Annotated in this window: 60 protein-coding genes, 1 tRNA gene and 1 pseudogene (1 of these 62 only partly in view); 28 read left to right on the top strand and 34 right to left on the bottom strand. The window is 61.2% G+C overall.

The annotated features are described in order from the left end of the window. A protein-coding gene (gene dxr, locus FHT71_RS10860) for a 1-deoxy-D-xylulose-5-phosphate reductoisomerase (RefSeq protein ID WP_132588547.1) crosses the window boundary here: on the bottom strand, positions 1-666 show its 5' portion. The gene continues 528 nt to the left of window position 1, outside the view; the window shows 666 of its 1,194 coding nt (coding positions 1-666); its start codon is at positions 664-666; the stop codon falls past the left edge of the window. Positions 667-856: 190 nt separating this feature from the next. On the opposite strand from dxr, the gene FHT71_RS10855 reads away from it, so the two are divergent. Further along, on the top strand, positions 857-1,126 hold the full coding sequence (locus FHT71_RS10855; RefSeq protein WP_183719659.1) for a BON domain-containing protein: 270 nt from the start codon (positions 857-859) through the stop codon (positions 1,124-1,126). A 4-nt stretch (positions 1,127-1,130) separates the two neighbouring features. Here the strand turns inward: FHT71_RS10855 and FHT71_RS10850 are convergent, their stop codons facing one another. After that, on the bottom strand, positions 1,131-1,277 hold the full coding sequence (locus FHT71_RS10850; protein WP_165933041.1) for a hypothetical protein: 147 nt from the start codon (positions 1,275-1,277) through the stop codon (positions 1,131-1,133). Between the two features lie 183 nt (positions 1,278-1,460). Here FHT71_RS10850 and FHT71_RS10845 point away from each other — a divergent pair, with 183 nt between their 5' ends. Further along, a complete protein-coding gene (locus FHT71_RS10845) occupies positions 1,461-2,105 on the top strand; it encodes a ThuA domain-containing protein (RefSeq protein ID WP_132588545.1) in 645 nt (214 codons plus the stop codon). Positions 2,106-2,108: 3 nt separating this feature from the next. Here the strand turns inward: FHT71_RS10845 and FHT71_RS10840 are convergent, their stop codons facing one another. Together FHT71_RS10840 and FHT71_RS10835 are read right to left on the bottom strand one after the other, a co-directional pair. Beyond that, positions 2,109-3,779, bottom strand: a complete 1,671-nt coding sequence (locus tag FHT71_RS10840; RefSeq protein ID WP_183719658.1) for a phosphoethanolamine--lipid A transferase — start codon at positions 3,777-3,779, stop codon at positions 2,109-2,111. Between the two features lie 107 nt (positions 3,780-3,886). Further along, positions 3,887-4,918: a LacI family DNA-binding transcriptional regulator gene (locus FHT71_RS10835; protein WP_007789491.1), complete on the bottom strand. Its 1,032-nt coding sequence runs from the start codon at positions 4,916-4,918 to the stop codon at positions 3,887-3,889. 143 nt (positions 4,919-5,061) lie between these two features. On the opposite strand from FHT71_RS10835, the gene FHT71_RS10830 reads away from it, so the two are divergent. Genes FHT71_RS10830 through FHT71_RS10815 form a run of 4 tightly spaced genes read left to right on the top strand, consistent with a single transcriptional unit; the run spans position 5,062 to position 8,563 of the window. Continuing rightward, complete coding sequence (locus FHT71_RS10830; protein WP_132594385.1) at positions 5,062-6,150, top strand: fatty acid desaturase family protein; 1,089 nt, start codon at positions 5,062-5,064, stop codon at positions 6,148-6,150. A gap of 34 nt (positions 6,151-6,184) precedes the next feature. Beyond that, the gene (locus FHT71_RS10825) at positions 6,185-6,499 is read left to right on the top strand and encodes a MocE family 2Fe-2S type ferredoxin (RefSeq protein WP_007789486.1); all 315 of its coding nucleotides are present in this window, start codon (positions 6,185-6,187) and stop codon (positions 6,497-6,499) included. Positions 6,500-6,509: 10 nt separating this feature from the next. Then, positions 6,510-7,736 carry an FAD-dependent oxidoreductase gene (locus tag FHT71_RS10820; RefSeq protein ID WP_183719656.1) on the top strand — a complete coding sequence of 409 codons (1,227 nt, stop codon included), beginning with the start codon at positions 6,510-6,512 and terminating at the stop codon, positions 7,734-7,736. A 29-nt stretch (positions 7,737-7,765) separates the two neighbouring features. Then, positions 7,766-8,563 carry a 3-methyl-2-oxobutanoate hydroxymethyltransferase gene (locus tag FHT71_RS10815; protein ID WP_132594381.1) on the top strand — a complete coding sequence of 266 codons (798 nt, stop codon included), beginning with the start codon at positions 7,766-7,768 and terminating at the stop codon, positions 8,561-8,563. A 51-nt stretch (positions 8,564-8,614) separates the two neighbouring features. On the opposite strand, the gene FHT71_RS10810 is transcribed toward FHT71_RS10815, so the two are convergent. The 3 genes from FHT71_RS10810 to FHT71_RS10800 form a co-directional block, all read right to left on the bottom strand. Then, positions 8,615-8,965, bottom strand: a complete 351-nt coding sequence (locus tag FHT71_RS10810) for a hypothetical protein (RefSeq protein ID WP_007789483.1) — start codon at positions 8,963-8,965, stop codon at positions 8,615-8,617. Between the two features lie 644 nt (positions 8,966-9,609). After that, positions 9,610-9,686, bottom strand: a tRNA-Arg gene (locus FHT71_RS10805). Between the two features lie 73 nt (positions 9,687-9,759). Further along, complete coding sequence (locus FHT71_RS10800; protein ID WP_132594379.1) at positions 9,760-10,923, bottom strand: M20 aminoacylase family protein; 1,164 nt, start codon at positions 10,921-10,923, stop codon at positions 9,760-9,762. Between the two features lie 157 nt (positions 10,924-11,080). Between FHT71_RS10800 and FHT71_RS10795 the strand changes: the two genes are divergently transcribed. Then, complete coding sequence (locus FHT71_RS10795; protein ID WP_132594377.1) at positions 11,081-12,208, top strand: D-alanyl-D-alanine carboxypeptidase family protein; 1,128 nt, start codon at positions 11,081-11,083, stop codon at positions 12,206-12,208. A gap of 12 nt (positions 12,209-12,220) precedes the next feature. After that, the gene (locus tag FHT71_RS10790; protein ID WP_183719654.1) at positions 12,221-13,384 is read left to right on the top strand and encodes a GTP-binding protein; all 1,164 of its coding nucleotides are present in this window, start codon (positions 12,221-12,223) and stop codon (positions 13,382-13,384) included. 6 nt (positions 13,385-13,390) lie between these two features. On the opposite strand, the gene FHT71_RS10785 is transcribed toward FHT71_RS10790, so the two are convergent. The 5 genes from FHT71_RS10785 to FHT71_RS10765 form a co-directional block, all read right to left on the bottom strand. Beyond that, positions 13,391-13,615, bottom strand: coding sequence for a sulfurtransferase TusA family protein (locus FHT71_RS10785; RefSeq protein ID WP_132594373.1), 225 nt, complete (start codon positions 13,613-13,615; stop codon positions 13,391-13,393). A gap of 4 nt (positions 13,616-13,619) precedes the next feature. After that, on the bottom strand, positions 13,620-14,843 hold the full coding sequence (locus FHT71_RS10780) for a murein L,D-transpeptidase family protein (RefSeq protein ID WP_132594371.1): 1,224 nt from the start codon (positions 14,841-14,843) through the stop codon (positions 13,620-13,622). Between the two features lie 190 nt (positions 14,844-15,033). Beyond that, positions 15,034-15,987 carry an acetyl-CoA carboxylase carboxyltransferase subunit alpha gene (locus FHT71_RS10775; RefSeq protein WP_183719652.1) on the bottom strand — a complete coding sequence of 318 codons (954 nt, stop codon included), beginning with the start codon at positions 15,985-15,987 and terminating at the stop codon, positions 15,034-15,036. 63 nt (positions 15,988-16,050) lie between these two features. Continuing rightward, a complete protein-coding gene (gene xerD / locus FHT71_RS10770; RefSeq protein WP_132594369.1) occupies positions 16,051-17,004 on the bottom strand; it encodes a site-specific tyrosine recombinase XerD in 954 nt (317 codons plus the stop codon). Between the two features lie 4 nt (positions 17,005-17,008). Then, positions 17,009-17,185 carry a hypothetical protein gene (locus FHT71_RS10765; protein WP_007789465.1) on the bottom strand — a complete coding sequence of 59 codons (177 nt, stop codon included), beginning with the start codon at positions 17,183-17,185 and terminating at the stop codon, positions 17,009-17,011. A gap of 146 nt (positions 17,186-17,331) precedes the next feature. On the opposite strand from FHT71_RS10765, the gene FHT71_RS10760 reads away from it, so the two are divergent. Genes FHT71_RS10760 through FHT71_RS10745 form a run of 4 tightly spaced genes read left to right on the top strand, consistent with a single transcriptional unit; the run spans position 17,332 to position 20,887 of the window. Further along, positions 17,332-17,919, top strand: coding sequence for a shikimate kinase (locus tag FHT71_RS10760; RefSeq protein WP_007789464.1), 588 nt, complete (start codon positions 17,332-17,334; stop codon positions 17,917-17,919). Then, positions 17,919-19,049 (top strand): 3-dehydroquinate synthase, encoded by a 1,131-nt coding sequence (gene aroB / locus FHT71_RS10755; protein WP_183719651.1) that lies wholly within the window; start codon positions 17,919-17,921, stop codon positions 19,047-19,049. Before FHT71_RS10760 ends, aroB begins: the two co-directional genes overlap by 1 nt. Continuing rightward, a complete protein-coding gene (locus FHT71_RS10750) occupies positions 19,046-20,356 on the top strand; it encodes an HlyC/CorC family transporter (protein ID WP_007789460.1) in 1,311 nt (436 codons plus the stop codon). Before aroB ends, FHT71_RS10750 begins: the two co-directional genes overlap by 4 nt. 51 nt (positions 20,357-20,407) lie before the next feature. Beyond that, entirely contained in the window at positions 20,408-20,887 is a 480-nt protein-coding gene (locus FHT71_RS10745) for a DUF2938 domain-containing protein (RefSeq protein ID WP_007789458.1), read from the top strand. Positions 20,888-20,943: 56 nt separating this feature from the next. Here FHT71_RS10745 and FHT71_RS10740 read toward each other — a convergent pair whose 3' ends face one another. Next, positions 20,944-21,225 carry a BolA family protein gene (locus FHT71_RS10740; RefSeq protein WP_037081939.1) on the bottom strand — a complete coding sequence of 94 codons (282 nt, stop codon included), beginning with the start codon at positions 21,223-21,225 and terminating at the stop codon, positions 20,944-20,946. A 100-nt stretch (positions 21,226-21,325) separates the two neighbouring features. Between FHT71_RS10740 and FHT71_RS10735 the strand changes: the two genes are divergently transcribed. From FHT71_RS10735 to FHT71_RS10720, 4 genes are all read left to right on the top strand, one after another. Next, entirely contained in the window at positions 21,326-21,937 is a 612-nt protein-coding gene (locus FHT71_RS10735; protein ID WP_007789454.1) for a J domain-containing protein, read from the top strand. A 316-nt stretch (positions 21,938-22,253) separates the two neighbouring features. Continuing rightward, a complete protein-coding gene (gene cobS / locus FHT71_RS10730) occupies positions 22,254-23,246 on the top strand; it encodes a cobaltochelatase subunit CobS (RefSeq protein WP_007789452.1) in 993 nt (330 codons plus the stop codon). Between the two features lie 12 nt (positions 23,247-23,258). Beyond that, positions 23,259-25,160 carry a cobaltochelatase subunit CobT gene (gene cobT / locus FHT71_RS10725; protein ID WP_132594365.1) on the top strand — a complete coding sequence of 634 codons (1,902 nt, stop codon included), beginning with the start codon at positions 23,259-23,261 and terminating at the stop codon, positions 25,158-25,160. 21 nt (positions 25,161-25,181) lie between these two features. After that, a complete protein-coding gene (locus FHT71_RS10720; RefSeq protein ID WP_132594363.1) occupies positions 25,182-26,213 on the top strand; it encodes an esterase-like activity of phytase family protein in 1,032 nt (343 codons plus the stop codon). 10 nt (positions 26,214-26,223) lie between these two features. On the opposite strand, the pseudogene FHT71_RS10715 reads toward FHT71_RS10720, so the two are convergent. The 4 genes and pseudogenes from FHT71_RS10715 to rpmB all read right to left on the bottom strand — a co-directional run. Continuing rightward, positions 26,224-26,721: pseudogene (locus tag FHT71_RS10715) on the bottom strand (3-beta hydroxysteroid dehydrogenase); the annotation flags it as partial. 67 nt (positions 26,722-26,788) lie between these two features. Further along, on the bottom strand, positions 26,789-27,094 hold the full coding sequence (locus FHT71_RS10710) for a hypothetical protein (RefSeq protein ID WP_210294133.1): 306 nt from the start codon (positions 27,092-27,094) through the stop codon (positions 26,789-26,791). Positions 27,095-27,361: 267 nt separating this feature from the next. Continuing rightward, positions 27,362-27,997 (bottom strand): queuosine precursor transporter, encoded by a 636-nt coding sequence (locus FHT71_RS10705; protein WP_132594359.1) that lies wholly within the window; start codon positions 27,995-27,997, stop codon positions 27,362-27,364. Positions 27,998-28,113: 116 nt separating this feature from the next. Continuing rightward, on the bottom strand, positions 28,114-28,410 hold the full coding sequence (gene rpmB / locus FHT71_RS10700) for a 50S ribosomal protein L28 (protein WP_007789441.1): 297 nt from the start codon (positions 28,408-28,410) through the stop codon (positions 28,114-28,116). Positions 28,411-28,648: 238 nt separating this feature from the next. Here rpmB and FHT71_RS10695 point away from each other — a divergent pair, with 238 nt between their 5' ends. Next, positions 28,649-29,425 carry a DUF3108 domain-containing protein gene (locus tag FHT71_RS10695; RefSeq protein ID WP_037081934.1) on the top strand — a complete coding sequence of 259 codons (777 nt, stop codon included), beginning with the start codon at positions 28,649-28,651 and terminating at the stop codon, positions 29,423-29,425. 30 nt (positions 29,426-29,455) lie between these two features. After that, positions 29,456-30,358, top strand: a complete 903-nt coding sequence (locus tag FHT71_RS10690; protein ID WP_183719647.1) for an EamA family transporter — start codon at positions 29,456-29,458, stop codon at positions 30,356-30,358. Here the strand turns inward: FHT71_RS10690 and FHT71_RS10685 are convergent. After that, entirely contained in the window at positions 30,355-30,777 is a 423-nt protein-coding gene (locus FHT71_RS10685) for a cupin domain-containing protein (RefSeq protein ID WP_007789435.1), read from the bottom strand. The genes FHT71_RS10690 and FHT71_RS10685 overlap by 4 nt on opposite strands. After that, a complete protein-coding gene (gene gloB / locus FHT71_RS10680; protein WP_132594355.1) occupies positions 30,777-31,547 on the bottom strand; it encodes a hydroxyacylglutathione hydrolase in 771 nt (256 codons plus the stop codon). Before gloB ends, FHT71_RS10685 begins: the two co-directional genes overlap by 1 nt. 54 nt (positions 31,548-31,601) lie before the next feature. On the opposite strand from gloB, the gene FHT71_RS10675 reads away from it, so the two are divergent. The 3 genes from FHT71_RS10675 (at position 31,602) to FHT71_RS10665 (ending at position 34,523) form a co-directional block, all read left to right on the top strand. After that, complete coding sequence (locus FHT71_RS10675) at positions 31,602-32,378, top strand: class I SAM-dependent methyltransferase (protein WP_007789431.1); 777 nt, start codon at positions 31,602-31,604, stop codon at positions 32,376-32,378. A gap of 109 nt (positions 32,379-32,487) precedes the next feature. After that, entirely contained in the window at positions 32,488-33,597 is a 1,110-nt protein-coding gene (gene hisC / locus FHT71_RS10670; RefSeq protein WP_132594353.1) for a histidinol-phosphate transaminase, read from the top strand. Then, complete coding sequence (locus tag FHT71_RS10665) at positions 33,594-34,523, top strand: prephenate/arogenate dehydrogenase family protein (RefSeq protein ID WP_007789425.1); 930 nt, start codon at positions 33,594-33,596, stop codon at positions 34,521-34,523. The genes hisC and FHT71_RS10665 overlap by 4 nt, the downstream gene beginning before the upstream one ends. A gap of 2 nt (positions 34,524-34,525) precedes the next feature. Here the strand turns inward: FHT71_RS10665 and FHT71_RS10660 are convergent, their stop codons facing one another. Continuing rightward, the gene (locus tag FHT71_RS10660; RefSeq protein WP_183719645.1) at positions 34,526-35,524 is read right to left on the bottom strand and encodes a DUF2125 domain-containing protein; all 999 of its coding nucleotides are present in this window, start codon (positions 35,522-35,524) and stop codon (positions 34,526-34,528) included. A 51-nt stretch (positions 35,525-35,575) separates the two neighbouring features. Between FHT71_RS10660 and FHT71_RS10655 the strand changes: the two genes are divergently transcribed. After that, complete coding sequence (locus tag FHT71_RS10655; RefSeq protein ID WP_037081926.1) at positions 35,576-36,109, top strand: gamma-glutamylcyclotransferase; 534 nt, start codon at positions 35,576-35,578, stop codon at positions 36,107-36,109. A gap of 2 nt (positions 36,110-36,111) precedes the next feature. Here the strand turns inward: FHT71_RS10655 and FHT71_RS10650 are convergent, their stop codons facing one another. The 4 genes from FHT71_RS10650 to ftsE all read right to left on the bottom strand — a co-directional run bounded on the left by FHT71_RS10650 (position 36,112) and on the right by ftsE (position 39,436). Beyond that, positions 36,112-36,909 (bottom strand): 1-acyl-sn-glycerol-3-phosphate acyltransferase, encoded by a 798-nt coding sequence (locus FHT71_RS10650; protein ID WP_132594387.1) that lies wholly within the window; start codon positions 36,907-36,909, stop codon positions 36,112-36,114. Between the two features lie 84 nt (positions 36,910-36,993). Continuing rightward, entirely contained in the window at positions 36,994-37,698 is a 705-nt protein-coding gene (locus FHT71_RS10645; RefSeq protein ID WP_132594349.1) for a YdcF family protein, read from the bottom strand. Between the two features lie 75 nt (positions 37,699-37,773). Continuing rightward, entirely contained in the window at positions 37,774-38,784 is a 1,011-nt protein-coding gene (locus FHT71_RS10640; protein ID WP_007789415.1) for an ABC transporter permease, read from the bottom strand. Then, on the bottom strand, positions 38,777-39,436 hold the full coding sequence (gene ftsE / locus FHT71_RS10635; protein WP_007528031.1) for a cell division ATP-binding protein FtsE: 660 nt from the start codon (positions 39,434-39,436) through the stop codon (positions 38,777-38,779). Before ftsE ends, FHT71_RS10640 begins: the two co-directional genes overlap by 8 nt. A 149-nt stretch (positions 39,437-39,585) precedes the next feature. Here ftsE and FHT71_RS10630 point away from each other — a divergent pair, with 149 nt between their 5' ends. The 3 genes from FHT71_RS10630 to FHT71_RS10620 all read left to right on the top strand — a co-directional run bounded on the left by FHT71_RS10630 (position 39,586) and on the right by FHT71_RS10620 (position 41,381). Further along, the gene (locus FHT71_RS10630) at positions 39,586-40,296 is read left to right on the top strand and encodes a hypothetical protein (RefSeq protein WP_183719643.1); all 711 of its coding nucleotides are present in this window, start codon (positions 39,586-39,588) and stop codon (positions 40,294-40,296) included. 64 nt (positions 40,297-40,360) lie between these two features. After that, on the top strand, positions 40,361-40,903 hold the full coding sequence (hpt, locus tag FHT71_RS10625; protein ID WP_007528026.1) for a hypoxanthine phosphoribosyltransferase: 543 nt from the start codon (positions 40,361-40,363) through the stop codon (positions 40,901-40,903). 118 nt (positions 40,904-41,021) lie between these two features. Next, the gene (locus tag FHT71_RS10620; protein WP_007789408.1) at positions 41,022-41,381 is read left to right on the top strand and encodes a response regulator; all 360 of its coding nucleotides are present in this window, start codon (positions 41,022-41,024) and stop codon (positions 41,379-41,381) included. Positions 41,382-41,407: 26 nt separating this feature from the next. Here the strand turns inward: FHT71_RS10620 and FHT71_RS10615 are convergent, their stop codons facing one another. The 6 genes from FHT71_RS10615 to argH all read right to left on the bottom strand — a co-directional run bounded on the left by FHT71_RS10615 (position 41,408) and on the right by argH (position 48,412). Beyond that, positions 41,408-41,857: a hypothetical protein gene (locus FHT71_RS10615; protein WP_007789406.1), complete on the bottom strand. Its 450-nt coding sequence runs from the start codon at positions 41,855-41,857 to the stop codon at positions 41,408-41,410. A gap of 174 nt (positions 41,858-42,031) precedes the next feature. After that, a complete protein-coding gene (locus FHT71_RS10610) occupies positions 42,032-42,364 on the bottom strand; it encodes a hypothetical protein (RefSeq protein ID WP_132594345.1) in 333 nt (110 codons plus the stop codon). A gap of 121 nt (positions 42,365-42,485) precedes the next feature. Continuing rightward, a complete protein-coding gene (locus tag FHT71_RS10605) occupies positions 42,486-45,170 on the bottom strand; it encodes a TIGR02302 family protein (protein WP_132594343.1) in 2,685 nt (894 codons plus the stop codon). 175 nt (positions 45,171-45,345) lie between these two features. Continuing rightward, positions 45,346-46,614, bottom strand: coding sequence for a diaminopimelate decarboxylase (lysA, locus tag FHT71_RS10600; protein WP_132594341.1), 1,269 nt, complete (start codon positions 46,612-46,614; stop codon positions 45,346-45,348). Positions 46,615-46,739: 125 nt separating this feature from the next. After that, positions 46,740-46,934, bottom strand: coding sequence for a lipoprotein (locus FHT71_RS10595; protein ID WP_007789400.1), 195 nt, complete (start codon positions 46,932-46,934; stop codon positions 46,740-46,742). Positions 46,935-47,011: 77 nt separating this feature from the next. Further along, on the bottom strand, positions 47,012-48,412 hold the full coding sequence (gene argH, locus FHT71_RS10590; protein ID WP_007789398.1) for an argininosuccinate lyase: 1,401 nt from the start codon (positions 48,410-48,412) through the stop codon (positions 47,012-47,014). Positions 48,413-48,453: 41 nt separating this feature from the next. On the opposite strand from argH, the gene FHT71_RS10585 reads away from it, so the two are divergent. After that, entirely contained in the window at positions 48,454-49,116 is a 663-nt protein-coding gene (locus FHT71_RS10585) for a TlpA disulfide reductase family protein (RefSeq protein WP_183719641.1), read from the top strand. Positions 49,117-49,120: 4 nt separating this feature from the next. On the opposite strand, the gene FHT71_RS10580 is transcribed toward FHT71_RS10585, so the two are convergent. Next, complete coding sequence (locus FHT71_RS10580; RefSeq protein ID WP_348649300.1) at positions 49,121-49,555, bottom strand: cupin domain-containing protein; 435 nt, start codon at positions 49,553-49,555, stop codon at positions 49,121-49,123. Between FHT71_RS10580 and FHT71_RS10575 the strand changes: the two genes are divergently transcribed. Next, complete coding sequence (locus FHT71_RS10575) at positions 49,501-49,656, top strand: hypothetical protein (protein ID WP_165933198.1); 156 nt, start codon at positions 49,501-49,503, stop codon at positions 49,654-49,656. The two genes, FHT71_RS10580 and FHT71_RS10575, sit on opposite strands and share 55 nt — an antisense overlap. A gap of 302 nt (positions 49,657-49,958) precedes the next feature. Here the strand turns inward: FHT71_RS10575 and FHT71_RS10570 are convergent, their stop codons facing one another. Next, positions 49,959-51,365, bottom strand: a complete 1,407-nt coding sequence (locus tag FHT71_RS10570) for an adenylate/guanylate cyclase domain-containing protein (RefSeq protein WP_132594335.1) — start codon at positions 51,363-51,365, stop codon at positions 49,959-49,961. Between the two features lie 888 nt (positions 51,366-52,253). Here FHT71_RS10570 and FHT71_RS10565 point away from each other — a divergent pair. Further along, the gene (locus FHT71_RS10565) at positions 52,254-52,784 is read left to right on the top strand and encodes a hypothetical protein (RefSeq protein WP_132594333.1); all 531 of its coding nucleotides are present in this window, start codon (positions 52,254-52,256) and stop codon (positions 52,782-52,784) included. A 30-nt stretch (positions 52,785-52,814) separates the two neighbouring features. Here the strand turns inward: FHT71_RS10565 and FHT71_RS10560 are convergent, their stop codons facing one another. Then, positions 52,815-53,696, bottom strand: a complete 882-nt coding sequence (locus tag FHT71_RS10560; protein ID WP_007789382.1) for a 3-hydroxybutyryl-CoA dehydrogenase — start codon at positions 53,694-53,696, stop codon at positions 52,815-52,817. Positions 53,697-53,844: 148 nt separating this feature from the next. Beyond that, a partial coding sequence (locus tag FHT71_RS10555; protein ID WP_183719639.1) for an electron transfer flavoprotein subunit alpha/FixB family protein occupies positions 53,845-54,363 on the bottom strand: 519 nt, incomplete at its 5' end.

Here is a 54,363-nt window from a genome sequence, read left to right as displayed (position 1 = left end):
GAACATCGAGGCACTTCCGACCGAGATCTTCAGCCCCATCGACCAGTTGGGGTGTGCTCGCGCCGTCGCTGCGGTCACATTCGCCATTTCGGCGCGTGACCAGGTGCGGAAGGGCCCACCCGAAGCTGTCAGGATGATCCGTTCGACAGCGTGCCGCTGGTCTTCGTCAAGAGATTGAAAGATCGCGCTGTGTTCGCTGTCGACAGGGATCAGCCGCCCGCCGCCCTTTGCCACGGCATCGACAAAGAGGTCGCCAGCCGACACCAGACATTCCTTGTTGGCAAGCGCGATCGTGGCGCCCTTGCGGGCGGCGGCAAGCGTCGGCGCCAGTCCCGCGGTGCCGACGATGGCGGCCATGACCCAATCCGCATCGAGGTCTGCGGCTTCCGCAAGGCCGGATATGCCGGCGGCCACGGCAATGCCGCTGCCGGACAGTTCTTCCTTCAGAGAGTGATACTTGCCGTCGCTGGCCGTGACCGCAAGCTTGGCACCCGCGGACCTGGCCTGCTGCGCCAGAAGCCGGACGTTCTCGTTGCCTGTTACGACGGAGATCTCATAGCAGTCCCGTCCGCCTAATTGCTCGACGACGTCGAGCGTATTTTGTCCGATCGAGCCGGTTGAGCCAAAAATACTGAGGCGCCTGGGCGCGCTTCCGCCTGCCATCATCGGTGATTTCGCCAAAACACTTGCATTGGCTCTGGCTGTACAGGGGATTGAAATAAGCGGCAAGTGTGCGGCGCAGCAGAAATCACGCAGTCATCTCAATGTCAGCAGCTTTCATCCGTCGGGTGGTTCGGGGCGAAACCAACTGGCCAGTTGCCGCGTTTTGCAACTATCGAGACAGGAGGAAGGAAGAATGGTTTTCAAGCAACCGACGTTCTTTGGCGAGCCCTACGAACCGGAGACTGGGGCGGATAAGGACGCAGCGCTCGAGGAGGCCGTGGGGAATGCCCTGGCTGTAGCCGGTGGGATTGATGCCGCGGATGTGAAGGTGACTCTGGACGATCATGCCGTGGTGCTGACGGGCATCGTTGCCACAGCCCCGGAGATTGCGCGCGCGACTGCTGTCGCACAGGCAATCGCCGGGACGACGCCGGTACGCAATGAAATCAAGATAGCGCAGTGAGATGTCAGCCCGCGAAGCGTTCCATCTCGAAAACCGCGACCCTGTCCGTCTTGGGCGTCGTGATCGGCCCTGTCGATTTATAGGCGGTCGCGAGCAACAGGCCGCTGACGATGAGATATGCGAATGCAAGCAACGTCAGTTTCATGCCCATGGCGAGCACTCCTCTCTTTATCCCCCAACGCCGTTTAGGTCGGAAAGTTCCCGCTTCGGATTACGGTCAGAAAATGTGATCGGCAAAGGCTTGCACTGGCTTCTATCGGCCGTCCTGTCGTAAGGAGAAGGTCGGCCGTCTGTGTGAACTCCTCGGCCGATGCTTTTGGCAAGGGAGGTGCGTATGCGCAAAGCGATCATCGTCTGGGGCGGTTGGAGCGGTCACCAACCTGAAGCGTGCGCGCACCGCGTCGGGGAGCTGTTGCGGGAGGATGGCTTTGCCGTCGAGGTGACCGGCGACCTTAGCATCTTCGGCTCAGCCGCGATCGCGAAAGCCGATCTGCTTGTGCCCGTCATTACCGGCGAGAAGATCGAGAAAGCACATGCTGATGGCTTGGTGGAAGCGGTGCGCGGCGGTCTCGGGCTCGGTGGACATCACGGCGCACTTGCGACCTCGTTCAAAGAGAGCGCGCCGTTCCGTTATGTCTCCGGGGTGACCTGGGTCGCCCATCCAGGCAACATCATCGATTTTCGCGTCAGCATTACGCGCCAGCACGACCCTGTGATGGAAGGGGTACCCGATTTCGACTATCGGTCCGAGCAGTATTATCTTCACTACGATCCGTCGGTCGAGATTCTGGCGACGACGAGCTTTTCAGGCGAGTATGATGCGGCCGCCCGGAACGTCATAATGCCTGTTGCCTTCAAGCGCCAGTTCGGCTCGGGACGCGTGTTCTACTCGGCACTTGGCCATGTAGCGAGCGAGTTCGATCATCCCTACATGCGCCTCATTCTTCGTCGCGGCCTTTCGTGGGCGGCGCGCTCTTAGCCGCTAGGAGGTCCGGCCTGTCCTGCAGCCGGCAAAGACGTCCAGCTTCGCGTTGTAGGCGCGTGTCGAGACATTCATCATCCCGAGCACGCTGTGGAACAGGTTGTCATGGGATGTCGGCTGTGCCGTCGACTGGGCAAGACATGCCTTGTCGAGCGCCATCGAAGCGGTGAAATCCGGGTCGAGCCAAACGAGGAACGGAACGTGAGTCTGCTCCTCCGGGGCGAGGATATAGGGTGCGCCGTGAAGGTAGAGGCCTTTTTCGCCCAGCGACTCACCGTGATCCGACATGTAGATCAAACCGCTGGCGATCTTGTCGCTCCGGGCCTTGAGCCTGTCGATGACGGTCGAAAGGAAATGGTCGGTGTAGAGGATGGTGTTGTCATAGGCATTGACGATCATGTCGTCTTTGCAGTTCGCCAGCTCCGCCGTCTCGCACTCAGGCGTAAACCTCCGGAATTCCTTAGGGTAACGCAGATAATAGGCCGGCCCGTGGCTGCCGATCTGATGCAGCACAAGCACGCTATCCCTGGTCACGCCGTTCAGCCATGCGTCCAGTTTGTCCAGAAAAATGCCGTCCTGACATTCGCCGTCCCTGCAGAACCGCGGATCCGTCGATTTTGCGAGGTCGACATAATTGATGCGCGCTGCGGCGCCCTTGCTGCCGGTGTTGTTGTCGAACCAGGTCGCGTCGATGCCTGCGTGGGCAAGAACATCCATCAAGCCTTCGTTCTCGATGCCTTTGCTATGGGTGAAGCTTGCGCGCGTGAACTGCGAGAACATGCAAGGTATCGACGTTGCCGTCGCCGTGCCGCAGCTCGTCGTTTGCGGGAAATAGATGACGCCCTGCTTCCGAAGCTCGGGGTTGGTGTCGCGGTGATAGCCGCCGAGCGAAAAGTTCATCGCCCGCGCCGTCTCGCCGGCAACGATAATCGTCACCCGTGGTTTGTGCACGTCCACGACAGGGACGACCCTGGCGTCGGTGCCGAGCGGCTTGACGACGAGCCTGGCCTCTTTGCCGGCCTGCATGAAATATCGTGTGGCGCTGACAATCGGGGTGACGGGGTTCAGGCTCTTCACGATGTCGCGGTGCTGGCGGATCGCTGTGGTATACTCCTTGGCGTAGACGCCCGCGACGGCGCCGAATACCAACAGGCAGCCGACGATCGTCACGCTGTTCCATAAGAGCTTCTGCAGCACGGGGCGGTGAACCACCTTGACCCAAAGGATCAGCGTGATCGGGATGAGGGCGAACAATACGACATGCAGGAGAAAGCCGGGCGTAATCAGGTGATTGGCCTCGGCAGGCGTCGTTTCCATCGCATTTCGGATCATGTCGCTGTCGACGATCACGCCGAAGGTGTCGGTGAACCACGCTGCCAGTGCCGCCGCGAGTACCAGGAAAATCAGAACTGGTTTGATGACATATTTTGCCGAGAAAGCCGTGACGATGGCCACGAACAGAACCGATATTGCAATGTAAAGTGCGGCGACCGCTGTCGGCGTCGTGGCGAGATCGGCGTGGACCTTGCCCCAGAACGTCCGGTTCGTAAACAGGACGAGATATAGCCCGGTGATGGCGGACAGCGAAATGCTGCCGATTCTTGGCCGATAAGGCGACGGTTGTATCAAGAGGGCGGCCCTCGATGCCTGTTTGTTCGCACAGGCGAACATTTAGTCCACCGCAGCAGCGGCTTACTGCGTCATGAAACTGACACACACCTGAATGCACTTACTGCTGACCGATGCCGTTCGTTGGTATGGAATGCCGTGACGAGCGGCTAGATGTTCTCTGAAGTGTAGATATCGAAAGGCAGGAACGACTGCCCCGGAACCGCATCGCTCTCCGACCCAAGGGAAGAGGTCATCAGTGTGATCAGCTCGTTGCAGAGGCCTTTGACGGGGGTTGCGATCGCCATGGTCACCACATCGTCGGCGAGTGCAGCGCGCGAGTCCGGTGTCAGTTCGTTGACGACCACGACAAGCTTGCCGGCAAGGCCTTCTTCACGGACGGCGGAGATTGCACCCTCCATGCCACCGCCGCAGACGTAGAATCCGACGAGATCCGGATGCTCCTTGAGGAGATTGACGGTGGCCTCGTGCGTTATCTCCGGGGTTTCGAGGTTGATCAGTGTCTCAAGGACCTCGAAATCAGGCGCATTCTCGCGAAAGTATGAGCGGAAGCCGATCTCGCGCAGCTCATGTCCGTGATAGCGGTGGCTGCCGACGAAGCAGGCGACCTTGCCGGGTCTCTTGGCGGCCTTTGCGATCATCCAGGCGGCCGTGCGGCCGACCTTTCGATTGTTCAACCCGACATAACCCTGGCGGACGCCACTGGCGAGATCAGACAGAATGGAAAAGGAAGCGATGCCTTTGGCTTTCAGATCTTCGACCTCGGCGGTGACGGCCGGATAGTCCGGACCGACTAATGCAATCGCCTGATTGCGGCTGGCAAGAAGCTTGAGCTTTTCGATGATCGCGGCAGGTGTGGACGCCGTCGCATATTCGATCTGCGCGGTGATGCGTGACGATGTGTTGGCGTTGGCCGCCTGCTCGATTTCGCGGGCGAGCGTTTGATAGAACGACTGCGTCGGACGCTGTAAGAGGAAGCCCAGCCGGTGATGCGGGAGATCCTGAAACACGCGCTGCCGGAGCAGGCCGACGGCATGATAGCCGATCGACGCTGCCGCATTATAGACACGCCGGGCCGTCTCCTCGCGAACGCGATGGCGACCGTTCAGCACACGATCGACCGTCGCGACGCTGACGCCGGAAGCATCCGCCAGATCCTGTATCGTTGGTCGCTTCACCATTTGATCCTTGCAAGAATCCATCATTGTGATGTGGTCCTAATGATGGGTTTTGATAGAATACATCAAGGCTGCATTGTCGCTGTGTGAAAGTCAACATATTCTCGTTTGAACAGGCCGGGAGGGATGGCATGCGGGAGGTTGCGATGGCGGATCAGACGAGGAAGCGAGACTACAGCCTGCTCGGCGAAAGCGGCCGGACGGCCGTCGAGATGGGGCTGGCGGCCGCGGAGTGGTATCACACGGATGTTCCGCGCAAGGAGATGAAGGCGCTGATGCAGCGTTCCGACGCGCCTGCTATCCGCGACACGATCATCTGGCTCGGTGCAATGATCGTTTTTGCCGGACTTGGTATCTATTTCTGGGGCTCCTGGCTCGGTGTGCCGTTCTTCCTTGCGTACGGGGTGCTTTACGGTTCGGCGTCCGATAGCCGCTGGCATGAGTGCGGCCACGGCACGGCCTTCAAGACGCGCTGGATGAACGATGGCGTCTATCAGGTCGCCTGCTTCATGATCATGCGCAATCCGGTGACCTGGCGCTGGAGCCATACGCGCCATCACACCGACACGGTGATTGTTGGCCGCGACCCCGAGATTGCAGTGATGCGCCCGCCGGACCTGCTGCGGCTGATCCTCAATTTTTTCGGCATTCTCGATGTCTGGCATGCGATGGTCGACATGCTGCGCAATGCCTTTGGTGTCATCAGCGCGGAGGAGAAGACCTTCATCCCCAAGATGGAGCAGCCGCGCGCCATCTTCATCGCCCGTATCTGGCTTGCCATCTATGTCGTCACGATCGCCACGGCGATTGCGATGGGGTCTATCCTGCCGCTGGTGCTGATTGGTCTGCCCCGGCTCTATGGCGCATGGCATCATGTGCTGACCGGCCTGCTGCAGCATGGCGGCCTTGCCGACAATGTCATCGACCACCGCCTGAACAGCCGCACGGTCCACATGAACCCGGTCAGCCGCTTCCTCTACTGGAACATGAACTACCACGTCGAGCATCACATGTTTCCGATGGTGCCCTATCACGCGCTGCCGCGCCTGCACGCAATGATCAAGCACGATCTGCCGGCGGCAAACCCGTCGATGTGGTCCGGCTATCGCGAGATGATCCCGGCGTTCCTACGGCAGCTGCGCAATGAGGACTATTTCCTGAGGCGCGAGCTGCCGGCGACCGCGCGGCCCTATCGCGAGGAATTCCACGCCGAGCTTGCGCCGGCCGCCCAATAGCGCAGCACAAAACACGAAGTTCTGGGAGGACAAGATGAGCGGAAATTGGATCGAGGTCTGTGCTGTCGAGGACATCGACGAGGAAGATGTCATGCGGTTCGACCATCAAGGCAGGACGTTTGCCGTCTATCGCAGCCCTGACGACGAATTTTTCGCGACCGATGGCCTCTGCACACACGAGCACGTCCATCTCGCCGACGGCCTGGTCATGGACGAGATCATCGAATGTCCCAAGCACAATGGCCGTTTCAATTATAAGACGGGGCAGGCCAAGGGCGCGCCGGTCTGCGTCAATCTCAGCACCTATCCCGTGAAGGTCGAAGACGGCGCCGTCTTCATTTCGATCTGAGGAGCCTGCCATGACCCATTTCGTGATCATCGGGGCAGGGGAATGCGGCGCACGCGCGGCGTTTGCCCTGCGCGAAAAAGGGTTTGATGGCGAGATCACGCTGATTGGAAGCGAAGCGCTCGCGCCCTACGAGCGGCCGCCGCTTTCGAAAGCTACTGAGGAAGGGGCTGTGGAACCGAAATTCATCGCCGAGCCTGAGAAATATGCCGCAGTCGGCATCAGCCTGCTGACGAGCGTGACGGTTCAGGACGTTGATCCCGATGCAAAGGCCGTTGCGCTTTCCGATGGCCGTACCATTGCCTATGACAAGCTATTGTTCGCGACCGGCGCCCGTGCGCGGGCGTTTCCTGGAATTGCCGAGGATAGCAAGCATATCCGTCTGCTGCGCACCCATGCCGACGCGGTCGCACTTCGCAAGGCGATGGTGCCTGGAAAGCATATCGTGATCATTGGTGGCGGCTTTGTCGGCTTGGAACTTGCCGCGACGGCACGTGCACTTGGAACTGACGTGACGGTTCTCGAGGGCCTGGAACGCGTGTTGAAGCGCGGTGTGCCGGAGGAGGTCGCAGGGGTGATCTGCGAACGGCATTCGCTCGAGGGCGTCGACATCCGCTGCGGCGTGGCAATCACGGCGATCACGCAAGACGACGAAAGAGCCACCATTCAACTGGCCGACGGCGACATCGTCGAGGCAAATCTCGTGCTCGTCGGAATTGGCGCCACTCCCAATATGGAGCTTGCCGCTCGCGCCGGCCTCCAGATCGACAACGGCATCGCCGTCGACGAATTCCTTCGCACCTCGGCGCCCGATGTCTACGCGGCCGGCGACTGCTGCTCCTTCCCGCTGGCGATCTATGGCGGCAGGCGTGTAAGGCTCGAATCCTGGCGGAACGCCCAGGAGCAGGGGACCTTGGCCGCCGCCAACATGATGGGGCTTGGCGAAGTCGTTTCGGCCGTGCCCTGGTTCTGGTCCGACCAATATGATGTAACGCTGCAGATCGCCGGTTTGGCGGAGGGCGCCGTCCAGCATTTGCGCCGCGACCTCGGCGATGGCGCCTTCATTCTCTTCCATCTCGACCAGGCCGGCCGGCTGCTTGCCGCCAGCGGCATCGGTCGCGGCAACGCGGTCGCCCGCGATATCCGGCTTGCCGCGATGCTGATCGCGGCGCGTGCTCATCCGGATCCGGCGGCACTGGTCGCAAGCAGCGTCAAACTGAAATCCCTCCTGGCCGCCTGACTGGCGACCCCATTCTCAAGGTATTAGCAATGGGCAAACAAGTGCGTCCGACTGTGCATGACCTCCTGGCGATGAAGGGCAAGCGGCAGCTCAGCATGCTGCGCGTCGTATCGCTCGAGGAGGCCGAAGCGGCCGAGGCTGCCGGCATCGATCTGATTTCCGTTCCGCCCGAACTCCTCTTCGATCCGCGATTTCGCGATGCCGCCCCCGGGCGCTTCGCCATCCCCGGCGGCGAGTATGGTCAAAGCGGCGCCACCACGGATGAGATCCTGCGCTGCGCCGTGAAAATGCGAGCAGCTTCCGCTGACGCCATCTACTGTGCCGCAAGCCTGCAGACGATCAGGCGGCTGCGCGACGAGCATATTCCGGTCTGTGGGCACACGGGGCTCGTTCCGTCGCACTCGACCTGGACCGGAGGCTTTCGCGCGGTCGGCAAGACGGCCGAAACGGCGGCTCTCGTCTACAAGCAGGTCAAGGATCTGGAGGCCGCCGGCGCCTTCTGCGCGGAGATCGAGGTCGTGCCGGCCGAAGTGGCCGCGGCGATCTCGCAACGGACCTCCATGCTCATGATCTCAATGGGCGCCGGCAGCGGATGCGATGGGCAATATCTCTTCTCCGAGGATGTGCTCGGCCTCAACCGCGGGCATTGTCCGCGCCATGCCAAGGTCTATCGCAACCTTGCGACCGAATATGATCGGATCCAGGCCGAACGGATCGCGGCATTCCGCGAATACGCCGCCGACATCGCCAGCGGTGCCTATCCGGAGGAACGTCATCGCGTGCCTGTTGAGGCCGAGGAGCTGGAGACATTTCTGACAAGGCTTTAGGTGGCCGCGTGGGCCGGGAATAATTCCCGGCCTTGCTCGCCGCCCGAGCGACTAGCTGCAGACTCGAACGCTTTCCGTGTGCCAGCCGCCGTCATAGGCGTTACGAACGTCGCGGTCCTCAAACCAGCAGCGCGGCGGCGGAGGTGGCGGAGGCGGCGGATCGATGTAGCGCGGCCCGCTGTTGTTGTTGACGATCGCGCCACCGATAAGGCCGCCGATCACGCCGGCAGCCAAGCCGCCTGCAATCGCCGCACCATTGTCATGGTGGTGATGTCTGCGTGGGGGCGGCGGACTGTCGTAATATGGTTGACGCCATTCTTGAGCCGCCGCTGTTTCTGCCACAGCAAGGACGCTACTGGCCGCTATCGCTGCGGTGACCACGGACAAGACCAGTTTCTTCATAGTGCCTCCGTCGAGGTTAACCCCCCGCCGACCGCACGAATTGCATGCTCATGCTTAACGTCCGATGAACGGACATTCCATGGAGCAGCGTCGCTGGTTTCTCTAGCCCAACAAGGTCTTTGATCTCCATTTACGGAAGCTCTTCTTCTGCCGTCGTCAGGAAGACAAGAGTCGAAGCAGTCATGTGGAGCATATAGGCCGTTAGGTAATCAGGGACTGCCTTTGGCGTGGCACCTTGTCCATGACCACTCAACCTATTCCCGCCAGTCGGAACACTGCTTTCAAGGAGGCATCTCAAGGAAGAGAACTGCGTCTGCCAAAACGGGGGAATAAGACCCTTTGCGAAAAGGATATCAATGAGCTTGCTGGCCGTGTCCTTTGCTGGATCGTATGTCAGGGTGCTATGCACTATTGCAGCCACCGGGGCTTCTCCCCGGTCCGCCCTCAGCGGAGGAGAGGTGATTCGACTGGCGAAAGAGAACGGTAAGTTGCAGTCAGGAGCAGCTCATTTAAAGAAGCAAGCTTCCCTTGTGTATAGAGCCGTCGGGCTTGGAAAGCTGAACTTCGCATTACACGGTCATTACATTCTGCTTCCTCTGCCCTCTGACAGGGAGGTGTAATGCCAATTAAGTCTTTGAAAACAGTGGTGATCCCGACGCGATTCGAACGCGTGACCCTCAGATTAGGAATCTGATGCTCTATCCTGCTGAGCTACGGGACCACTTGAGCGTCATGCATACAAAAGGCTTGGCCGGAAGCCAAGCTCTTTTGCATCTGTTGGACAAAGTCGGATTTCAGGCGCCGAGGCGCTGTTCGGCGAGCCGCACCCAGTAGGAAATGCCGTGGGCGATGGTTTCGTCGTTGAAATCGTAGGCGGCGTTGTGCAGGCCCGCCGTATCGCCGTTGCCGATGAAGATGAACGCGCCGGGGCGGGCGTTCAGCATGTAGGAGAAATCCTCGCCGCCCATCATCGGGTCAATCTCGGCATTCACGTTGCCTGCGCCAGCAATCTCGCCGGCGATGCGGATGGCGTGGCCGGTTTCCGTCGCGTGATTGTAGGTGACGGGGTAGTTGCGGTTGAAATTGATATCGACTTCGGCGCCGTGGGCGGCAACGAGGCCGTTGACGATCTGCTTCAATCGGGTTTCGGCAAGGTCGCGTACTTCCTCGTCGAGCGTGCGCACCGTACCGGCGATCGTCGCGTCGTTCGGGATGACGTTGTGCGCGAAGCCGGCGTTGAACTTGGTGACCGAGACGACCACCGAGCGCAACGGGTCGACGCTGCGGGAGGCGATTATCTGCAGGTTGCTGACGATGTGCGCGCCGATGGCGATCGGGTCAATCGTGCGGTGCGGCTGTGCCGCGTGGCCGCCGCGGCCCTTGATAGTAATGGTGAATTCGTCGGTGGCGGCCATGATCGCGCCGCTGCGGATGGCGAAGTGCCCGACCGGAAGACCCGGCAGGTTGTGCATGCCGTAGACCTCTTCGATGCCGAAGCGCTCCATCATGCCGTCCTTGACCATGAGATTGCCGCCGCCGCCGCCTTCTTCGGCCGGCTGGAAGATGACGGCGATACTGCCGTTGAAGTTGCGCGTTTCGGCAAGATATTTCGCCGCGCCGAGCAGCATGGCAGTGTGGCCATCATGGCCGCAGGCGTGCATCTTGCCGGGCGTCGTCGACGCCCAGGGCTTGCCGGTGATTTCGGTGAGCGGCAGCGCGTCCATGTCGGCGCGCAGGCCGATGGTGCGAGCGCCTTCGCCCTTGCCCTTGATCAGGCCGACGACGCCTGTTCTGCCGATGCCGGTGACGATCTCGTCGACGCCGAATTCCTTGAGCTTCTCGGCCACGAAAGCGGCGGTGTTCTCGACCGCGAAGAGAAGTTCGGGACGCGCATGGATATGCCGGCGCCACTCGGTCACCTCGTCCTGAAGTTCGGCGGCTCTGTTCAAAATCGGCATGTCAGCTTTCCTGTCGTGAAATCGAAACGGGACGGAACCGGGTCGCGGGGACACGATGCCGCAGAAATAACTTAGTCAAGGCCCTTTGCCATGTCATGGCCATATACGTTAAATAGGGGAAACTTTCGAGACTTCCGGACATCTTTAAGGACGAACCGTGTCGACGCGCCAGAATCGTTTGCTTGCCGCCTTGCGGCCGCTCTCAATCGCAGCTTCCGCAGCCGCTATCACTCTTTCGGCCTCCGCCCAAGCCTATGCGAACCCGCATATTCTCGTTGATGTCCAGAGCGGCCGCGTGCTGGAGCACGACGAGGCGTTCCGCAAATGGTACCCGGCCTCGCTCACCAAGCTGATGACCGTCTATACGGTGTTCGATGCGGTTCGCGCCGGTCAGATCAGCCTCGATACGCCTATCGTGATGAGCAAGCGGGCGGCCGCCCAGCCGCCGGCAAAGATGTATTTCAAGCCCGGTCAGAAGCTGACGCTCGACAGCGCGCTGAAGATCCTGATGGTCAAGTCGGCGAATGACATCGCAGTCGCCGTCGCCGAGGCGGTCGCCGGCACACAGGAAGCCTTCGTCTTGAAGATGAACGCCGAGGCGGCGAAGCTTGGCATGACGGACTCGCATTTCGTCAATCCGAACGGCCTGCCGGGCAAGGGCCAGTATACGACGGCGCGCGATCTTGCCGTTCTTTCCGTCGCACTGCGCCGCGAGTTCCCGCAATATGCCGGATATTTCTCGCTTGAAGGCATCACGACGGGCACCAAGAATGTGCCGAGCATCAACGCCCTGATCGGCCGTTTCGCAGGCGCCGACGGCATGAAGACCGGCTTCATCTGCGCCTCGGGCTTCAACCAGATCGCCTCGGCGACCCGCAACGGCCGCACGCTGATCTCCGTCGTCCTCGGCACCGACAGCCTTGCGGCCCGTGCGGATGCGTCCGCCGACCTGCTGCAGAAGGGCTTCACCTCGCAGTTTTCCGCTCCCGACACGCTCGCCTCGCTGCGACCTTACGGGCCGGGCCAGGATCAGGTCACCGACATTTCCGCCGATATCTGCAGCGCCAAGGGTGCCAAGGTCCGCAGCGAAACGCGCGACGAGGTCGGCCGGATGAAGGTCCAGTCGCCCTATATCCAGGAAATGGACCACGAGCCGAACTTCGTCTTCGCGGGACTGATTCCGGGCCAGAACGAACCACAGCCGGACAAGCTGGCGACCGCGGAGACCGCAGGGACGGTTGCCAACGTGCCGGTGCCGCTGCCACGTCCGGCCACCTCCTTCTAAGGTCAGTTTGAGATGAGCGCTGCTTCCGATCGGATACCGGTCACCATCCTGACCGGCTTTCTTGGCGCCGGCAAATCGACGCTGCTAAACCGTATCCTCAAGGATCCGGCGATGAAGGATGCGGCTGTCATTATCAATGAGTTCGGCGATATCGGCATCGATCACCTGCTGGTGGAAAGCTCTGGCGACTCGATCATCGAGCTGTCGGATGGCTGCCTGTGCTGCACGGTGCGCGGCGAGCTGGTCGATACGCTGGCAAACCTCATGGACGCGGTGCAGACCGGCCGCGTCAAGCCGGTGAAGCGCGTTGTGATCGAGACGACGGGTCTTGCCGACCCCGCGCCCGTCATGCAGGCAATCATGGGTAACCCCATCATCGCCACCAATTTCGACCTTGATGGCATCGTGACGGTGGTCGATGTGGTCAACGGTTCGCAGACCCTCGACAATCACGAGGAGGCGGTAAAGCAGGTCGCGGTCGCTGATCGGCTGATTCTCTCCAAGCGGACGATGGCTTCATCGGAGGTGTCGGGGGTGCTGGAAGCGCGTCTTGATGCGCTCAATCCGCGCGCGGCGCTGATGGATGCCGACAGCGTCGAAGCAGGGCAGGTGGGTGTCCTCGTCAACGGCCTCTACGATCCGGCAAGCAAGATCGCCGACGTTGGCCGCTGGCTGCGGGACGAGGATGCGCATGACGCGCACCACCACCTTGAACACCATCACCATGGCGCTGACGGACATCATCATCTCCATCATCACGGACACGATCATCAGGACCCGCATGATGTGAACCGTCACGATGCCTCGATCCGTTCCTTCTCGATCGTCGAGGACAAGCCGATCGACCCGATGGCGCTTGATATGTTCATCGACCTCCTGCGGTCGGCGCACGGCGAAAAACTGCTGCGGATGAAAGCGATCGTCGCGGTATCGGATCGCCCCGATCGCCCGCTGGTCCTTCATGGCGTGCAGAGCATCTTCCATCCGCCGTCGCGCCTGCCGGCCTGGCCGGACCCTAAGGACCGCCGCACGCGCATGGTCCTGATCACCAAGGATTTGCCGGAAGCTTTCGTCAAGGATCTGTTCGATGCGTTCCTCGGCAAGCCGCGCATCGATACGCCGGATCGGACGGCGCTGAACGACAATCCGCTTGCCGTACCGGGCATGCGGTTCTGAAAGGCTCTAGCCCTTGCGGATGAGGAAGCGGTGGCCGGCCTCAGTCTTTTCGGTCTCGATGAGCTCGTGGCCGTCTTCGCTGCAGAAATGAGGGATGTCTATCCCGGCGAGCGGATCGGTCGTTTCGACGCGGATCAATGCACCCTTCTGCAGCGAGGACATCTTGCGGCGCGTCTTCAGCACCGGAAGCGGGCATTTCAGCCCGCGCAGGTCGTAGAGAATGGCGCTCACGCCATCAATCCTTGCCCCAGAACTTCCAGAACGGCTTCTTTGAGGCGACCTCCACTGGCTCCGGCTGTTCCACCGGCGCGAATGCCAGAGGGCTCGGCGTGGGGACCGGAACCTGGGCCGGAACGGCAGCGGCGACGGCGATTTCCTTTGCTTCGGGCGTTGCCGGCGCGGCACCGGGCGCTGCATTGGCGGCGACCGTGGATGCGGTCTTGCTCGACATCATCTCTTCGAGCTCCGCGACCTTGACCATCTTGCCTGCTTCCAGCGAGGTGCCGGTCGGCGCGTAGGCAAGCTCGCGACCCTTCCGCAGCTTAGCAACCACGGCCTTGCGTTCGGCCTCGCTCGGATCGTACCAGGCCATGCCGTCATACTTCTTCATGGCTTTGGTGTAGTCGGCATCGTAGGTCTTGCCGTAGGAGGCAAGGGCGGCGGTCAGCGCTGGCGGCGTCGACATTGCCGGGCACGCTCCGGCAGGGTTGAAGGCGCCATTATCGGTTGCCTGCTGGTTGAAGACATACTTCTTCTCGCAGACATTCACCTCAGGAGGACGCTTCGTGACCTCGAAGTTGTCGTAGCCGACCTTCAGCATATTCCAGAACTCGATGTTCGGGTTCAGGCGATGCCGCACCATGTTCTCCGCGGTCATGCGGAAGGGAAAGGCCTGAAGCTGTACCGTCGACTGGCCGCCGGCGAAGGCGTCGCGGGCGAAGGCGTAGATCTCCAGAACCTGCTGGTCGGTCATCGAATAGCAGCCTGACGACGAGCAGGCGCCATGGATCATCAGATTGGTGCCATTGCGGCCGTTGACGGCGTCATAGCGGTTCGGAAAGCCGGTGTTGATCGCGAGGTAGTACTTCGAATTCGGATTGAGGTTGGCGCGCGTCAGGTCATAGAAGCCTTCCGGCGCCTGCCGGTCACCCTCTTTCACCTTCGGACCGAGGCGGCCCGACCAGGCGCAGATCTTGTAGTCGGCGATCTTGTCGAAGCGATTGTCGGTCTTCGCCTTCCAGATCTCCAGTGCGCCTTCTTCCTTGAAGATGCGGATCATGATCGGCGAATTGCGCTGCATGCCCTTGGCGGAGATCTCGGACAGGATGCGCGGCGGGAGCGGTTGCTCGACCTTGTTCTTGACCCTCGAGAGGTCGACCTGGGCGGTTTCCAATGCATCGTTGCAGCCGGCCAGGGCCAGCGCCATCAGGGAAACATATGCAAAATGACGAATGCGCATTCAAAATAGCCCATCAACAGTATGCAACCCGGCCGCGACGAGCGCGGGGCGAATCATAGGCTGACTATGGTTCACAAACTCTTAGCAGCCTATGAAGCGCGCTCGCGTCCCCCGCAAGTAGGAACGTTATTGATAACATTATTGTGGCCAAGGTTTGGCCTCATTCACAGCACAGCCGCGCGTTTGTGCACTACAAATTGCGGCCCATGTTGAGAAATTTCTGCCGGCGGTCGTTGCGAAGCTGCTCGCCGGTGCGGTTGGAAAGTTCGCCGAGAGCATTGGCAATGACATCGCCGGTAGCCGCGATCACGCTGTCCGGATCGCGATGCGCACCGCCGAGCGGCTCGCTGATGATGCCGTCGATGATGCCGAGCGCCTTCAGGTCCTCGGACGTGATCTTCATGTTGGTGGCCGCTTCCTTGGCGCGGGCGGAATCGCGCCAGAGGATCGAGGCGGCACCTTCCGGCGAGATGACGCTGTAGATCGCATGCTCCAGCATGTAGACGCGGTTGCCGGTGGCGATCGCGATTGCGCCGCCCGAGCCGCCTTCGCCGATGACGACCGAGACGATCGGCACCTTCACCGCAAGACACATTTCCGTCGAGCGGGCGATGGCTTCGGCTTGACCGCGCTCTTCGGCGCCGACGCCCGGATAGGCGCCTGCCGTATCGACGAGGGTGATAACCGGGAGGCCGAAGCGGTCAGCCATTTCCAGGATGCGGATCGCCTTTCGGTAGCCTTCGGGACGAGCGCTGCCGAAGTTGTGTTTCAGGCGGCTCTTCGTGTCGTTGCCCTTTTCCTGGCCAAGAACGGCGACAGGCTGGCCGCGGAAGCGGGCAAGCCCGGCCTGGATCGCGGCGTCTTCGGAAAACTTGCGGTCGCCGGCGAGCGGGGTGAATTCCTGAAACAGCGTCTTAGCATAATCGACGAAATGCGGTCGCTGCGGATGGCGCGCAACCTGCGTCTTCTGCCAGGCGTTGAGCTTCGAATATATATCGACCATCGCTTCGCGCACGCGAACTTCGAGCCTGCCGATTTCATCTGACGTGTCGATGCTCTCGTCTTCCGTGGCGAGCTTCTTCAGTTCGATGATCTTGCCTTCGAGGTCGGAGATCGGCTTTTCGAAGTCGAGATAGTTGTGCATGAGGTGCGTTTCCGTTCCTTTTGCCGGGGCTGCTTAGTATGAGCTCGCCCTTTGTTGCCGGTCCTATTCCTGCTTTTTAGCCTGTTTGGCAAGGGGGTGGTGCGTTTGGACCAGTTGTTGAAGCCGTTCCTCCAACACATGCGTATAAATTTGCGTGGTAGAAATGTCCGAGTGTCCGAGCAGTTCCTGAACGACGCGAAGATCCGCGCCATTGGCGAGAAGATGGCTTGCAAATGCGTGCCGCATAACGTGCGGCGAGATCATAGATGGGGTGAGACCTGCCCTGATCGCAAGATTTTTCAGGTCACGTGCGAAAACCTGACGCGGCAGGTAGCCTTCCCTGGAGGCTGCCGGAAACAGCCACGGGCTTTCCTGCGGGACCTTGGCGGCGGCGTTCTCGGTGGCGAGCATGCGGCCGTAGAGCTTCAACGCGGCGATCGCCGATTGCGACAGCGGTACAAGCCGCTCCTTGCTGCCCTTGCCGCGGATCATCAGGAAACGCCCATCCTGATCGAGCACGCGGGCGGGAAGCGAAACAAGCTCGCTGACGCGCATCCCCGTCGCGTAAAGGAGTTCGAGAAGAGCCAGCATCCGAAGCCGCTGAAGCTGGCCGGGGGCAGGGTCATGAGCTTCGGTTTCCGCCTGCTCCAGCAGTCGGCCCACCTCGTCGACACCCATCGTCTTCGGCAGTGGCCGGCCCTTCTTCGGCGCATCGAGTACGCCAGTCGGATCGTCGGTGCGCAGGCCCTCGGCATAAAGGAATTTATAAAACTGGCGCATCGCGGCCAGCCGCCGTGCCTGCGAGGAAGGCTTGAACCCTTGGGCGGCAAGCGAGGACAGGTAGGCCGAAAGATCCGCTGATGCCGCGTCCATCAGGCGCACTCCCTTGCTATTCAGGAAGCCGTGCAGATCATCGAGGTCGCGCTCATAGGAGGATAGCGTATTTGCCGCCGCGCCCCGCTCCGCGCTCATCATTTCCAGAAAGGCTTCGACGTGAACCCAGCCGAGATCCTTCATCGGCTCACTTCTTGGACGGGTTGATGGCGCCGGTCGACGGAGGGTTGATCCGCTCGGACGGAATGCGGATCGTCACGTCGCGCTCCTGCGGCTCGACGAAAGCAACCAGTGCCCACATCGTTCCGTATATCGCACCGGCGATGATCGCCAATATGGCGAGAAAACGGAACAAACTCGGCATTCAACAACTCCATGGCTCTACTTCTTTATGAAGAAGCATGTTTGCAAGTGCAAGAAGATGCATTTGAACCACGTTTCCCTTGCCCGCGACTTGACGCTACACCTGCATTTGTCGATACCGTTCGCAAACAAAGTGTGAATGGACCAATGAGCGACCCAGTTCTGACCGTTGCCGAAAGCTTGAAAGACAGGGCTCGTGCTGCGCTCGGTTCTCGCAATCTGATCCTGGTCGGATTGATGGGCGCAGGCAAATCCTCCGTTGGCCGGATCGTCGCACATCAGCTCGGCATCCCTTTCGTCGATAGCGACGCCGAGATCGAGAAAGTCTCTCGCATGTCCATAAGCGAGTTGTTCGCCGCTTACGGCGAGGAAGAGTTCCGTGCGCTTGAAAGCCGCGTCATGAAGCGCCTTTTGAAGAACGGTCCGCGCGTGGTTTCCACCGGCGGCGGCGCATTCATCAACGACCGGACGCGCAAGCATATCAAGAAGGGCGGCGTCTCGATCTGGCTGAAGGCGGACCTCGACGTTCTCTGGGAGCGCGTCAGCAAGCGCGATACGCGGCCGTTGCTCAAAACCGAGAACCCCAAGCAGACCCTCGAAAGCCTGATGAACGCGCGTTATCCGATCTACGAACTCGCCGACCTCACCGTCCTCTCGCGCGACGTACGCAAGGAACTGATGGCGGAGGAGGTTCTGAAAGCCGTGATCGACTCCCGAACCGAAAGTGCAGCCTGATGAATGCGATTGCCTCCGCCTCCGAACGCAAGGTTCACGTGCCGCTTGGCGAGCGCGCCTATGATATCCTCATCGGGCCGGGCCTGATTGCGCGCGCCGGCGCTGAGATCGCTGCACGCCTGAAAGGCCGCAAGGCGGCTGTCATCACCGATGCGCATGTGGCGCCGCTTTATCTTGACGCGCTCGTCCAAAGCCTCGAGGCGGCAGGCATCGCCTCGGCGACCCTCGTGCTGCCGGCGGGCGAGAAGACCAAGAGCTTCGAGCACCTGATGACCGTATGCGACAAGGTTCTCGAAGCGCGGATCGAGCGCAACGATTATGTCATCGCGCTCGGCGGCGGCGTCATTGGTGATCTCTCCGGCTTTGCCGCCGGCATCGTGCGCCGCGGTGTGCGTTTCGTGCAGGTGCCGACTTCGCTGCTGTCGCAGGTCGATTCCTCTGTCGGCGGCAAGACGGGCATCAACAGCCGCCACGGCAAGAATCTCATCGGCGTCTTCCACCAGCCTGACCTCGTGCTCGCCGACACCGACGTGCTGAATTCGCTGAGCGCGCGGGAGTTTCGCGCGGGCTATGCCGAGGTCGCGAAGTACGGCCTGATCGACAAGCCGGATTTCTTCGCCTGGCTGGAAGCCAACTGGCAGGCGGTCTTTGCCGGCGGGGCGGCCCGCATCGAGGCGATCGCTACGAGCTGCCAGGCAAAGTCCGACGTCGTCGTTGCCGACGAGCGCGAGACCGGGCAACGCGCGCTCCTCAATCTCGGTCACACCTTCGGCCATGCGCTGGAGGCGGCAACCGCCTATGACAGCGCGCGTCTCGTCCATGGCGAAGGCGTTTCGATTGGTATGGTTCTGGCGCACGAGATCTCGGCGCGCATGAACCTTGCAAGCCCTGATGACGCCGGCCGCGTCGAACGCCACCTGAAGGCCGTCGGTCTGCCGACGCGCATGGCCGAAATTCCTGGCACGCTGCCACCTGCCGAGGTGCTGATGGACGCGATCGCCCAGGACAAGAAGGTGAAGGGTGGCAAGTTGACCTTCATCCTCACCCGCGGCATCGGACAGTCCTTTGTCGCCAATGATGTTCCCGCCTCGGAAGTGCTGAGCTTCCTCAAGGAGAAACACCCGCAATGACCCTCGACGGCACGTTGGCATTTCTTTCCGCATACTGGCCGGAAATTGTCTCCATCGTGGCCCTCGTGCTCATGTCCGCGTTCTTCTCCGGCTCGGAGACGGCGCTGACGGCGGTCTCCCGCAGCCGCATCCACACGCTTGAAGCCAATGGCGAGGAGCGCGCGGGGCTGGTGCGCCAGCTAATCGAACGCCGTGACCGGCTGATCGGTGCGCTGCTGATCGGCAACAATCTGGCTAACATCCTGTCTTCGTCGCTGGCGACTAGCCTTTTTCTCGGCCTCTTCGGCAACTCCGGCGTGGCGCTTGCCACTCTCGCAATGACCGTCATCCTGGTCATCTTCGCCGAAGTGCTGCCGAAAAGCTGGGCGATTTCGACGCCGGATCGGTTTGCGCTCAATGTCGCCTATGCGGTCAAGCTGTTCGTCGCGGTCGTCGGCCCGCTGTCCTCCTTTGTCAATGCGATCGTGCGCCGGCTTCTCTCGCTCTTCGGTATCAATCTCTCGCGGGAGACCTCGATGCTCTCCGCCCACGAGGAGCTGCGCGGCGCCGTCGATCTGCTGCATCGCGAGGGATCATTCGTCAAGGCAGACCGTGATCGGCTGGGCGGCGTCCTCGATCTCGGCGAGCTCGAGCTCTCCGACATCATGGTCCACCGTATGGCGATGCGGGCGATCAATGCGGACGATCCGCCTGAGGTGGTCGTGCGGACGATCCTCGAAAGCCCCTTTACCCGCATGCCGCTCTGGCGCGGCTCCACGGACAACATCATCGGCGTGGTTCACTCCAAGGACCTGCTGCGGGCGCTCGCCGAGCGCGATGCCGAGCCGGAACATCTCGATATCGCCAAGATTGCCCAGAAGCCGTGGTTCGTGCCTGACAGCACCAGTCTCGAAGCCCAGCTCAACGCCTTCCTGCGCCGCAAGCAGCACTTTGCCGTGGTCGTCGACGAATACGGCGAGGTGCAGGGCATTGTGACGCTTGAAGACATCCTCGAGGAGATCGTCGGCGATATTGCCGACGAGCACGACATCGATATACAGGGCGTGCGCCAGGAGGCGGACGGTTCGATCGTGGTCGATGGCAACGTCCCGATCCGCGATCTCAACCGCGCTCTCGACTGGCATCTGCCGGACGAGGAGGCGACGACGATCGCCGGCCTTGTCATTCACGAGTCGATGACGATCCCGGAAGAGCGTCAGGCCTTCACTTTCCACGAAAAGCGCTTCATCGTTATGAAGCGTGAGAAGAACCGCATCACGAAGCTTCGCATCCGGCCGGCGGAGGAAAACGAGGCCGGCCCGGCCTGACCTTCCGCCGATCCGGCCGGGCGCTGGCGGCATTTCTTAATGGGATTTCCTATGCTCGATATTATCTGGCGTTCTGTGATTGTCGGTATCGGCGCGACCGCGCTCATGGACATCTGGACGGTGATTTACGGCGCGATAACCGGCGGCGGCCTGCCGAACTGGGCGCCGGCCGGTCGCTGGTTCAAGGAAGTCGCCAAGGGGCGCGTCTTCCACGATGATATCAATACTGCCGAACCCTATCGCCACGAGCAGGCGCTCGGCTGGATCGGCCATTATGCCGTCGGCATCATCTACGGACTGCTGCTCGTGCTGCTCGTCGGCTCCGCCTGGCTCGACACACCGACCTTCCTGCCGGCCTGGATCTTCGCCATCGTCACCGTCGGTGCCGGCTGGTTTTTGATGCAGCCGGGCATGGGGCTCGGCGTCGCCGCCTCAAAGACGCCCAATCCGAACAAGGTGCGCGTCCTCAATCTCGTCGCCCATACCTTCTTCGCGCTCGGGCTCTATGGCACGGCACTTCTTGTCCGCTGACAACTGTCCGGCGCTCTTCCGAAGGAGTGGTGCGCTTCCTCTATAGGGACAGCCGCCTACCAGCGCACCGGTTCGCCGGGCGCTGCGGGCTCCACGGCAAGCGCATGCAGTCCCGCATCCAGTTCTGGTTTCAAAAGCTCTGTGATCGCACGGTGCCGCGCCAGTCGTGGCATGCCGGCAAATTTGGCGGACACGATGCGCACCCGCATATGAGTCTCGCCTGTCCCCGTTATGTCAGGCTGATGGCCCGCATGAAGATGGCTTTCATTGATGACGCTGAGGCGCTCGGGCGCGAACGCGGCGGTCAGCTTTTCTTCGATTCGGGTCTGCAGGGTCATGGTCTCGTTGCTTTGCGAAAAAGGTTCCCACCAAGCCAGCAACATTCCGGTTTGTCAATTCTTGTTGTGGCCTCGCTACGGGCCCATAATTAGTGCCGCCATGAGACTCGATTCCAAATATTTCGACCGCATCCGCACCCGCCGCAAACGCGAGCAGGAAACCGAACAGGCTCCCCCCGCCTGTCAGTGGGATGGCTGCGACAAGAAAGGCGTGCATCGCGCTCCTGTCGGACGCAATGCCGAGGGGCAGTTCTTTCTCTTCTGCTTCGAGCACGTGAAGGAATACAACAAGGGGTACAACTACTTCTCAGGCCTCTCCGACGGCGAGATTGCGCGCTACCAGAAGGAGGCGATTACCGGACATCGCCCGACCTGGACGGTCGGCGTGAACAAGGCCGCCAAGAACAGCCCGCTGCATTCCGATCTGCGGTCGGGTTCATATCGCGTGCGAGATCCCTTCGGCTTCGTCAACGGCACCAAGGGCAGCGGTCCCCGCTTTCCCGAACAGCGCAAGCTGAAAAGCCTGGAAGCTAAGGCTTTCGACACGATGGGTCTCGATGCTAGCGCGACCTCCTCGGAGATCAAGAGCCGCTACAAGGAACTGGTCAAGAAGCACCATCCCGACGCCAACGGTGGCGACCGCGGTTCGGAAGAGCGGTTCCGCGCCGTCATCCAGGCCTATCAATTATTGAAGCAAAACGGTTTTTGTTAGTTCCCGTCCTTGCTCTTGGTCTTCAATCAGGTATGGTCCCAAATCGGCTGAGGCCGCAGGCAACCGCGGCATAACTTTCTGCGTTTGTCCCACAGGCGCCTCGGCCACTTCCGGGCGCGGCGTTTCTTGTCCGGGACTTTGTTCAAGAATGCTCGCAAGCGATGGATTTTGTCGCCCCCGAGGTTTCGTTTCAGTCCCGGAGAAGCATCGCCGACGTTCCGACATGAGCGGGCGCGGACCTGATCTGCGGCGTCATGGTAGCGATATGGGCTGAAGACAGTATGGTCGGGTGTCGGTCACCCGCCTTGGAGACATGATGAGCAAGATTGACCTTGATATTTCGGAGATTCCGGACACCACCGTTTCGGTCAGGGAGGTCTTTGGCATTGATTCCGACATTCGCGTTCCGGCCTACAGCCAGGGCAGCGCCTATGTTCCGGATTTCGACCCCGACTATCTCTTCGACCGCGAGACGACGCTCGCCATTCTTGCTGGCTTCGCCCATAACCGGCGCGTGATGATCTCCGGCTACCACGGCACGGGCAAGTCCTCGCATATCGAGCAGGTCGCAGCCCGCCTCAACTGGCCGTGCGTGCGTATCAACCTCGACAGCCATGTCAGCCGCATCGACCTCGTTGGCAAGGACGCGATCGTTCTAAAGGACGGTTTGCAGGTCACGGAATTCAAGGACGGCATTCTGCCCTGGGCCTACCAGCACAACGTCGCGCTCGTCTTCGATGAGTACGACGCCGGCCGCCCCGACGTGATGTTCGTCATCCAGCGCGTGCTGGAATCGTCCGGCCGCCTGACGCTGCTCGACCAGAGCCGCGTCATCCGTCCGCACCCGGCCTTCCGGCTGTTTGCCACGGCAAACACGATCGGCCTCGGTGACACCACCGGCCTCTATCACGGCACGCAGCAGATCAACCAGGCACAGATGGACCGCTGGTCGATCGTGACGACACTGAACTACCTGCCGCACGACCATGAAGTGAACATCGTCGCTTCCAAGGTGAAGAGCTTCGGCAAGGACAAGAATGGGCGCGATACCGTGTCCAAGATGGTCCGCGTTGCCGATCTGACCCGCGCTTCCTTCATGAACGGCGACCTGTCGACCGTCATGAGCCCCCGCACCGTGATCACCTGGGCTGAGAACGCCGAGATCTTCGGCGACCTCGCCTTCGCCTTCCGCGTTACCTTCCTCAACAAGTGCGACGAGTTGGAGCGCCCGCTGGTGGCCGAGCACTATCAGCGCGCTTTTGGCGTCGAGCTGAAGGAAAGCGCCGCCAACATCGTTCTGGAGGCCTGAGGCCGACCGATCATGGCAGCTCGCGGTGACAATTCGAAAGCAAAGCCGGGTTCGCCAGTCGACGTCGAGCCGTTGCGCCGGGCGATATCAGGCAGCGTTCGCGCGATTGCCGGCGACGGCGACGTCGAGGTGACCTTCGCCAACGAACGTCCTGGAATGACTGCCGAGCGGATTCGTCTGCCGGAGCTTTCCAAGCGTCCGACGATGCATGAGCTGGCGGTAACGCGCGGGCTTGGCGACTCGATGGCGTTGAGGCTTGCGTGCCACGACGACAAGGTGCACGCGACGATGGCGCCGCAAGGCTCCGACGCGCGGGCGATCTTCGACGCTGTCGAGCAAGCGCGCGTGGAATCGATCGGTGCGCTGCGCATGGAAGGCGTTGCTGCAAACCTCCGATCGATGACCGAGGAGAAATACGCCAAGGCGAATTTCTCCGGCATCGAGCGGCAGGAGGATGCGCCGATCGGCGAAGCCGTCGCCATGATGGTGCGCCAGAAGCTGACCGGCGAGACGCCGCCGGCATCGGCGGGCAAGGTGCTCGATCTCTGGCGCTCCTTCATCGAGGAGAAGGCCGGATCCGACCTCGACAACCTTCCCGGTGTCATCAGCGACCAGCAGGCCTTTTCCAAGGTGATCCGCCATATGCTCTCGGCCATGGAGATGGCGGAAGAGTATGGCGACGACGACAGCGATCCTGAATCCGATGACGAATCTGATCAGGAAAACCAGCCGAACGGCGACGAGCAGGATCAGGACGAAGTCGATGACGACGCCGGTTCCGACGCCGCACCGGTAGAGGACAGCGAAGTCGCCGACGAGCAAATGGAGGACGGCGAGACCGAAGGCGCCGAAATCTCCGACGACGACATGCAGGAGGAAGGCGAGGAAGATTCAGAGACGCCGGGCGAAACCCGCCGTCCGAACACTCCCTTCGACGACGTCAACGAGAAGGTCGACTACCACGTCTTCACCGAGGAATTCGACGAGACGATCACCGCCGAAGAGCTCTGCGACGCCGCCGAGTTGGAACGCCTGCGCGCCTTCCTCGACAAGCAGCTGGCACACCTGCAGGGCGCGGTCGGCCGTCTCGCGAACCGCCTGCAGCGCCGGCTGATGGCGCAGCAGAACCGCTCCTGGGATTTCGATCTCGAGGAAGGCTATCTCGACCCGGCGCGTCTGACGCGCATGATCATTGATCCGATGCAGGCGCTATCCTTCAAGATGGAGCGCGACACGCAGTTCCGCGACACCGTCGTGACGCTTCTAATCGACAACTCGGGCTCGATGCGCGGCCGCCCGATCACGGTCGCAGCCACCTGCGCCGATATCCTGGCCCGCACGCTGGAGCGTTGCGGCGTCAAGGTCGAGATCCTGGGCTTCACCACAAAGGCCTGGAAGGGTGGGCAGGCGCGCGAGAAGTGGCTTGGTAGCGGCAAGCCGCAGACGCCGGGTCGCCTCAACGATCTGCGCCACATCATCTACAAGTCCGCCGATGCTCCCTGGCGCCGGGCGCGCGCCAATCTCGGCCTGATGATGCGCGAGGGCCTGCTCAAGGAGAACATCGACGGCGAGGCGCTGATCTGGGCGCACAATCGCCTGCTCGCCCGTCGCGAGCAGCGCCGCATCCTGATGATGATCTCCGACGGTGCGCCGGTCGACGATTCGACGCTGTCGGTCAATCCGGGCAACTACCTGGAGCGCCATCTGCGCGCCGTCATCGATCGGATCGAGACGCGTTCGCCGGTCGAGCTCCTGGCGATCGGCATCGGCCACGACGTGACGCGCTATTATAGGCGCGCCGTGACGATCGTCGATGCGGACGAGCTGGCCGGCGCCATGACGGAGCAGCTTGCGTCGCTCTTCGAAGACAAGTCCGTCCAGCCGCGGGGCGGTCGCCTCCGTCGCGCCAGCTAACCGCGAAAGGACGCTTTCTGGATGCTCCGAAAGCCGTTCGCCAGGCTGATCTCAGTCGCCCTCGGCCTGGCGGCCCTCACGCTGCCAGCGCTTGCCGATGGTGACGTCGAGGTCCGCGGCCGCGTCATCACCGATTTCAAGATCGGTTCCGACAAAACTCGCTTCGGTCCCCTCGAATTCCTCGGCGGGCTGGAAATGGTCTCGCCGCAGCGGCTGTTCGGCTCGCTGTCATCGATCCGCTTTCGATCGGACCGAACGTATTTTGTCGGCGTGCTCGACACCGGCCACTGGATGACCGGGCGCATCGAGCGCGATCCTCAAGGGCGCCTGTCGGGCTTCGCCGATGTCGTGATCACCCCGATGAAGAATCGCGACGAGCAAAGCTTTGAAGGCAAGGGGTATATGGATGCCGAGGGTATCGCGCTGCATGGCGACCAGATTCTCGTTTCCTTCGAGCAGGACCACCGCGTCGACGTCTATCCCGACCCCGGCTTCGAGACATCGCGTGCGATCGACACCATTCCCATTCCGTTCCCCGAACGATCGCTGCGTGGCAACCGCGGCTTTGAGACCATCGCCGTTTCTCCCGTGGACAGTGCCCTCAAGGGCGGGACATTAATCGTGGCCGAACGCAGCTTAGACATCGACGGCAATGCCTATGCCGCGATTCTGGACGGGCCGTTGAAGGGACGGCTGTCGCTCGCTCACTATGGCGATTTCGACGCGACGGACGGAGCCTTCCTGCCGAATGGCGACCTCTTGCTGCTGGAGCGGCGGTTCAACGTCGTAGAAGGCATCGGAATGCGCATCCGCCGCATCAAGGCTGCCGACATCCGCCCCGGCGCTGTCATGGACGGCGAGATATTGTTGCAGGGTGACTTCAGCTATCAGATCGACAATATGGAAGGCCTGGATGTCTTCGCGGCCGAGGATGGGACCACCCATGTGGTGATCGTCTCTGATGACAACCACTCCATCCTGCAACGCAATCTCATGCTGGAGTTCCGGCTGGTGGAGCCGCGAGCCGGCGACACGGCTCGCCTGCAGAGATGACCGCTCGGCGTCAGCCGCCGAAATAGACCGGCCGGTCGATATCCGCGATCAGCCCAGGACCGGTTGCCTTCCAACCCAGTTCTTCGCGCGTGCGCTTGCTCGAGGCGAGATTGTCCATCGCCGCGAAATGCGCAATCCAGCCGAAGTGTACGGCCACCTCCTCAGGAGACTTGGAAACGACCGGCACATTCAGCCGGCGGCCGATGACCTCGGCGATCTCCCGGAAGCGAACGCCCTCTTCAGCGACGCCATGATAGCGGATGCCCGCCTTGCCCTTTTCAAGCGCCAGCCTGTAGAGTCTGGCTGCGTCCAGTCTGTGCACGGCGGCCTAGAGATTGCCTCCTTCGCCGGCATAGACCGAAAGGCCCTTCGCGCGGGCGATGCCGATCAGCAACGGCACGAAGCCGTGGTCACCGTCGCCATGAACCGACGGAGGCAGGCGGATGACGATAGCGCGCACGCCCCGCGATGCAGCCGCGGCGGCGGCCTCTTCGGAGGCGATGCGGGGAGAGGCGGCGCTCGGCGCATCCTGCTCGGTGGTCAATCGGCGTTCTTCTCGCCCCGCTGCTCCCGGCTCAGATCTGCTTAGCCTCTGCTGGTGCCGAAGCGGATGCGCGCTTCTTCTTCAGTTTCCGCAGCACGGGGGTCTTTTCCGTCGGATTCTCATCGTCGTCTGGATCGCCGGTAGAGCCTACTTCATCCATCCGGTGGGCGATGGCGAGCGAGTAGATAGTATGCAGAACGTTCCGGTCGGTGACGTCAGGATCGGTCAGGGCCAGCAAAGAGGCACGCACGATCTTCTTGCTGGTGGCTTTGGGACACCGTTCCAGCACGAAATCGAAAAGCGCCTTGCCGGAAAGACCTTCCGTCGCGCCGTCCAAGAGCGCCTCATAAACTCGCTTCCGCTTCTCGCTCACGATTGGTCCTCCGGTTCGATGCGATTGCGACACTATCTGTCATAAAAACGTCATCAACTACCACCGCCGTGCATGACATACATAGATTCTTTTTGCATTCGAGCGTGGCCGCAAAGTGTCGCGGCGAGTATCTTTTCGGCAAGTCGTCCCGGGGTCCTTGCCGATAAAAAAAGGCGGAGCGATAGCTCCGCCGAATAGCCTAGGAATGAAATTCTAGGCGGGCGCGCATGCCTAGCGGGCGGTGGCGGCCCGCATCGGGCGCAGCACGTTCATCAGTGCGCCGTAGGGCAGCAACATCACGAGGCCGACGATCATCTTCACCGCGAAGTCGCCGATTGCCCAGGAAATCCAGCGCGGCGCCTGTGCGGTAAAGACGCCGAGGATCGGGGCGGATTCGAGCGCGAAGGGATCGTTCGGGCCGAGGAGGACGAAGAAGGCCGCGAAAGCGAAGGAGAAGAAGATCGCCGTATCCAGCATCGAGCCGATCAGCGAGCCGACGAGCGGGGCGTGCCACCAGGCCTGCCGGCGCAAGCGGTTGAAAACCGAAATATCGAGCAGTTGGCCGGCGAGATAGGCCGAGCCGGAGGCGATCGCGATGCGCGGAACCGAGGTGTAGAAGGACAGTGCCACGCCGACGACAAAGCCGGCGAAGACGACCTTGCGGGCAGCCTGCGGGCCGAATTGACGGTTGGTAAGATCGGTGATCAGGAAGGCGACCGGATAGGTGAAGGCACCCCAGGTCAGGATGTCGGCCAGATTGATGCCGGCGAACTCGGCATTCAGCGGGAACTGCACGAGGAAGTTCGAGGCGACGACGACCAGCGTCATCAGTGCGACATAGATAAGCGTAGCGCGCGTCGTCAGCATTTTTTTATCCTGGGGTATGCCACCAGTTGGAGGGAAAGACCGGCAAAGCAAAAGGCTTGTCCGGAGATCATCCGTACAAGCCTTTCGAAGCCGTATGAAGAAGAAGCGGTCGAAGCTTAGGCAGCAGCGGCTTCGGCAGTCTTCTTGACGATCTGGCGACGCAGCAGACGAGCGCGCATCGACAGTTCATTTTCGCTTGCCTTGATCAGGAAGGCATCGAGACCGCCACGATGCTCGACGGAACGAAGAGCAGCAGCCGAAACGCGAAGACGATAACGCTGGCCGAGCGCGTCGGAGATCAGCGTAACCTGGCACAGGTTCGGGAGGAACCGGCGCTTGGTCTTGTTGTTGGCATGGCTGACATTGTTACCAGTCAGGACTGCCTTGCCGGTCAATTCGCACATGCGGGACATGGAACACCTATTCTTGTTTTTCTCGGCCATCGGTTGCATGCCCGCGCAAAACCGGGTTAGCAATCCAACAGGCCATGATTGGAAAGTTGCGGTTCTATAGTCAGACAGGCCGGGCGCGTCAAGCCAAACCTTGGCATTTCCCGCAATTCTGTCAAAAAGCTCGTGTTTGCTTCGTTGTGAGACAGGCGTATAGACCGTGATGAACGGCTTTACCAGCTGCCAGAACAAGGTTCATTTCATGGCTCATCCGGGCAAACGCATTCTGATATCCGCGATAGCTGCGCTGATAGCCGTTCCGGCCGGCGCAAGCGAGATCGTGCATCGCACGGAATACAGGGTTTCCCTAGGAATCCTGACAATCGCCCGCGCCGCCTTCCTGACGAAGATCGAGGACGACAAGAGCTACAGGGTCTCCGGCGACATCAGTTCGGCCGGCCTTGCCGATCTCGTCACCAATATCTCGGCCAAGACAAGCGTCGACGGCGTGTTGCGCGGCGACCGGCTGCAGGCGTCCCGCTACTATCTCTACTACAAGAGCGGCAAGCGCGCCCGCACATACGAGGTGCGCTACAGCAACGGCAATATCACCTCGACGACAGTCAAGCCGCCTCGGAAACCTCCGAATAACTGGGTCAGCGTGCCGGCAAGCGACATGCGCTCCGTCCTCGATCCGATCTCGGGCCTGATCTTTCCCGCAGACACCAATGTCTGCGCCCAGAAGCTGCCGATCTACGATGGCGAAATGCGCATGGATCTGGTGCTATCGCCCAAGGGTGCGCAGAACTTCTCGACGGCGGGTTTCAACGGCAAGGCGACCGTATGCAGCGTGCGGTTCGTCCCTCGCTCCGGCTACAAGAAGGGTCGCAGCGACATCGACTATCTGAGCAAGAGCAGCCGGATGGAAATCTGGTTTGCCAAGTCGGATGCGGCAAATGTATATGCTCCGGTCTACGTCCGTATTCCGACGCAATACGGACCGGTGACGATTACCGCGGTGAAATACGGCGCAAGCTGACGGAGCAGGAGCCTCCGTAAAGGGGGACAGGTGAAGCTTCGGGCAACGCTAATCGGCTTTACGGCGATCCTCATGTGGTCGTTTTTGGCACTGTTCACGGCCGCCTCCGGCACGATGCCGCCGTTCCAGCTGTCGGCCATCTGCTTTGCCATCGGCAGCATCCCCGGCATCGTCGTGCTGATCCTCAATCCGTCGCGACTGGCGCTGCTCAAGCAGCCGGCCAAGATCTGGATCGTCGGGATTGCTGGCCTGTTCGGATACCATTTCCTCTATTTCACGGCGCTCAGGAACGCACCGGCCGTCGAAGCCGGGCTGATTGCCTATCTCTGGCCGTTGCTGATCGTCGTCGGATCGGCGCTGCTGCCGGGAGAGCGCCTGCGTTGGTATCATATCGTCGGCGCCCTGGCCGGCCTTTGCGGCACCTTCCTGATCGTTGGCCGCAACGGTATCGATTTCGACGGCGCCTTTGCCGTCGGCTATGGCGCAGCCCTCCTTTGCGCCTTCACATGGTCCGGTTATTCGCTCCTGACGCGTCGCTTCCATGCAGTGTCGACCGATGTCGTCACCGGCTTTTGCATGGCGACCTCGATCCTGTCGCTCATTTGCCATCTCGGGCTCGAGACGACCGTCTGGCCGGAAACGGTATCGCAGTGGATGGCTGTCGCTGGCCTCGGGCTCTTTCCCGTCGGTGCGGCCTTCTATGCCTGGGACTACGGCGTCAAGAATGGCGACATCCAGATTCTGGGCGCCGCAAGCTATGCAGCACCGCTTCTCTCGACGTTAAACCTGACACTGTTCGGCTTTGCCGGGCCGAGCTGGCGCATCGCCCTCGCCTGCGTGTTGGTGACCGGCGGCGCCGTGCTGGCGGCAAACGAGATGTTCCGCCGAAAGTCCGCGGCGGTTGAACAGCGCGCCGCCGCGGAGTATCCTTAGCCAGCAGGCTTCCAGTCCGACGCCGCCATCTCGAAGGAGGCGAATTCGAAGCCCGGCGCAACGGTGCATCCGACCAGCGTATACTCGCCACGGGTTTCGGCCGACTGCCACCAGTTGGCCGGAATGATCGCCTGCGGTCGCTCGCCGTTGAGAATGTCCGTGCCAAGCACTAGCGTCTCGCTGCTGCTCCCATTTTGCGAGCGGTGAAGCGCAAGCGGAGCCCCGGCGTAATGATGCCAGACCTCGGCAGCGTCATGGACACGATGCCAGTGGGATCGCTGCCCCGCCTTCAGGAGATAGTAAATCGCCGTCGAGTGGCCGCGCGAACCACCCTCGGTGTCGCGGAATGTCTGCACATACCAGCCGCCTTCGGGATGCGGCTCCATTCCAAGTTCGCGAATGATATCGTCCGGGGACATCAAAAATTGTCCTTGCGCCGGCGGATTTCCGCGAAGACTTCCTCGTTGGTCTTGGTTTCCATCAGCAGGTTGCGGCGGATGGCAGGATCAGCCGCGCGCAGAAAAGGATTGGTTTCCTTCTCCAGTGCCAGCGTCGTCGGAATCGTGAACTTGTTCTCGGCCCGCAGGGCCTCGATCTCGGCCGCACGGACTATCAGGCGCTGATTGTCCGGATCGATTGTCAGGGCGAAACGGGCATTGGAGAGCGTGTATTCGTGGCCGAAGTAGATGGCCGTTTCATCGGGCAGCACCGCAAGCTTCTGCAGCGAGTGCCACATATCGGCGGCCGGGCGCTCGAAAAGACGCCCGCAGCCGAGTGCAAACAGCGTGTCGGCGGCAAAGAGCAGCTTGTCGTCGGCGAAGTGGTAGCAGATATGTCCCGCCGTGTGCCCGGGAGTCTCGATGACCTGTACCGTGTGGTCGCCGAACAGGAAGGTATCGCCGTCGGCCATCGTCTTGTCGAGACCCGGGATCGCAACCGCCTCGTTGATCGGACCGATAATCTCGCAGCCATATTGCTGCTTCAGCGCGAGGTTGCCTTCGACGTGGTCGGTATGGTGATGGGTCGTAAAAATATGTGAGATCGTCCAGCCGCGGCGGGCTGCCGCCTTCTCGACCGCGCCTGCATCGGGAGCGTCAATCGAGGCGGTCAAGCCGGTTTCAGGATCGTGGACCAACACGCCGAAATTGTCGGTACGGCAGAGAAAAACTTCTAAATCCAACGGTTTCATAGTCTCAGGCAGCCTCTTTATCGCGGGTATACCGGGAATGTAGAGGGTCCTGCCTTGAAGTCCAACCGCCCACTGATAACATTTACCTCGATGCACGCTGATATCGTCGACCTACGCCAGTTCTATCATTCCGACCTCGGACGCATTGCCGAGCAGTCGATCGCCATGGCGCTTTCCTCGCTTTGGGTTCGGCTCCCGCAGGAGCGTCTCGTTGGTCTGGGCTACGTCGTGCCCTTCCTAGATCGCTTCCAGTCCGACACGGAGAGAACCTTTGCCTTCATGCCGGCAGGGCAGGGTGCCGTGAACTGGCCTGTGGGGGCGCTTTCCTCGACGGCCCTGATCTTCGACGAGGAGCTGCCGTTGCCCGATTCCTCGATCGACCGGGTGCTGATGGTCCATTCGCTCGAATTTGCCGAGAGCCCGCGGGAAACCCTGAAGGAGCTGTGGCGGGTGCTGGCGCCAGGCGGGCGCCTGGTCATCGTCGTGCCGAACCGCCGTGGCGTCTGGGCACGGATGGAGCATACGCCGTTCGGCTCCGGGCGACCCTATTCGCGTGGGCAGCTGACAAGTCTCCTGCGGGAAACCAATTTCACGCCAGGCGCGACGGCCGAGGCATTGTTCTTCCCTCCCTCCAAGCTTCGCACCATGATGCGCCTGCGCGGCCTCTTCGATCGTGTGGGACGCACCTTGTGGCCGGCATTTTCCGGCGTGATCGTCGTCGAGGCGCAGAAGCGGCTCTATCAGGGCCTGCCGGTTGCCGCCCGTGCGTCGCGGCGCGTCTTCGTGCCGGTTCTGGCGCCGCATGGTGTTCCAACGACACGCAGTCGCTAGGGTCAGGACCCTAGAGGTCCCGCAGCACTCGACAAGGCCGCCTTTCCGTTCTATTGCCACAGGGCGGTTTTCAGCCGAATTTTTCCCGGTATTTTCCAAGGTCGATCTCATGAGCGAAGAGAAGAGCAAGCCCGTTCCGCGTCCCGGTATTCTGGATATTGCAGCCTATGTGCCGGGCAAGGAACATGCGCCGGGTGTCGCACGCGTTTACAAGCTCTCCTCAAATGAAACGCCGCTCGGCGCGAGCCCGAAGGCGATCGAAGCTTTCCGCAACGCCGCCAGCAGTCTCGAGCGCTATCCGGACGGCCAAGCAACGGAGTTGCGTGAGGCGATTGCGGCCGTACATGGGCTGAACCCTGCCAACATCATGTGCGGCAACGGTTCGGACGAGTTGCTGGGCCTGCTTTGCCATGTCTATCTCGGGCCGGGCGACGAAGGCATCATCACCGAGCACGGCTTCCTCGTCTACAAGATCCAGATCATGGGCGCCGGCGCGACTCCGGTTGTCGTCAAGGAGAAGGACGCGACCGTTGACGTCGATGCCATTCTGGGCGCCGTCACGCCGAAGACTAAGATCGTCTTCATCGCCAATCCCGGCAATCCGACCGGTACCTATGTCCCGGTCAGTGAAATCCGCCGCCTGCAGGCAGCTCTGCCGAAGCGTGTCGTTCTGGTGCTCGATGCCGCTTATGCGGAATATGTTCGTCGCAACGACTACGAGGCCGGCATCGAGATCGTCTCGTCGAACGTGAATGTTGTCATGACGCGCACCTTCTCCAAGGTCTACGGTCTGGCCGCGCTTCGCGTCGGTTGGATGTATGCCCCGGTAGATATCATCGATGCGGTCAATCGCGTCCGCGGCCCGTTTAATATGAACGCGGCTGCCATTGCCGCCGGCGCGGCGGCCATTCGCGACCAGGCCTTCACGCAGGAGGCGGCTTCCTTCAACCAGATTTGGATCGAAAGGATAACGGGCGCGCTTGAGGCTATCGGTCTCAAGGTGACGCCGTCGGTCGCAAACTTCGTTCTCATCCACTTCCCCGACGTCGATGGCAAACGCGCGCCTGAAGCCGATGAGTTCCTGACCAGCCGCGGCTACATCCTGCGTGCGGTGAAGGGCTACGGATTTCCGAATGCGCTGCGCATGAGCATCGGCCCGGAGGAGGCGAATCGTGGCGTCATCGAAGCGCTCGGCGAGTTTATGGGACGCAAGTCATGACCGCGCAGTTCGATCGCATAGCGCTGATCGGGATCGGCCTGATCGGCTCCTCCATTGCGCATGACATCAAGCGGCTTGGCCTCGCAAAAGAAGTCGTTATCGCGACGCGCAGTGCAGATACCCTGAAAAGGGCTGAGGAACTGCAGCTCGGCGACCGGTACAAGACGTCGTCGGCCGAGGCGGTGAAGGATGCGGACTTGGTCGTCGTCTCGGTGCCCGTTGGCGCGTCGGAGAGCGTTGCGAAGGAAATTGCTAGCAGCCTGAAGCCTGGCGCGATTGTAACGGATGTTGGCTCGACCAAAGCCTCGGTCATCGCGCAAATGCAGCCGCACATGCCGCCGCACGTGCACTTCATCCCCGGCCATCCGCTGGCGGGCACGGAGAAGTCCGGGCCGGACGCCGGTTTCCCGGGGCTCTTCGAAGGGCGCTGGTGCATCTTCACGCCGATCTCAGGCACCGACGAAACGGCGTTGAAGCGGCTGCGGCAGTTCTGGGAAGCGTTGGGCTCCAAGGTCGACGAGATGGATCCGGAGCATCACGACAAGGTGCTCGCCATCGTCTCACACTTGCCGCACATCATCGCTTACAACATTGTCGGTACGGCGGATGATCTTGAAGCGGTCACCGAATCGGAAGTGATCAAGTATTCCGCCTCCGGCTTCCGAGACTTCACGCGTCTGGCCGCTTCCGATCCGACGATGTGGCGGGACGTGTGCCTGCACAACAAGGATGCGATCCTCGAAATGCTGGCGCGTTTCTCCGAGGACCTCGCCTATCTGCAGCGGGCCATTCGCTGGGGCGAGGGCGACAAGATCTTCGATCTTTTCACCCGTACCCGCGCCATCCGTCGTTCGATCATCAAGGCCGGCCAGGATGTCGACGCACCGGATTTCGGGCGCCCGCATCCGCTCGAAAAGAAAGCCTGATTTCAGATCGGCGGGATCGATCCCAACGGAATGAAGCCGCCGACCGTGGCATTGCCGCGTGCAACGACGAGATCGACGGAAACCTTGTCACCGCCGCCCGCCAGCGCCTTCAGCAGCCTGGCGGCGGTGTCGACGGTCTTGGCGATCTCGGGGAAGGTCTGCTTGACGCTGTCGCGCCAGGGGCCGAGTTGCTCGATCTCCAGCTTGAATTTGCCCGACAGGTAGCCCTCTTCATCAAAGGAGAATGGGCCGCTCAGCGTCATGACCTTGCCGTCACCGATGTCAGCCACGACCTTGCGCAATTCACCACTGGCGCCGTAAAGCCCCTTCTGGTCGCTGCCGTCGATCATGCCTGCCTTGCCGGCGAGCGTCACGTCAGCACTCGCAGAAAGCTTGGGGAGGGCGGGCCAGTCCTTAATCGCCGTATTGGCATCCGTCACGGAGATCGCGCCGTCAAGGTCGCCACCGTTCTGGCGGAGGTGGATTTCCGTATGGGCGGCGTCGAAGATGATCGTCTGGCCTGTCTGCGAGGACACGGCGGTGCCCTTAAGCCCGTCGATGACGGTCGAAGAGCGGTCAATGCCCTTCAACTTGGTGATCAGGCTGGATTGCAGGCTTGCCCATTCCGCATTGAGCGTCAGACCGTGGGCACTGCGGATCTCTGCCGGCGAATCGAGTTCCCACACGATATGACCGGGAGCGTAAACCTGGGCTGCGGAGCGCAGTTCGCCAAAGGTCGCCGAGACACCATTGACGGTATCGTCAACATCGACCTTCGAGCAGAACAGGCCGATCCGGAATGGATAACCGCGGAAGTCGATATCTGTGCACTCGCCGCTGACGCCTGCCGTATTGCCGGGTGCAATCGCCTTCAGCACGGTGTTCTTCAACTCGGACGCGGCATAGAACCAGGCGCCGGTATAAAGCGCGATCACCAAGACGATACCGCTGCCGAGCATCCAGAATTTTCTGCCGCTGCGGGATGGGCTTGACGCTGCCATGATGTTCTCCAATGGTGACTCGCGAGTGGAAATGTCGGTCTGGCGTGCGATATGGACGAATTTTGGGTATTTGGCTACGGATCACTGATGTGGAATCCGGGCTTTGGGTTTTTGGAGCGTTCTCAGGCTCTTGTCCGTGGCTATCGGCGTTCGCTTTGCGTTCATTCCTGGGTGCATCGCGGCACCGAGCAGAATCCGGGCCTCGTACTCGGCCTTGATCGTGGCGGTTCCTGCCGTGGCATGGCCTTCCGGATCGCGCCGCATGAGTGGGACGAAACAATCGACTATCTCAGGGAGCGCGAGCTCGTAACCAACGTCTATCTCGAGCGCTGCCTGCAGCTACAACTGGCCGATGGCAGAACAAGCAAGGCGATCGCCTATGTTGTTGATCGCAAGCACACGCAGTATGCTGGTGGACTCGACGCGATCGCGGCGGCACAGGTCGTCCACGGCGCTAAGGGCAAATCAGGACCGAACGACGCCTATGTCTTCAACACGCTGGCGCACCTGCAGGAGATGGGCATTCGCGATCACTGGCTGGAGCAGGTGGTCGGCGAAGTGGAACGGCTGAGAAACGGGGCTTGAGCTCAGGCCGTCGCTGCCTTCGCCTTCTGCAATTCCTGGAGCCGCTGAACGGCGGTCGGCGGAAGCGGCAGATTCGGATTGCGCTTGACGGTGTCGACCAGCAGTTCGTCGCTCGCCGTCTCGGTCACGTCGATCAGATGCGCAAAGAAGGCATCGGGATCCATGCCGGGCTGGATCGGCGGCAGTATCCGCACCTTGAAGTGACCGGGGTAGCGCATCGTGCGGCGTCGCGGCCAGAAGAGGCCGGGATGCATGGCGACCGGCACGACCGGCAGCTGCAGATCGCGGTACATACGGGCAATGCCGTATTTGTAGAGCGGCTCGGCGCCGGGCGGGCGGCGGGTGCCCTCGGGATAGATGATCAGCTGACGGCCGGTTGCCAGCTCTTCCTTCGTGCGCTTCAATGCCTCGACCATGACCTTGCCGCGGGCCCCGCGGTTGATCGGGATCATCCGCTGTTTCTTGGCATACCAGCCGAAGAGCGGGATCCACATCAGCTCACGCTTCAGGATGTAGACCGGATCCTTCAGCCACGGCAGAAGGGCATAGGTGTCCCAAAAGGATTGGTGCTTCGGCGCCAGGATATAGCCGCCATCAGGCAGATTCTCGATGCCCTCAATCTCGAAGGTCGTGCCGACGATCTTCTCCATCAACCAGTGGCTCGACAGCGCCCAGTTTTTCGGTATGCGATAGGCGTCCTTGCGTGGCGCGACGAAATAGTAGGGGGACAGCACGATCATGCGAACGATGAGGTTGGCGTAGAAGATCGTGTTAAAGAGAACGGAACGCAGGGCGATCATAAACTTTCCCAAGGCCAATGTCCGTAAAACGCGGTTGCGCCCTCCTACACGATATTGACCGTCAGAAAAAGGTTTCGCTGAGCTTTAGCCGGAGACGCCGGCCGAACGCAGCCCCGCATGACGGCCGAGACCCGTCAGATTGCGCACGCCGGCGAAGAGCACTTTCGCATATTCGGCAAGCATGACCCGCACGGCGTTGGGATCGGTGAACCAGTTGCTGGTCTTCAGATCCGTGTTCACCACAGGATAGGGAATAAACTGGGTTTCGGAATCGACGTAGGCGAGTTCTGCAAGGCTGCGCGGCATATGGTAGTTGTTGGTGACGATGAGGACGCTCTTGTAGCCGCGCTGGTGGATCCAGTTCGATGCTTCCTGGGCATTGCCGATCGTGTCGAGCGCGTCGTAGCCGACGTCGACGCAGCAGGAGAAAAGCTCCGGCGAAGCCTGGGTCATCCTGCGGATCTGCTTCGGCGTGGTGGTCGGGTGCACGCCCGAAATCAGCAGGCGCTTGCCGGCACCTTTCTGAAGTAGCTCGACGGCCTGATCGATGCGCTGGTAGCCGCCTGTCAGAACGACGATCGCATCCGCGCGCGGATCGAGCGGAGGCTTCAGGGTCGTAACGGAATCGGCAAACCGCAAGAAGCCGCCGAAGATGAGGGCGATGCCAAGGATGAAGGTAACGCCGCCCCAGCGCAGCATGCGCCGTAGGGGACCGCGGCGCGCAGGTCCTCCCTCGGAGCGAGCAAGCTCCGTTCCAGGGCGAATCGGGGTGCGCGAAAAGTTGCCCATGCTCATGAATCAGAAAAATATATGCAGATTGCGGCGGCGAACAGACGCTTTCATGGCAAAAAAGGCATGTAAAGCTCAATTCACGAGCCCATCGGCACGTGCCGGATCGGAACGCAGCGTGTCAATCTCGTAAATGGTCCGCATTACCGTCAGCCGGGCCGTGAAGGTCGTCAGCAGGGCGATGACGATCATGGTGGCAAAGATGCCGGCATAGCCAAGCGCACCAACCGAAAACGTGCCGAAGAGAGCGGTTGCCTGATCCGTCTGCGGGGTGGCCAGCGTGCGGCTTTGCAGGAAGCCGGCCGTCAGGAAGAAGAGCGCGGCAAGGGCGCTGCCGACCGCCGATCCCTTGAGGCTGATCTTCAGAAAATGCTTCTGAAACTCAGTGGCGACGAACGAGCTTTCCGCGCCGACGAAGTGAAGAACCTCGACGATGTGGCGATTGCCGGACAGGGCGCCACGGGTCGCGAAAACGACTGTCAGCACCATCGCCGAAAAGACCAGCAGCAGGATGCCAGTGCCGATCATGACGGTGGTGTGGGCCATCGAAACCAGCCGGTCGACCCAGGTGCGGTGATCATCGAGCGAGGCCTGCGGAATGCTTTCCTTGAGCAGCGAGCGCATCGCCTCGAAATCGGGCGGATTGTTCTCGTCGATGGTGATGATCACCAGCCGCGGAACCGGCAGTTCCTTGATGTCGAGCCCGGTGCCGAGCCAGGGCTCGAGCAGACGGGCGGTGGCTGCTTCATCAACAATCTGGCCGTTCTTCGTGCCGACGAACGTCAAGGCGAGATCACGTGCCTGCGCCAGTGTTTTGTCCATGTCCAGCCCCTCTTCGGGCTTAATCTGGATGGTGATCTCGCGGGAAATCTGGCTCTCCCAGCTGGCGGCGGTGGAACGCACCATGCTGACGCCGCCGAGCGTCAGGCAGGCGAGGAAGGCCATGATGGCGATGACCACCATCAGCGCATTTCCCTGGATGTTGGCGGAAGGCAGGATCGGCGCCGTCGGGCGCACCTTCATCTCCGGCCGCTTCGGGCTTTTTGGAGCGGCCTCTGCCGGCGGTTTGGGGGCGGCTTTAGTCATGGATATCAAGGTGCCCTTCCGAGAGAATCATACGGCGGGCTTCCACCTGGTCCATCAGCGCGAGATCGTGGGTCGCAATCACAACCGCCGTGCCAAGACGATTGAGTTCAAGGAAGAGATTGAGCAGACGGCGGGCCATCGGCGGGTCGACGTTGGCGGTCGGCTCGTCGGCCAGAAGGATCTCCGGACGGTCGATCAAGGCGCGCGCGATCGCGGCGCGCTGCTTTTCGCCGCCTGACAGAACCGGCGGCAGGACGTTGATGCGTTCGCCAAGGCCAACCCATTTCAGGAGCTCGAGCACGTCGGTCTTGTAGGAGCTTTCGTCCTTACCGCGAACGCGCAGCGGCAGCGCCACGTTCTCGTAAGTGGTCAAATGGTCCAGCAGACGGAATTCCTGGAAGATGATCCCGACACGGCGGCGCAGCAACGGCAGCTCTGGGCGCGGAATATCGGAAATGTCGCGCCCGAACATGCGGATCAGCCCGCGGGTTGGTTGCAGCGACAGAAACAGCAGTCGCAGCAGCGTGGTCTTGCCGGCGCCCGAAGGACCCGTCAGGAACTGAAACGACTTTTTCGGAATGTCGAACGTCAGGTCCCGGAGAATTTCCGGGCCCATCCCATAGCGCAAACCGACATTTTCGAAGTGGATCAACGGTAGATCAGTCTTTTGTTTGTTCACCGCACGACTTGTTAACCAACAGCATTAACAACCAGTAAATTTTACCGGAAAGACGCCGCTTTGATGGCGATCTTTGCGAAGCATTAACCATTAAAATTTACGACTGGGCAGGATTCGTTTCAATGCCGGATTTCCGTCCGGCCCGAAACCATGTGGACACCGGAAAGGCCGTCATCATGACCTCCTCCTCGTTCAGACGCCAGGCGCCCGGCCGCGCTTATGATTTTCTGCCGCCAGAGCCGGCCAAGCGCGAGGCCCGCCGAACACGACCGGTCGATGTGACCGACGCTGAATTCGTGGTGATAACGAACAGTCGCGCGCAGACCTTCAATGCACGGACCTTCAACGACAATCGCCGGCGTCCCTCGGCCTCTTTGGTGATCCAGCCTTCGTTACCGCGAACCTTGATGGAATCATTCATTCGAGCGGGCGAATCCTGGTTGCAGCAGGCATCGGTCAAGACCTTCGTTGCGCTGGTGCTTGCGCTGTCGGTGCTGGTGTTCGGTCTCTTCGGTGGCTTCTCCGGCCTCTCTCAAAGCGAAGCTGCATCGACGGACTCGCCGCTACATTTCTCGCACGTCACGATGACGCCGCGTGATGCGAACGGGATGAGGGTGCTGTTGATCAACGGCATCATCGACAATCAGAGCGGTACCACCCAGGCCGTGCGCCCCATCCGAGCGGACCTGTTTGCCGGCGAACAGCTGACCGCAAGCATCGTGATCAATCCGCCTGCGGATGTCATTTACGGTGGGAAAAGCCGCGGATTTTCTACAAGAGTGCAGTACGCGGGTGGAAAAATGCCGGAAGTCCGGCTCTCCTTCATGCCGTAAGGGGTGTTTCGTCCCGCCGTTTGTGGTAACGGCTTGTCCTTCTATTCATGGAGCAAGCCTTCTTATGCCCGTCGTGCGCGGAAAAAACATCGAGCCACTCTTCACCGCCGAGCAGATTGCGGAGCGCAACCATGCGATGGCGAAGCAGATTGCAGCCGGACCGACGAAGGATCTGCTGGTCATAGCCGTGTTGAAGGGCTCGTTCATCTTTGCCGCCGACCTTATCCGCGCGCTGCATGACAGTGGCCTGGCGCCCGAAGTCGAGTTCATCACGCTGTCGAGCTACGGCACTGGCACGGTGTCGCAGGGCGTTCGGATCGTCAAGGATATCGACAGCGACGTGAAGGATCGCGACGTTCTCCTGATCGACGATATTCTGGAATCCGGCCGCACGCTACTGTTCGCCAAGGAACTGCTTTACGAACGCGGCGCACGCAACGTCACCATCGCCGTGCTCCTTGACAAGAGCGTCAAGCGCAAGGAAAAACTGGAAGCCGATTATGTCGGCTTCGAATGCCCCGACTATTTCGTCGTCGGTTACGGCATGGATGTCGCTTACGCGTTCCGCGAACTCCCGTTTGTCGGCGTGGTCACCGGCGACGCCTGACTGTGCCACAATAAGACGGGTTGTTAACCATCCCGTCCATCCCTTCCTGCCGTTTACCGATCGCAAAGGAAAGTCGTGTGATTTGCGTTGCGGGGCATGAAACGGAGTGATGCACACGATGGCGAAAATTCTGATTACGGAAGACGAGGACTCCCTGCGCTCTTTCGTAGCCCGCGCTTTGCGTCTTGACGGTCATGAGACCGAAGAAGCCGCCGATGGTGCGGAAGGACTGGAAAAACTCAGAGACGGCGTCTACGACCTGCTGCTCTCGGATATCCGCATGCCCGTGATGGACGGCATTGAGCTGGCGCATCAGGCAAAATCCGCCTTTCCGGCGTTGAAGATCCTGTTGATGACCGGCTATGCGGAACAACGCGAGCGCGCTGACGATTTGGCGGAAAAGATCGTCGACGTCGTCTCGAAGCCCTTTGCCTTGCCGGATATCCGCAAGGCCGTCGCGCGTGCGTTGGCCGCCTGAGGCGGCTAACGGCACTCCTCGACAATTCAGCCCTCGTCGGGGACGAATTTGCCTTCGTAGCGTACACGGAAATTGCGGCGCTGGAAGTCCTGCTGAAAACATACAAAGATCAATTCGATATCCGCCAGGCTGTCGCGCTTGTGAAGCAGGCTGAGCGTCACGACGATGACGCCTGCATAGCCGCGCGTCAGCCTGAACGCCGCGTTGCGGATCGCGTTGGCCTCGGCATCCTGCCGGTCGTCGCGCCGCTCGTAGATCACCCAGAAGCGGCAGATGTCCCAGGTCGAACGGAGAATCTCGGTGATCTCCGCCTGGAATTGTTCGGCATGCATGCCAGGGGACCAGGAAAGGGTGCGCTCGCCTTCGTCGGCTACGACGTTGAGGTAGCCATCATAGTCGCCGGTGCGGGAGAGTGCGTTCTCGATCAGCTCAAACGCTGCGTTTTCACCGATTACCGTCTTGAAGAGAATTGCCATCGAATCGCTATCATTAATCACCTGCAGGGTGACAATACGAAGCTTTCGCCAGGCAGGGCTAGCCTCGGCGACGAAATTAGAAGCCCGGTGTCCGTGAGGTCACGCACGTTCAATGCCAACGTCCCCGCTGGACGAGGACGGTGGCACCATCGGCAAAATCCACACCGCGGCCTGTCAGTAGTCGGGGCAGGCGGGATTAATCGTCGTTCCGCTGTTTCCGCCCTGCGTCTGCAGCGTGCCAGGAGCCGGCCTCGGTGGGCAATTGACGGGACGTCGTCCCATAGTGCCATTGGACGAGATGCTGCCTGTCGTCTCCATGCTGTAGGGGGCCGGTCTGTAAGCGTCCGAATACCGCCCACTTCGGGTCGATTCGTAGTTGTCGTAAGCGAGCGTCTTGCCGCCGCTGTTCGTCGTGGCAAATCCACCGATATCCCATGCGCTTGCCGTGCCAGCAGCCATGCCGAATCCAAGAGCGACAGCTGCGATCAGCCTCAATTCCGTTTTCATGGAAGTACCCTCAACTCGTGCCCAAAACGACGCAACCTCGCGTCACAGTAAACACATAGGTATCTACGGCGTGTTGGCGTTGAATCTCACGGGATTGTGACCCGAATTGGCACAAGAGGGCCTACTGGATGTCCAGCAGGCGCTCCAAATAGCGTCGTTCGATTTCCTGCGATGGGTTGTTGCCAAGCTTTTGGCGAATGGCGTCCAGGATTTCACGGGCGCGCTGTACGTCGATTTCGTCGGGTACCTTAACCTGATCGCCGAAATCGGGTCCTTCGGCGCGGCGCGGACGGCCAAGCGGGTCGCGGCCGTTCTGGTTGCCTTGCCCGACCTGGCCTTGCGGACCTTGTCCCTGTTGGCCCTGCATTGCCTGCATCATCTGGTTCATCATGTCGCGCGCGCCCTGGCGCAACGCCTCCAAGGCACGTCCCTGGCCCTGGATGGCCGGTTCACCGCGCCCCTGGCCGAGTTCGCGTCCGGCGCCTTCCATTTCGCGCTGCGCCTGGCCGAAGCCCGGGCCGGGCTTGATGCCCATGTCGCCGAGACCCTTCTGTAGCTCGCCGAGCTGCTTGCCGAGTTCGTCCTGGCGCGAACGCAATTGCTTCAGGGCTTCGCGCAGTTGCTCGGCCGTCATTTGGTCGGAAGGTGACTGCCCCTGCTGATTCTGACCCTGCTGGCTTGGGTCCTGACCCTGGTCTTGCTGGCCCTGTTGCTGATCCTGCTGCATGCCGTCGTTGTCCATCGGCATGTCGTCGAGAAGCGGATCGTTCATCCCCATGTTGGGGTCGCCGCGCTGCATGCGGTCCTTCAGCTGCTGGTCCAGCTTGAAGGTTTCTTCCATCAGCTTCTGCTGGTCACGCAGGATCTGGCCGAGCTTGTCCATCTGCTGGCGCATTTGGCTGTTGTCCTGGCCCTGCTGCCCTTGTTGCGGCCTGCCGGCCTGCAGGTTGTTCATCATCCGCTGCAGCTCGGAGAGCATCTGCTGGGCAGCGTCCCGGTTACCTGAACGCGCCAGATTCTCGATCTGGTCCATCATCCGCTCGAGATCCTGCAGGCGAATGATGTTCTGAGCGTTCTGGTTCGGCTGCATCGGCGCATTCTGCATGCGCTGGGCAAGCTCCTTCATGTATTCCTGCATCGCCTTGCGCAGCTCGTCCATGAGCTTCTTGATCTCACCATCAGGTGCGTTGCGCTGCAGGGCATCCGCCAGGTTCTGCTGGGCGTTGCGCAGATTGCGCTCGGCCTGCGAGAGGTCGCCATCTTCCATGCCGATCGCGATATCCCAGAGGTAGTCGGCCGTGTCCTTGAGCGCCTCCTCGCCCTTGGCAATCTTCATCCGCGTCAAGGCGGATTGCAGCAACAGGTAGTTCGTCAGGTTAGGGATCGTCTCTTCCGGGCGAAGCGTCAGCGCTTCGTTCAGTGCGATCGCTTCCGGCATCTTCCGGGTATCGAGCGAGAAGACCTGCCGTTCCTCGGCCACGGCTGCGGCAAGGGGCTCGTTGAATGGCCGGGCGGGCAGCGTCATCTCGTGCGGCGGGCTGCGACCGGTCTGGCCTGCTGCGTCCTTTGCCACGAGGGTAATGCGAACCCGCTTGCCCGAAAGCGGATGCTCGGTGAGGTTCTTGCTGGTCAGCCCCTTGGCGTCTCGCGAATTGCGGCGAGGAATGTCCAGGCGGAAGTCCGGCAACGGGTAAAGCGGTGTCGCGGTCGGATCGGTCTCGACAGGAACGATTTCTGCCCGCGCTTCCTGCACGCCGTAATCGTCCTTGACGGTAAAGCCGATTTCAAGCGCACCGTTGACGGTTGGCTTCGGCATTCCATTGAAGGCGATCTCGGGCGCCTTATCGGAAATGACATCGAAGCTCCAGGTACGTCCGTTGACCTCGAGCCTGCCATTTTCCTCGAGCTTCATCAAATGCGTGGTGGCGGAGGGAACGGGGTTGGCTGCCGCCGCGCCTTCAGCCAGCTGCGCCGCTGGCGTCGCGGGCTGCTTGGCCGCTTCCTGGGGCGCAATGTCCTGCGCCTCGCCGTTCTCACGCCGGAAGACGACCTTCTCGGCGGTTTTGCCGCCGCTGACACGGACCGTAAGGTTCGAGAGTTCGGGAACGCGGATCGCCGCCTGCTCGGTGCCGGTTGCCGTCAGGTAGATCGGGGCGCGGCCGGTATAGGAGGGGGGCGTGACCCAGGCATCGATGCGCACGGCAGGATCGCTCGCTTGCGGTGCCGGCCGCGGCTGTAGCGCATCCGAAATCGAGCCGCCGCTCGGCGACAGCGAATAGGCGAAGGCCATTACCACCAGCAAAGCCGGAACGGCACGCAGAGCCAGCCGGTCGTGGGAGGCGATGTCAGGGCGGGGGAAGCCGGTATCGAGCGCTGCGATCTTCTCCGCCATACGCGTCTGGTGTTCGCGCCAGAGGGCACGCGCGAAGGGGGTGTCGGTGGCGGGCTCGTCTTCCTGAACGGCCACCGGCTGGTGTTGCAGGCCGTTGCGCTGTTCGAGCAGCCGATCCGCAGCGGCCGTGTCTGGCCAATAAAGCCGGCGAAGGGGAAGGAGCGCAGCAACGAAGGCAACCGCGAAACCGATCAGCAGCGCCACGCGCAGCCAATCGGGCGTATAGCGGAAAACGCCGAACCAGGACGCCGCCAGATAAAGCGCTGCGACCGAAAAGATCGGCAACAGCAGCGGCATGATCTGCTCGGACAGCAGGACCAGGCGCGCTAGAAAGCGCTTCGCCGCAACCAGCCGCGCCAAGGACGGCCTCAGGGCAAATGCACCGTGTTTCTCCCTGCTGGAGCTCTTACTCAATCCGGTCTCCGCGAGCTGGCGTTCGAAGGCAGAGTGCACTTACGGCGATCGCCGGGGCAGTTCGCTCTCCGTCAAGGATAACATTCTTTGTGGCGAAGGCGAGGGCAAGCGCCGGCCAATGCCGGATTTTCACGGTTCTTCGCCAAAAAGTGATGCCATCGCTGAGAGCGCGTGATCAGTCCAGCCAGGTCGGGACGGAATCGAGACCGATCAGCTCTTCATAGGTCCCGCGCGGGCGAATCACGTGGAAATCGCTACCCTTGACCAGCACTTCGGGAACCAGAAGGCGGCTATTGTAGGTGCCTGCTTGCACCGCGCCATAGGCGCCTGCGGAGCTGATGGCGAAGAGATCGCCGGGCTTTGGCATCGCCATTTCGCGGTCGAGCGCCAGGAAATCGCCGGTTTCGCAGACAGGACCGACGACGTCCGCCTTGATGCGCGGTGCGTTCGCCGCCGAGATCACGACGGGGCGGATCTCGTGATGGGCTTCATAGAGGGTCGGACGGATGAGGTCGTTCATCGCGCCGTCGACGATGACGAAGGTCTTTTCGCCGCCGTCCTTCACATAGATCACTTCGGTCACCAGGATGCCGGCATTGCCGACGATCAGGCGGCCGGGCTCGGTGACGATCTTGCAGTTCAGTTCGCGCAGCTGGCTCTTGACGATTTCGGCATAGGCTTCCGGATGCGGCGGCGGGTTGTTGTCATCGCGGTAGGGGATACCAAGGCCGCCGCCGACATCGACGTGATGGATATCGTGGCCGTCGGCGCGCAGCGTGCTAACCAGTTCGCGCAGTAGCTTGAAGGCGTCTTCGAATGGCTGCAGTTCGGTGATTTGGCTGCCGATATGCATGTCGATGCCGGTCACTTCGATGCCGGGCAGGCTGGCTGCGCGGGCATAGACGGCGCGGGCGCGCTCCCAGGAAATGCCGAACTTGTTTTCCTTCTTGCCGGTCGAGATCTTGGCATGCGTCCTGGCGTCGACATCGGGATTGATGCGGAAGGAGACGGGCGCCTTTTTGCCCGCCTTGACGGCGCGCTGGTTGAGGATTTCGAGTTCCGGCTCGGACTCGACATTGAAGCAGTAGATGCCGGCCTCGAGCGCGAAGTCCATTTCCCGCGGTGTCTTGCCGACACCGGAGAACATGATGCGCGATGCCGGGATACCGGCGGCGAGCGCGCGGCGCAGCTCGCCTTCGGAGACGACATCGACGCCGGCGCCGAGACGACCGAGCGTCTTCAGCACGGCCTGATTGGAATTCGCCTTCATGGCGTAGCAGACCATGGCATCGACCTCGCTGAACGCTTTGGCGAAGACGCGGTAGTGGCGCTCGAGCGTCGCCGTGGAGTAGCAGTAGAAGGGCGTGCCGACAGCCTTGGCGATCTCGGGAACGGGAACGTTCTCGGCGTAGAGGACGCCGTCGCGGTACTCGAAATGGTTCACGTCAGTGGCCTCTTAAAGCATGTCTCCCGAAAGTGGGAACCGGTTTCGGGGTAAGGACATGCGCAACAACAAAGACTAAAGCGCGACTGGCGAATCTGAAAGATCGCCGCGCGCTTTCGCGCGCTTTAGAGAAGCGGATCGAGGATGAAGGGCCTGTCCGCGGTGCCCGGCTGTGGCGTCGGCTTCGATGAGTCGCCGGTCTTCGTTGCGTTCGCGCTTGGCGGATCGAGATCGCCTTTGCGCCCGCACCCGGCGACGGCAAGGCCGATCACGGCAAAAACAACCGTCAGGCGGACGATCTGCGGCAAGCTCTTCTGCATGGAATTCCTCTTGGAGCGGCACTGTTGGACACCTTCATAGCGAAGTTTATCCACCTTGTGCACCCTGATTGTTGAGGTCAGTTGCGGGCCCGCCAATAGGCGATCTGCTTGCGCACCTCCAAAGGCGCGGTGCCGCCGAAGCTCTTGCGGCTTGCGACCGATGCCTCAACCGTCAGCACATCGTAGACCTTGTCGGTGATTTCAGGATTGATCGCCTGCAAGTCGGCAAGCGACAGCTCGGCAAGATCGCAACCCTTGCTCTCGGCAAGCGCCACGGCGCGGCCAGTCACATGGTGGGCGTCACGGAACGGCAGACCCGCCTCGCGCACCAGCCAGTCGGCAAGGTCGGTTGCCGTCGAATAGCCGGAGCCGGCCGCCGCCTTCATGCGAGCGGCGTTGATTGTCATGTCGCGCACCATGCCGGTCATCGCGGCGATCGCCAGTTCCAGGCTTTCGGCAGCATCGAAGACCTGTTCCTTGTCTTCCTGCATGTCCTTGGAATAGGCGAGCGGCAGGCCCTTCATGATGGTGAGAAGCGCCACCAGCGAGCCGTTGATGCGGCCGGTCTTGGCGCGCACCAGTTCGGCGGCGTCAGGGTTCTTCTTCTGCGGCATGATCGACGAGCCGGTGGAGAAGGCGTCCGACAGGCGCACGAAGCCGAATTGCGGCGTCGACCAGATGACGATTTCCTCAGCCAGACGCGACAGGTGCATGCCTGTGATGGCTGCGATCGCCAGGAACTCGATGGCGAAGTCGCGGTCCGAGACGGTATCGATCGAATTGCGGGTCGGCTCGCGGAAGCCGAGTGCCTTCGCCGTCATGTGGCGGTCGATCGGATAGCCGGTGCCTGCGAGGGCGGCCGCACCGATCGGGCTTTCGTCCAGATGCTCGATGGCATGGCGCACGCGCGAACGGTCGCGGCCGAACATTTCGACATAGGCCATGCAGTGATGGCCAAAGGTGACGGGCTGCGCCGTCTGCATATGCGTGAAGCCCGGCATGACGGTGTCGGCATGCTCTTCGGCGCGGTCGAGGAAGGCTGATATCAGGTTGGTCAGCAACTGCTCGGTCTTCTGAAGCTCTTCCTTGACCCAGAGGCGGAAGTCGAGCGCGACTTGGTCATTGCGGGAGCGCGCCGTGTGCAGGCGGCCGGCGGCCGGGCCGATCAACGTCGCAAGGCGTGCCTCGACATTCATGTGAATGTCTTCGAGCTTGCGGGAGAATTCGAAATTGCCGCTTTCGATCTCTGACAGGATCGTGTTTAGCCCTTGAACGATCTTGTCTTTATCATCCGCCTGGATGATGCCCTGGTGGGCGAGCATGGTGGCGTGGGCGATCGAACCGCGGATATCCTGCGCAAACAGCTTCTTGTCGAAACCGATCGAGGCATTTATCTCCTCCATGATCGCATCTGGGCCGGAAGCGAAACGTCCGCCCCACATCTGGTTGGAGGATTTGGTGTCCGTGCTGTCGGCCATGACGATGCCTGCCTTGAAGAACGCGTGTCTCGGAGAATGAAATGACGACAAGAACGCCCCTGCGCCTGCCATCCCTGAAGCTGATCGGGATCGCGGCCGTCGCAGGCATTATTGCCGGTGCGGCAGCGGTTTACATCAGGGAAGCCGGGTCTGGCAATGGCGGGACGCAAACGGCGTCGGGCGAATGCGCGGCGACAAAGGACATCGCCACGAGAATTGCGCCGCTGCTCAAGGGACAGGTGGCGGCGATGGTTGCTCCTGACGAGCACCGCAAGCTCACCACCGTTGCCTTCAAGGGCCCCGACGGCAAGCCCATGACGCTCGACAGTTTTGCCGGCAAGACCGTGCTCTTCAATCTCTGGGCAACCTGGTGCGTGCCGTGCCGCGAGGAAATGCCGGCTCTGAACGCGCTGGAGAAGGAGTTGGGCAGCGACAGGTTCCAGGTCGTTCCCGTCAACATCGATACCGGCGACGACGAGAAGCCGAAGGCCTTCCTCAGCGAAATCGGTGTCGATGCGCTACAGTTTTATCGCGACAACACCATCGAGGTCTTCAACAGCCTGAAGAAGGAGGGGTTCGCCTTCGGCTTGCCGGTCACGCTCCTGATCGACGGCAAGGGCTGCCTGATCTCCGCCATGAACGGCCCCGCCGCCTGGGACAGCGACGACGCCAAGGCGCTAATCAAGGGTGCGGTTGGGACGTGAGGCACTAGGCGAGCGGTGGGCCGACGATCGCGATATTGTTCTCGGCGCAGCAGCGCGTCAACGCGTCGATCATCTCGGGAGACGGGGCGGTCGCGGCGGGAAGTTCCGGCTTGTCTGCAATGCGGCTTGCCTGCCGCAGCATCGTCTCGAAGTCGTCGCCACGCGTGATCGTCAGGCAATGGGCGCCAGCGGCACTTTCGAACCGAAAGCTGTGCGGGATACCCTTCGGCGCAACCAGCGTCTGCCCCGCACCGGCATGGACGTTGCGGTCTCCGATTTGAAGGCGCATCTCGCCTTCCAGAAGATGGAAAACCGCGTCTTCGCGGTGGTGAACGTGCAGCGGCGGTCCACGCGATACGATCCATCGATGGAACGCTTTCCGCCATGGTGGACGAGGCTCTCCAGTCGCACGGACTTCGTCGTGATGTGACGCTCGCACCCGCCCATTTTCAGGGCGTGGCGCTCGCCGTTGCCGCCGGTTCGCATATCGCCGCCGTGCCCATGCAGTTTGCGAGGGCGTCAAGGCGCAGCTCGACCTGAAGGTCTTCGAACCGCCCATCGATGTTCCCGCGCCGCACGTGAACCTCTACTGGCACTCTCGCTATGATCAGGATCGAGCGCATGAGTGGATGCGATCACTGATCGTGACGACGGTCTCGGAGTTGGGATTCCCCCTTTAAAAGCAAAACTGACGGCCGGAGCGAGCCGGTGAAGCCATCACCGGCCTTTATGCGAAGCTTACATTGGCACCCGGTCTGTCCAATCGAAAAGATAAGCCAGGACCGATAGCCTTGCCGCGAGGCCCTGCTCAAGTTCGCACGACGTAGAAGATCTGACGAAGTTCATGACAGGGCGAAGATCCTGACTTCCCTCCCGATACCCTGCAGTTCCTCCATCCGGGAGACCGATGTGATGCCGCTGTCTCGTAGGATCTCTGAAACTTGGGCATCCCCGACAATCGCCTCCGTCGTCAGGATCACATTGGGATCAGCAAGGCCCTGTACGCGGGAAGCGATATTGACGGTCTGGCCGAAATAGTCCTGCCGGTCGTTCAGGCTGACTGCCAGGCATGGTCCCTCATGGATGCCGATCTTCAGGAGGAGATCTTCGCTGCCACGTTCGGCATTTAGCCGAAGCATCGCCTGCCGCATCCGCAGCGCGGCCGCCACCGCGCGATCGGGGCTCGGGAAAGTCGCCATCACCGCATCCCCTATGGTCTTCACGACCGCTCCGGTCTCTGTGGCGACGATCTCGTGAAGAACCCTGAAATGTGCTCGCACCAGATCGAATGCGGCAAGATCGCCGACGCGCTCGTAGAGGGCGGTCGAGCCCCTTAAGTCAGTGAAGAGGAAGGTCAGACTTGTGATCTGGAGACGCTGGTCCACGTCAAGTGTGTCTGTCCGATAGATGTCGCGGAAGCTCTGGTTCGTCAGCAGACGCTTGGCGGTCAGAAAGGCTCGTCTGCGGCCCAGTAGCTCGTGCAGGTCGTCTCCGGCGACGCAGACGTTCGGTACCACTCTGCGATCGGTGTGGTTCTCGAGGGTGAGCCGGAGAACGCCGGGACGAAACGTAATCGTTTCGTTCAGTGCATGCGCCTGGCTGATGACCATTGAGAGGTTCTGACGTTCGTGGGTGGGCTCACCTTTCACGTCGATAAACTGCGCCGAGTGTGTCACCGCATCGAAGATGATGACGAATTGCGCCGGCAGTTGTAGTGAGACGAAAGCCTTCTCGCCCGGCGCCAACTCGATCATCTCCAATACGATGCGTGCGAACCGCGCTTCGAAGTCATCGGGCAGATCGACCCCGGAACTGAAGAAGATTTGCCGGTAATACTCAAGTGGAGGCAACCGATCGGGCTCGTGGGCAGCAATCCTGCGCACTCTCGGACTGACCGTAAAGGTTACCTCGACCATTTCGTCGAGGGTTGGCTCGTATCCGGCCGCGCAAAGCGCGCAATGGTAGGTCTCTTGGACAACTCCCTTCAGGGTTGCGCCGGTGTCAAGGACGCCGCCGCATCCTGGGCAAAGCACATTCCAGGTCATCTCGAACGCGCCTATGCGGGCCGCATGGAGAAGCGCCGCGATGGTTTTTTCTTCATCGAGATGATGCGCATCAGCGAAGGCGAGCGCATTGATGCGGTTGAGATCGCGATCCGAGCCGTGCATGACAACATTCTCGATGCACTCGACCGTCTGAGCGTCAGCTACCTGTCGCAAGCTCGCAAAAAGTACGTCCACTTCGCTCATTAGACAGGTCTCCGTGCGTATAACCCCACGGCGGACGACGCCAGTAGCGCGATCATAGCACGGGAAGTTGCCGATAGAAATCTCGACGCCTGGATGCTGCTCGCCTCCCGCTCTGTTTGATTTTATTTGTACCTAGCCTTCCGGTCGCAAGCAGTCACGAAGCCCCAGTGATGGCATTTGCCGCATAATGCAGGAAAATCTTGCCCTCGATTTTCCCCGCTGCCCGGCCCCGTGCCAACAGTCCTCTCGCTTCCGTCGCCGGAGTGTTTCGCGAGAGGTTGCAGGCGGGAGCCGGCGCCCTGTCCGAAGCTGTAACGTGCAGCCGAACGCAGGGAGGTGAAAGCCGGGTATTCGGGGTCAAAAAACGGTGCAGCCACAAGTCTCCCCCGGATGTTCCAGCATCCGGTTTGGTTCAGCCATGCAAGTCTGGACGGATCTGCCCGGACGCAGCGAGACGAGGCAATCGCCTGAAGGGATAGGGATATCCCGAAGAACGCCGCAGGCCACGCAAATGCGGAGCCATAATTTATTCGTCAGTGAGGTTCCGCATTTGCGTGGGCTCTCCGGATCGATGATTGATACTGCAGGCGGATGCGCCGTGCGGAGGGGAAGTCGTGGCCGGGGCGTGAGCGTCGACAACCTGGAGTACTCCTCGAAAGAGATCGTGCGGCCACCGATATTGAAGGCCATTGCCGAGCTCGCCATGCGGCGCTAGATTGTGAATGAGACGCAGTCGCGCGCCTAGCGATAGTCGAGCCGCGGCCAAAATCGATGCCCAGGGAGACGACATCTCCCAAGCTTTTGAAGCTTCAGTCGCTTCGCCCCGGGCGCAGGCGAGCCCTATCGAACGCAAGTCAGTTCACTGGTGCGACAGCATAGGAGGCGTAGATGGCAATTTCGCGCAAGCAGGCAGAGCGTTTGCTAACTGCGGACGAATGGCAGCTCGTTCAGAAAACCCACCATCCGGCAATGCAGGATCTGTCGGATGCTGATCTCTCCGATCTTGCCAAGCGCATACGGGAAAGGCGCGATCGGGCGCAAAGCGAGGCGAATAGGCAGCGCAGGGAAATCAGGGGCAAGGCGCAACCCAAAGGGGCGGCACCAGCGCGCAAAGATACGGGCACGCGGGCCAAACTCGAAGTTCTGGCCATGGGCGTGCGTAGTGTGAATGCCGAACAAGCCCGCCGGCGCAGAATGCTTGCTAAAGTTCAGATGGTCGAGAATTTGCGGGCCGCGTTGGCGCGAAGGAAAGAAGCGAAAAGCGAGAAGGACGAGGCATTCAACACACGTCAGGCGCATGCAGGCATGCACTCGATCGAAAGCTCGAAGCGCAAGAATCTCATCCGTCCGATGGAGCGAGGCAGATTGCGGAAGGCCGGCGCCGTTTCACAGGCGAAGCGCAACGCTCGTGGCGCATAGGCTTTGATGGTTCGCCAGCTCGGTGGTGTCTTAGCGGGTCGGGATCGGCGTGTCGCCGCGATAGTCATAGAAGCCGCGGCCGGATTTGCGGCCAAGCCAGCCTGCTTCGACATATTTCACCAGCAGCGGGCAGGGACGATATTTCGAGTCGGCCAGTCCGTCGTGCAGCACCTGCATGATCGACAGGCAGGTGTCGAGGCCGATGAAATCGGCAAGCTGCAGCGGTCCCATCGGATGATTGGCGCCGAGCTTCATGGCGGTGTCGATCGCATCAACGGTGCCGACGCCTTCGTAAAGCGTATAGATCGCTTCGTTGATCATCGGCAGCAGGATGCGGTTGACGATGAAAGCCGGGAAATCCTCGGCAACCGTCACCGTTTTTTCCAGCGAGGCGACGAATTCCTTGGCGGTGGCGAAGGTGCTCTCTTCCGTGGCGATGCCGCGCACGAGTTCGACCAGCTTCATGACCGGCACCGGGTTCATGAAATGGATGCCCATGAAGTGCTCGGGGCGGTCGGTGGCGGAGGCAAGCCGCGTGATCGAGAGTGAGGATGTGTTGGTGGCGAGGATCGCTTCCGGCTTCAGGACGGGACAAACCTGGGCGTAGATCTTGCGCTTGACGCTTTCGTCCTCGGTCGCAGCTTCGATCACAAGATCGGAAGCGGCGAGATCGTTGATGTCGGAGGAGCCGGAAATCAGGGCGAGAGTGGCGGAACGTTTGTCGTCCGTCATCTTGCCGCTCGTCACATGGCGGGCAAGGTTGCCGTTGATGGTGGCGAGACCATGCTGGACGCGTTCGTCGGAGAGATCGTAGAGCTGGACCTTGTAGCCTGCATCTGCCGAGACCTGTGCGATACCGCAACCCATCTGGCCTGCGCCGATGATACCAATTGTCTTCAACACCGCACTCATCTCCAAACCCCCGCTCGGCATACGCCCCCGCGCTGCCGCATTTTTCTAACAGAACTGCCGGGCAAATGATCGCCCGGCAGAAGTAGTAGCCCTTAAAATGATAATTTTCCAGTCATTCGCAAGTGCGAAATGAAGGCATCTGCTCGGTTCAAAGCGCCTTCTGCAATTCCGGCAGGACATCGAAGAGGTCGGCGACGAGACCGTAGTCGGCGACCTGGAAGATCGGCGCCTCCTCGTCCTTGTTGATGGCGACGATGACCTTCGAATCCTTCATGCCGGCGAGGTGCTGGATGGCACCCGAGATGCCGCAGGCGATGTAGAGATCGGGCGCCACGACCTTGCCGGTCTGGCCGACCTGCCAGTCGTTCGGGGCGTAACCGGCATCGACGGCAGCGCGGCTTGCGCCGACGGCGGCTCCGAGCTTGTCGGCGACCGGCAGGATGACCTGCCTGAACTTCTCCGCCGAGCCGAGCGCCCGGCCACCGGAGATGATGATCTTCGCCGAGGTCAGCTCCGGCCGGTCGGAGGCCGACAGCGCGTCCTTGACGAAGCTCGACAGATCCGGATTGGCAGCCGCGGCGATCGCTTCGACCGGGGCAGAACCGCCTTCCGCGGCGGCAGCAAACGAGGCGGTGCGCACGGTGATCACCTTCTTTGCGTCGGTCGC

Origin of the sequence: Rhizobium sp. BK060 (assembly GCF_014193145.1) — a bacterium.
Taxonomy (GTDB): Bacteria; Pseudomonadota; Alphaproteobacteria; order Rhizobiales; family Rhizobiaceae; genus Rhizobium.
The sequence above is the reverse complement of the archived record's forward strand: the minus strand, read 5'-3'. Positions and strand labels throughout refer to the sequence as shown.

What these genes read in the sequence shown, in the direction of transcription:
- FHT71_RS10665 (WP_007789425.1), top strand. Translation starts at nt 33,594, where the DNA reads ATGACCGCGCAGTTCGATCGCATAGCGCTGATCGGGATCGGCCTGATC.
- FHT71_RS10565 (WP_132594333.1), top strand. Translation starts at nt 52,254, where the DNA reads ATGGCAATTTCGCGCAAGCAGGCAGAGCGTTTGCTAACTGCGGACGAA.
- FHT71_RS10630 (WP_183719643.1), top strand. Translation starts at nt 39,586, where the DNA reads ATGCCGGATTTCCGTCCGGCCCGAAACCATGTGGACACCGGAAAGGCC.
- FHT71_RS10840 (WP_183719658.1), bottom strand. Translation starts at nt 3,779, where the DNA reads ATGTTCGCCTGTGCGAACAAACAGGCATCGAGGGCCGCCCTCTTGATA.
- FHT71_RS10850 (WP_165933041.1), bottom strand. Translation starts at nt 1,277, where the DNA reads ATGGGCATGAAACTGACGTTGCTTGCATTCGCATATCTCATCGTCAGC.
- FHT71_RS10790 (WP_183719654.1), top strand. Translation starts at nt 12,221, where the DNA reads ATGAGCGCTGCTTCCGATCGGATACCGGTCACCATCCTGACCGGCTTT.
- FHT71_RS10750 (WP_007789460.1), top strand. Translation starts at nt 19,046, where the DNA reads ATGACCCTCGACGGCACGTTGGCATTTCTTTCCGCATACTGGCCGGAA.
- FHT71_RS10745 (WP_007789458.1), top strand. Translation starts at nt 20,408, where the DNA reads ATGCTCGATATTATCTGGCGTTCTGTGATTGTCGGTATCGGCGCGACC.
- FHT71_RS10655 (WP_037081926.1), top strand. Translation starts at nt 35,576, where the DNA reads ATGGACGAATTTTGGGTATTTGGCTACGGATCACTGATGTGGAATCCG.
- rpmB (WP_007789441.1), bottom strand. Translation starts at nt 28,410, where the DNA reads ATGTCCCGCATGTGCGAATTGACCGGCAAGGCAGTCCTGACTGGTAAC.
- FHT71_RS10575 (WP_165933198.1), top strand. Translation starts at nt 49,501, where the DNA reads ATGGTGGACGAGGCTCTCCAGTCGCACGGACTTCGTCGTGATGTGACG.
- FHT71_RS10810 (WP_007789483.1), bottom strand. Translation starts at nt 8,965, where the DNA reads ATGAAGAAACTGGTCTTGTCCGTGGTCACCGCAGCGATAGCGGCCAGT.
- gloB (WP_132594355.1), bottom strand. Translation starts at nt 31,547, where the DNA reads ATGAAACCGTTGGATTTAGAAGTTTTTCTCTGCCGTACCGACAATTTC.
- FHT71_RS10560 (WP_007789382.1), bottom strand. Translation starts at nt 53,696, where the DNA reads ATGAGTGCGGTGTTGAAGACAATTGGTATCATCGGCGCAGGCCAGATG.
- FHT71_RS10720 (WP_132594363.1), top strand. Translation starts at nt 25,182, where the DNA reads ATGCTCCGAAAGCCGTTCGCCAGGCTGATCTCAGTCGCCCTCGGCCTG.
- FHT71_RS10800 (WP_132594379.1), bottom strand. Translation starts at nt 10,923, where the DNA reads ATGCCGATTTTGAACAGAGCCGCCGAACTTCAGGACGAGGTGACCGAG.
- cobS (WP_007789452.1), top strand. Translation starts at nt 22,254, where the DNA reads ATGAGCAAGATTGACCTTGATATTTCGGAGATTCCGGACACCACCGTT.
- FHT71_RS10760 (WP_007789464.1), top strand. Translation starts at nt 17,332, where the DNA reads ATGAGCGACCCAGTTCTGACCGTTGCCGAAAGCTTGAAAGACAGGGCT.
- FHT71_RS10705 (WP_132594359.1), bottom strand. Translation starts at nt 27,997, where the DNA reads ATGCTGACGACGCGCGCTACGCTTATCTATGTCGCACTGATGACGCTG.
- FHT71_RS10595 (WP_007789400.1), bottom strand. Translation starts at nt 46,934, where the DNA reads ATGCAGAAGAGCTTGCCGCAGATCGTCCGCCTGACGGTTGTTTTTGCC.
- FHT71_RS10645 (WP_132594349.1), bottom strand. Translation starts at nt 37,698, where the DNA reads ATGGGCAACTTTTCGCGCACCCCGATTCGCCCTGGAACGGAGCTTGCT.
- FHT71_RS10570 (WP_132594335.1), bottom strand. Translation starts at nt 51,365, where the DNA reads ATGAGCGAAGTGGACGTACTTTTTGCGAGCTTGCGACAGGTAGCTGAC.
- FHT71_RS10650 (WP_132594387.1), bottom strand. Translation starts at nt 36,909, where the DNA reads ATGATCGCCCTGCGTTCCGTTCTCTTTAACACGATCTTCTACGCCAAC.
- FHT71_RS10830 (WP_132594385.1), top strand. Translation starts at nt 5,062, where the DNA reads ATGGCGGATCAGACGAGGAAGCGAGACTACAGCCTGCTCGGCGAAAGC.
- FHT71_RS10685 (WP_007789435.1), bottom strand. Translation starts at nt 30,777, where the DNA reads ATGTCCCCGGACGATATCATTCGCGAACTTGGAATGGAGCCGCATCCC.
- hpt (WP_007528026.1), top strand. Translation starts at nt 40,361, where the DNA reads ATGCCCGTCGTGCGCGGAAAAAACATCGAGCCACTCTTCACCGCCGAG.
- argH (WP_007789398.1), bottom strand. Translation starts at nt 48,412, where the DNA reads ATGGCCGACAGCACGGACACCAAATCCTCCAACCAGATGTGGGGCGGA.
- FHT71_RS10740 (WP_037081939.1), bottom strand. Translation starts at nt 21,225, where the DNA reads ATGACCCTGCAGACCCGAATCGAAGAAAAGCTGACCGCCGCGTTCGCG.
- FHT71_RS10660 (WP_183719645.1), bottom strand. Translation starts at nt 35,524, where the DNA reads ATGGCAGCGTCAAGCCCATCCCGCAGCGGCAGAAAATTCTGGATGCTC.
- FHT71_RS10845 (WP_132588545.1), top strand. Translation starts at nt 1,461, where the DNA reads ATGCGCAAAGCGATCATCGTCTGGGGCGGTTGGAGCGGTCACCAACCT.
- FHT71_RS10610 (WP_132594345.1), bottom strand. Translation starts at nt 42,364, where the DNA reads ATGAAAACGGAATTGAGGCTGATCGCAGCTGTCGCTCTTGGATTCGGC.
- FHT71_RS10855 (WP_183719659.1), top strand. Translation starts at nt 857, where the DNA reads ATGGTTTTCAAGCAACCGACGTTCTTTGGCGAGCCCTACGAACCGGAG.
- FHT71_RS10775 (WP_183719652.1), bottom strand. Translation starts at nt 15,987, where the DNA reads ATGCACAACTATCTCGACTTCGAAAAGCCGATCTCCGACCTCGAAGGC.
- FHT71_RS10815 (WP_132594381.1), top strand. Translation starts at nt 7,766, where the DNA reads ATGGGCAAACAAGTGCGTCCGACTGTGCATGACCTCCTGGCGATGAAG.
- FHT71_RS10640 (WP_007789415.1), bottom strand. Translation starts at nt 38,784, where the DNA reads ATGACTAAAGCCGCCCCCAAACCGCCGGCAGAGGCCGCTCCAAAAAGC.
- cobT (WP_132594365.1), top strand. Translation starts at nt 23,259, where the DNA reads ATGGCAGCTCGCGGTGACAATTCGAAAGCAAAGCCGGGTTCGCCAGTC.
- hisC (WP_132594353.1), top strand. Translation starts at nt 32,488, where the DNA reads ATGAGCGAAGAGAAGAGCAAGCCCGTTCCGCGTCCCGGTATTCTGGAT.
- FHT71_RS10585 (WP_183719641.1), top strand. Translation starts at nt 48,454, where the DNA reads ATGACGACAAGAACGCCCCTGCGCCTGCCATCCCTGAAGCTGATCGGG.
- xerD (WP_132594369.1), bottom strand. Translation starts at nt 17,004, where the DNA reads ATGAAGGATCTCGGCTGGGTTCACGTCGAAGCCTTTCTGGAAATGATG.
- FHT71_RS10735 (WP_007789454.1), top strand. Translation starts at nt 21,326, where the DNA reads ATGAGACTCGATTCCAAATATTTCGACCGCATCCGCACCCGCCGCAAA.
- FHT71_RS10615 (WP_007789406.1), bottom strand. Translation starts at nt 41,857, where the DNA reads ATGGCAATTCTCTTCAAGACGGTAATCGGTGAAAACGCAGCGTTTGAG.
- FHT71_RS10620 (WP_007789408.1), top strand. Translation starts at nt 41,022, where the DNA reads ATGGCGAAAATTCTGATTACGGAAGACGAGGACTCCCTGCGCTCTTTC.
- FHT71_RS10835 (WP_007789491.1), bottom strand. Translation starts at nt 4,918, where the DNA reads ATGGTGAAGCGACCAACGATACAGGATCTGGCGGATGCTTCCGGCGTC.
- aroB (WP_183719651.1), top strand. Translation starts at nt 17,919, where the DNA reads ATGAATGCGATTGCCTCCGCCTCCGAACGCAAGGTTCACGTGCCGCTT.
- FHT71_RS10780 (WP_132594371.1), bottom strand. Translation starts at nt 14,843, where the DNA reads ATGCGCATTCGTCATTTTGCATATGTTTCCCTGATGGCGCTGGCCCTG.
- FHT71_RS10820 (WP_183719656.1), top strand. Translation starts at nt 6,510, where the DNA reads ATGACCCATTTCGTGATCATCGGGGCAGGGGAATGCGGCGCACGCGCG.
- FHT71_RS10765 (WP_007789465.1), bottom strand. Translation starts at nt 17,185, where the DNA reads ATGCCGAGTTTGTTCCGTTTTCTCGCCATATTGGCGATCATCGCCGGT.
- FHT71_RS10695 (WP_037081934.1), top strand. Translation starts at nt 28,649, where the DNA reads ATGGCTCATCCGGGCAAACGCATTCTGATATCCGCGATAGCTGCGCTG.
- FHT71_RS10825 (WP_007789486.1), top strand. Translation starts at nt 6,185, where the DNA reads ATGAGCGGAAATTGGATCGAGGTCTGTGCTGTCGAGGACATCGACGAG.